The following is a 57,671-nucleotide window of genomic DNA, read 5'->3' as shown; positions in this document are numbered from 1 at the left end:
CTCTTCATTTTCATGGTGGTGTCGCTCTGCATCACCATGCAAGGCTTCCAGCAGCTTAAACAACAGCTTGCAGTCATCGGCACTAGCGGATTCATGCCTCAACCTCCCCAGCAATCCTTTGATTTGAGTAATTTTGATAGCCACCTCATGATGATAGGTGTGTAGCTCTTTCAACAAGACGTTCATATAAAATCCTCACCACTACACCAAACCATCACAGATTAAATATTATTAACCACCAACCTCCAAGGATAGCCACACACATCAAATTTCATAACTTCTAATACATCCACCCCAAAACACTAATCCGCGCGTATTTAACATTTTTATTATAGTCTGGCACAAAACTCTTGCCCCACTAAATTTGCCGCCTTTGGACGAATTTGAAATATCAAGTGAATGTTTATATACGCTATTTGATTTACTTAAGGCGACGCAAAAAAAAATAGCTAGCAGCCCCCTTGGCACACCGAGCACTGTCAACCAGCCACCCTATCCGTGTGCCTTGTTACGCGCCATGTAGAAGACCTTCTCCGAACTCAAATACACCGGCAAGAAAAAGCAGACTCACCAAGATCGCTTCCTGGCTGACATTGAACAGCTGGTGTCCTGAGCACAACTGGAGGGGCAAGCGGCACGGGATCATTGCTTTCGTTGCATGCCGGTGCCGATCGCGCTGTTTTGAATCGCCCCGGGTTTCGTAGGCACATGAGGCCCAGGTGCAACAGGTGGAGCGTCTGTGATTGCTTAGGCAAAGCCGACAGGTAGCTTTTGGCCCAAATTGTGTAAAAACGCAGGTCCAGTTTTGAAGTCTGCGTCGCTACGTAAAATCTGACAGTGGTGGCAGAGCCCATCGCGACCGGTTGAATCCACAACCCAAAGCAGCCGCTCAGACCGGCGTAAAACTGGCCGATTTCTGCCTGTCGCCACCCTCAGTTATGTAGCTTGGGGCTGGCGACCAGTTAAACATTGAGAGTTGGATGGAGTGGTGCTGTTAAATCCAGTCCGGGATACGACTACCGCCCCCTAGTATTTGAGGCTTCAATCGACACGAACCTGTTCGGTGACCCGCGGTAACTGAATGCGGTTTAATGCCAGATGGGCGAGCTAAGTGAGAGTACCCACTACATCGACTTGACCGAAACCACTTCCACAAACCTGAATTTTTTTCTAGCCGTCTTAGTAGCTTCTTGTTCTGCAACTAGGGAGCTCAGCGTATCGGCCTCATGTACCATCTCGTGCATCTCGCCTTCAAATTCATTTCCCACACGGAGCGTGACTCTCAACCTAGGTGTGAAGCCTTTTGAGACTATCTTTTTCTTCGCTGCCTTCACCGGTTGCACGATCACAACATCCGGGACTGTGTCCTGCACGTCTGAGTTAATTGCCGGCACAGAGGGCTCAGAATCACCGAATAGCGCCCGGCGCATCTCATCTTCCATCAATTCTGTATTCATACCATTTCTCAGAGGGGTGTTATCTATAGCCTGATCGATTCTATCAGGATGGCCGGACTCTGTTGTAAAGCGTCGCAGGGGTGAGACCTCAAGTGGTAAAGGGCCAGCAGATACCGGCGAGCGTCAGCGTCTGTCCATCTGCCGCCTATCATGGCGGGCAGCTATCGGCCGACGCTGTGTAAAAACGTTTTCGATCTTCGGAGGCAGACGAAAACAGCCAAAAAATCGCGTCCCTACGCAAACTTTTGGTCTACTTAACCAAACGGTCGGCGCCAGATTTTCACGTAGCAACGCTGACTTCAAAGTGACGAATGCGTTTTTACACGGCCTGGGCCAAAAGCGGGCACTCTCAAAAGTAAGAGTTTTCTTTTTTCGACTCTGTTGCAAAGCTCAATCTCTAAGCGTTAGGAACGAATCAATCCCTCTACTGCAATCTGGAGCTTCTGCCTGAGTAATGGGAGCTCCGATGCAGTCAGCGCACGCAGTCTTCCTGCCATTCCAAGAAACGCAGCTAAGTGAGGTTCCGATCACCAAGCCTTGCACCTTGCTTTGGAGCGATTTTCAGTCGGGCTTGAGGCGGTTTAGGCCAACAGACCATTCATCCCAGGTCGTCACAGTCTTAGCGAGCTCTATCATCTGCTCGACATCGATTCCCTTGTTGATGTATTCCGAAACCTGATGATTAAGCCACGCTTGCCCGGGAATTTTTCATGAGTCGGCACATCCCTGAACCAAATGACCTGCGGCGAACTGCGAGGTCCAACAATGTTCTCAGGCATGCGAGGGGGGGCGTCTGTAGGTGTTGGAATGGATGGGTCGTTATCTACAGGCTCGGCTCGATGGCGATCCGGATATTGCCACGCTGATTCTCTGCGGTTCGAGGTTCACCCCGACGGAGCAGAGCATTACCGCCCAAAGCAACGACGATACGCATAATGTGGTCCTTCTAGATAAGGGCGAGCAACACATCCCTTCTGGCTGAACCGTGCGAGTGTGAATGCGGGCTTGCTCGCGACAGCGGGGTGGTACCGAGCATCAATATCGAATGTTGAGCCGCCTTCGTGAGCAAGTTTGCTCCCACATTGATCGGGGATGAACGGCACACCGCCGACGCTATCGCTTAAGGCAGCGCATAGAGCTTGAACAGCTTCCTGGTTGTGTCGCTGACGCCTCCCAGGTGCCTGTCGTATGCCTGCTCGATCTCACCCGAACGGTACATTTCACTCAGCGCGGTATCCACCAACAAGCGGAAACGTTCATCGTCCCGTTCGACCATCATTGCGGTCGGTGAGTAGTCAAAGATGCGGTCCAGCAATACAAGATTCTTGTCAGGATATGTGTTGCCGAGGATGTGCGTCAGCACCATGCGCTCAGCGAAGAAAGCATCAGCTTTGCCATTGGCCACCAGTTTGAGCCCCGCATTCGCGCCTTCGACTGTGACCCGCGTCACCGTTACGCCCAGCGCGCGCAGTTGGTCGCGGACCCACTGGTCAATGACGCTGCCAGCGACTGTCGCATAAGTCATGTTGGCCAGACCGCGATTGACAGACGCGCGCCAGGCTGGGCCGGTCTTGTCCACCTGGCCATTAAGCACTTTGAGCAACCCAGCAGGCGCATTCTTGCGTACCACGACCGAAAGACCGGCGGTGTAGATGGGGATAGTGAAGTTGACTGTCTTGCGTCGCTCCAGTGTTGCCAATGTCGGTGTACAAACGATGTCAACTTTTCCGGTGCTGATGGCATCGACTTCTTCGTTAATCTTGAGAGGCTGATAGCGTACTTGCAAAGAGGGCAGGCCCAGCTCGTTCTTGACCTTTTCGACCACCTTCAGGCATAGGTCGATCCCATAGCCGCTGGCCTTGTCACCGTCCTGGGTGCTGAACGGAGCGAAGTCAGGCAAAAAGCCCAGGGTGATTGATTGCCCGGTCTGCACCCGCTCAAGGGTATTGGCATTTACAATTACCGATGCCAATGTGAGTACGCAGGCAAGCATTTGGTTGGCGGCGTTGGTCAGTGGTGCGTTCATACCCCGTTCTCCCTCTATCTGATTCGTGGGCTTCTTTCACTCAGTCAATTCTTCCGGTGAAACCACCCACACGCTGCACGGCATTTTGTACAGAAGATGTTCCACCGTACTGCCGACCAATCGGCCCATGCCACGATGGCCTACACGGCCCATGACGATTACGTCGATGTCATAGGCGTCAGCGTAACTGGAAAGAACCTTGGCCGGATTGCCCATGATCATGTGCTGGCGCTCAGGCGGGATCCCGTTGCGTTCGGCCAGTTCGCGGAAGGCTTCGCCCTGCGCATCGAACAGAGTCTTGGCGGTACCTGAGGAAAAGAATGCAGAGGCGTTGTCGAAGCCGAATTCGTCGCCGCTGATGGAGGACAGGTCATGGGCATAGATCACATCGAGCGTCGCATTACAGGTGCTCGCCAGTTTTGAGGCCTCGCGCAGAATCCGGTCGTTGAAACCTTCGTATTGGCCATCGCGATGGAAAGGATCAACTGCGGCGACAATCTTGCGTGGCAGGGCGTGCTCCACGTGACTGACAAAATGCAAAGGCACGGGGCATTCACGCAGTAAATGAATATCAAGGGGCGTGAACATCAGGCGTGACAGCAGCGATTCGTACTCAAGAGCCTTGATCAGTGCGGCCATCGGCTGTTCTTTGAGGTGAATGAGGATTTCCTGCAAGGGTCTTTCCACCCAGACCACTTCAGTGGTGACGTGCACTCCGATTTTGCGTAAGGGACGGGCCTGCTCTTCCAGCCATTGGCGATGACGCTCGACATACCCGAGTCGCATCTGCTCCAGCGCTTGTTCGTTGACCATCCCGGCCGTCGCCAGCCCTTCCAGGTAATCGAACGCCACAATATGCAATGCCGCACCCGAAGCCTTGGCCAACGCTGCGGCCCGGTCGAAAGCGGGGCTGTTTTCCATCAGGGGCGAGACGACCAGCATGAAACGTGATTGCTCAGACATGACAAATCTCCCGTAGGTAATCCAGAAACGCCTGTGCTCAATGGCAACGGTGCGTCTGGGCAGTGAAGCCTTAGGCTCATCCTGCCGCTTGCCGGGGAGGGGAGATTGATTTTTGTCAAACTGGCGAGGGACGAAAAATTCCGTCCGACGTGCGGTTAGTCGCACCGAGTCCATCATGAAATGGTTGACCATTATCAACCTCCCGTCCGTCATTGCGGCGCAGTCTTCAGGGCGTGCTGAACTCAAGCGCAAGAATGGGATTGGAGGGATCGCCATGGCGAGCATGAGAGCGGGGCATCCATGATCGAAACCTTGGGCTTGGCGGGAGTGGCCGCTGCGCTGGGGATCGGCATGCTCATCGGTCTTGAACGCGAACGGCACAAGGGGCGAGGGGACAGCCGTGCCTGTGCTGGCTTGCGTACGTTTGCGATTACCGCGTTGTTGGGTTACGGGGCAATGTTGGTTGGTGGTGGTCTGCTGGTGGGGATCATGGCTTTCGGACTGGCAATGCTGGTCTGCGTGGCGTATTGGCGAAGCTTGAGTAACGACCCGGGTGTGACCAGCGAAGTGGCGTTGCTCACGGTGTTGGTATTGGGTGCATTATGTAGCACCGCGCCTGAGCTGGCCATTGTCATTGGTGTGGTGATTGCCGGGCTGCTGATGTACCGGCAGAAGTTGCACCACTTTGCCCGCAGCCAACTGACCGAAGCGGAAATGCGCGACGGGTTGGTGTTACTGATTGCTGCACTGGTGGTGCTGCCATTGGCACCGGACCGTTTCATCGGCCCCTACGCCGCCATCAACCTGCGCACCATTTGCACCCTGACCGTATTGCTTATGGCGGTGGGTGCGATGGGGCATATCGCTGTGCGTACCTTGGGCAGCCGTTATGGCTATGCGATCAGCGCCATCGCTTCCGGGTTTGCTTCCAGTACCATGACCATCGCCGCCATGGGGCATCTCGTTACCAAAGAGCCAGAGCACATCAAAATTCTGAGCGCGGCAGCGATACTGTCCAATCTGGCTACCGTCACCCAGGTCGGCCTGATCCTGGGGGCGGTCGATACCGGCCTGTTGCGTCACATGTGGGGTCCGCTGTTATGCGGTGCTGCTGCCACGGCGTTGTATGGCCTGGGCTTGATGTTTCCCACGCCTACGACCGACGCCAACCAGCCGATCAAGGTGGGTGGTGCGTTCAATCTCAAGCTGGCCCTGGTCGTCACGTTGACCATGACCGGTATCACTTTTCTGTCGTCAGTGATGCTCAGCCACTTTGGCGAGGCAGGGGTGATGTTGACCGCGACCCTTACCGGTTTTGCCGATGCGCATTCCTCGACGGCGTCCATTGCCTCCCTGGCCAAGGCCGGGCTGTTGCCTTTCGATGCCATTGCCGACCCCGCGCTGATTGCTGTCAGCAGTAACTCGCTGAGCAAATGCCTGGTGGCCTGGGTCAGCGGCGGACGACGGTTCGCCGCTTATGTGATCCCCGGCCAGGTGTTGCTGACACTGGCGATGTGGGTGGGCACCTTGTTGCACTGAGGCCTGTGTATTGAGTTCTCAATCAGAGGGTGGCGTCAGGAGGCTGAACCGACAGGTATTGCCACCGGCCTTTTTTGCCTGGTACATCGCGCCGTCAGCTTGTCCGAGCAAGTCTTCGGCGATGACTCCATCCGCGGGAAACAGGCTGATACCGACGCTTATGCGCATTTCGATACTTTGTCCCTCGATCATGAAGGGCTGATTGATCGCGGCGATAAGCTTATTGGCCAAGGCCTCAAGCTGGTCGACTTGATCCATGCACGTGATCAGAATCGCGAACTCGTCCCCGCTTAAACGAGAGACAACGTCGGATCTGCGCACGGACTGGCCCAAGCGTTCGGCCACCGCTACCAGCAGCTTGTCCCCACAGGCGTGTCCTAACGTGTCGTTGACCGACTTGAAGCGATCCAGATCGATAAACATCAACGCCAACGACTGTTGATGTTTCGTGGCGTGGTCAATCGCCTGATCGAGCAGAGTCAGAAATAACCTGCGGTTAGGCAACCCGGTCAGGGTGTCGTGAAACGCCAACTGCTGCATGTTGGCGCGCTCGTCATCCATCAACTTGAAATTGTGCAAGATGGCGATGAAGTGCGTCACCACACCTTGATGATCGAGCACAGGGGTGATGACCTGATTGACGGTACAGCTAGCGCCATCCTTGCGTCGCTCGACCATTTCTCCCTGCCAGGTCAGGCCCGCCAGGAGCGTCAGCCATAGGTCCCGATAGAAGGTAGTACTTTGTCGTCCCGACGAGAGCAGATGCGGGGTTTTTCCCACCAGCTCCGGTTTGGAATAGCCACTCAAGAGGCAGAACGCTTTATTGATCCAGACGATGCACCCCGTCCGCTCTGTGATCAATACCGGATTTGTCGCAGCATCCAATGCTCTTACCAACAACTGCTGGTCATATTCGATCATTGCCCCTCCGACATTGCCATTGACACGTTAAGCCTTGATTCAGGCTAGGGCGATGGAGGAGGGAATCCGTTGATCAAGATCAACCTTATCTGCCGTAATCAACGTCATACAGGACGTCGTTTCTGATAAAGATCAAGTCGCCTCAGGCAGGAACGCTCAATCTGGATTTCTATTCGCTCCAGCCAGATGGCCGCGTGCCGAGGTGCCCCATGTCGCAGACACAGCGTTTACTGTTAATAGCCCCCCCAGCCATGACCCGCACACCGGCGTTCGATCGCGCCGCCGCGTTGGCGTTAGTCATGCAATTGCCGTTGCACATCGTGGCGTTCGATTATTTGCAGGCCCTGGCGGTAGCCGGCCTGTTCGCCCCTGAACAAATCAGCCTGGCCCGGGACGGGTATTTGCAAACCCATCGGCAGTGGCTCGCGGAGCAAGCCGGGTTGATGAGCAAACACGGGGTCGAGGTCACCAGCGAGGTGGTGTGGGTACAGCATCCTTATGAGGAGATTCTGCACTTCGTCAACGAAATGCCGCTGGCGCTGATCATCAAGGAAGCCCAAGAAGAATCGGCATTGAAACGGGTGTTTTTCACGCCGCTGGACTGGCAGTTGCTGCGCGATTGTCCGGTGCCGGTGCATCTGGTGACCAATGCCCTCAATCCACGACCCCGCAGCGTGCTGGCCATCGTCGATGTGATGCGCAGCGAAGAGCAGGACCATGTGTTCAACGACCAGATTATCGACGCTGCGACCAAGCTGGCTGAACAATGTGACGCCCGGCTTGAGCTGCTGCATGTCTTTGACTGGACGGCCGTGTATGCGCAGGACATGGGATTTGGTGCGCTGCCGCTGGCCGTCGGGATTTATGAAGCGTTGGGCGTGGCTCAGCACGAGGCATTTGCGGCCCTGGCAGAGCGTCACGGCGTGCCACCGGAATGTCGGCACTTCATCGAGGGCGCACCGGTATCTAGTATTTGTGAATTTGCCGCTGACCACCGCACCGATGTCATCGTAATGGGAACGGTGCAGCACAAGGGGTTGAACAAGCTACTGGGGACCACGGCCGAACAACTCTTGCACCGGGCGCCTTGCAGTGTACTTGCGATCAAACCGAGCGAGATGCTGCAATCCTGAGAACTTGGATAGCCCCGCGATGAACCGTTGGCCGGAACATCGCGGGGCGATTGTTTACAGGAAAAGACGATGGATGACCTGACGGCTGTCATCGGGATCATTGCGTGTCTCGAAACCTAGAGCCTTGGCCAGGTCACGCATCGGTGCATTACTGGAGGCATCCACCGAATACATCTGGCGAAAGTTGTTTTTGCGAGCGGTTTTGATCAAATGCTCCATCAGTAACGTACCCAGGCCCAGATGTGTCCATTCATCGGCGACTGTCACGGCGCATTCACATTCATGCTCGCCCGTGGCGGCGTAGCGGCTGACGCCGATCTCAATCAATTGGCCGTTTTCGTGGACCAGCGCGATGTAGGCTGTGCGCTGTTTGTTATCGGTGTCCATCAACTGGTTAAGCATGGCGGCGCCAGGTTCGTTGATCTGCGCAAGAAAACGCATGTGCCGGGACTCGGGAGACAGCCGTTTGATAAAGGCGTATTCACGCACGCGATCTTTTTCCGCCAGCGGCCGGATCAACACATGGCGACCGTCCTTGAGCGCTTCAATCCAGTATTGTCCGGTGACTGCGGCGTAGGCGGCCGCGGCCCGATCATTGTGGTCTTTGACAGTGAGCATGGGGTATTCCTCCATCCGGTTTGAAAGGTTGACGCACGGTGACGAACCGTACGATTCATTCCTTTCTACGCCGTTGCTGGTGCTTGAATCTGATCTGGATCAGAGACTCGTGACGAAGCGCATTCATTCGTACCTGGTTGATGTAAATCAACTTGGGGCAGGGGGCAACGGGTGCAGTCTGGGACACCTGCCGGCCCTTGCGAGCCGGTGTCGAACCGAGGTGTGTGATGGGCCAATATCAACGTTTGTTGCTGATCGCCGACCAAACCTTGCACCAATCCCCGGCGATGTTGCGTGCCGTCGCGCTGGCCAAGGCAAGTGGGACTGCGCTGGATGTGCGGGCCTTTGTCGAACCGGCACCGGTGGTGCATTTGTGGGACGAGAAAGTCGACGACGCGAGGTATCAGGGCTATTTGCGCCGCTGTCGTCGTTGGGCCGCCGACGAGATGGACCGGCTCAATGAAGTCGGGCTAGAGGTGACCGTCGAAGCGGTATTCACCAGCCATCCGCTGCTGGACATCCTGAAGACGGTCGAAGCGCTCAAGCCCGACCTGCTGATCAAGGACGTCACCTTTGAGCCACTGCTCAAGCGGGTGTTCACTACACCTCTCGATTGCCACTTGTTGCGCGAATGCCCGGTCCCCGTGCATTTGGTAAACCAAGTACGGTACAGCTTGCCGCACCGCATTGTGGCGGCGGTGGATCCGTTCGATCCATCAACCCAGATCAGCGGCCTCAACGACACTATCATCCAGACCGCGAACGCATTGGCCTTGCAGTGCGACGCGCCGCTGCACTTGCTGTATGCCTTTGATTTGTCGCCGGCCTTCAATGGTGACGCGCCGCTGACCGGCGGCGGCTGGGGCGTGGACTACATCGAGGAGCTGCGTGAGTCGTTGCACCTGGCTTTCGTCACCCTGGCAGATCGCTACGGTGTGCCGCCTGAACGTCGACATTTCGTCATGGGGCTGCCGGTGCCGGTGATCAGTGAGTTCGTCGAGCAATACTTGGCCGATGTGGTGGTGATGGGCACCGTGCACCGGGTGGGCATTGACCGGATAATCGGCAGCAACACCGAACGGGCCTTGTACTCGGTGCCGGGGAGTATTCTGGCGGTGGGACAGGGCGTCAGGGCGTGAGGACGATCGCGCCGTTGAACTGACCGGCCCGCACGCACGCCAGCGCCTGATTGGCATCGTCCAGGGCAAAACGGGTGACGTCGCAGTGCACGGGCGTGTGTTGCAGCTCCGCAAAGAACGCCGTGCCGTCTTCTCGGGTCAGGTTGGCCACCGAACGAACGCTGCGCTCGCCCCACAGCAGCCGATAAGGGAACGAAGGGATGTCGCTCATGTGAATGCCGGAGCACACCACGCAGCCGCCTTTGACCGTTACCGCCAGCGCCGCCGGTACTAGCGCACCGACGGGGGCGAAAATCAGACTGGCATCGAGCAAGTGTGGCGGAGGTTGATCCGAAGGGCCGGCCCATTCGGCCCCCAAGGATAGGGCATAGGCCTGGCCTTCGCTGTCATCCGGTCGGGTGAAGGCATACACCTTCTGCCCCCGCCCCCGCGCCACCTGAATCGCCAGATGCGCTGCTGCACCGAAACCATAGAGGCCCAGATGGCGTGCGTCTTTGGCCATTTGCAGCGCCCGAAAGCCGATCAGCCCGGCGCACAGCAGCGGTGCGGCCTCGATGTCCGAGAGCACCTCAGGAATAGGGAAACAGAAACGCCTGTCGGCTACGGTGTACTCGGCGTAACCACCGTCCAGATGACAACCGGTGAACTGCGCCTGATCACACAGATTCTCCCGGCCCGAGCGGCAGAACACGCAGTGACCGCAGGTCCAGCCAAGCCAGGGAACACCCACCCGCTGGCCTATCCAGCTGGGCGCAACGTCGGCACCTACCGCTGTGACTTCACCGACGATTTCATGTCCCGGTACCCGCGGCAATACCGCTTGTGGTAACTCACCGTCCACCAGATGCAGATCGGTGCGGCACACGCCGCATGCCAGGACTTTGATTAACAGTTGGTGTGGCCCGGGTGTCGGGATGGGGCGCTCTTCCCGTTGCAGCGGCTGGCCGGGAATATGAAGAACCATGGCACGCATGCCAATCCTCCAGACGTGCGGGTGTCAGCGTGGGGAGCGATGACAGCCCGCGACCAGCTGCTTGAGCCCTTCCATGTTCTGGATTTTGACGTCTCGGCCCGTTATTTCTACCAGTCCCTGATCCCGCAGGTGCGCAATGCCCCGGCAGATGGTTTCCAGCCGCAGCCCCAGGTAGGAGCCGATTTCTTCGCGACGCATTTTCAGCACGAAGTCCCTGGATGAATAGCCGCGGATACTAAAACGTTGCGACAGGTTCAGCAGAAAAGCCGCCAGTCGCTCATCCGAGTTCATATTGCCCATCAGCATCAGCATGCTGTGATCACGCACGATTTCACGGCTCAGGAGCCTGTTAAGGTTGTGCTGCAGCGACGGCAGGTTTTGGGCGAGTTTCTCCAGTTGCGCGAAGTGGATGGGACAGACTTCGCTGTCCTCGAGGGCAAACGCATTGCAGGCGTGCTCATCGGCGCTGATGGCGTCCAGACCGAGCATCTCGCCGGGTATGTGAAAACCCGTGACCTGTTCACGACCATCGACTGACAACACGCTGGTCTTGAATGAGCCGATACGGACCGCGTAAAGCGAACGCAACGGATCACCCGTGCGGTATAACGCGGCACCCTTTTTAACCTTGAAGCGTTGCACGATCAGCGTATCCAGTCGCTCGACTTCCGCGCCGCTCAGGCCAATTGGCAGGCACAACTCCAACACGCTGCAGTTGGAACACGCGGCCTTGAGGTAATGAACTTGAAGGGGACGAGTTTCAGGCATGGGAGGGACGCCATCTGGGGTTTTCTAAGCATAGATGGTGAGTCTTCGGGTGCGCAGCTCATTCGGGCGTTCGCCGGGGTAATCGACGAACGGGGAAAACCTGCGTCTTGCGGGCCGATGTTCAGAGCACTCCCACGCCATTCAACTTGATTGCCGGCGGTGAGACTTGATGTAAATCAAGTCCTGGGCGTTTCAGACTCCCAGAATCCACGAATGACTATCGGTAGGTCGAGCCGTTGGCGGAGAACTTCATGAGCGATTTTCTGAGTGATGAGCAACTGGAGGGGCTGGATGCCTATTGGCGGGCCTCCAATTATCTGGCTGTCGGGCAGATCTACCTCAAAGATAACCCTTTACTGAAGGTGCCCCTGACCCTGGCCCACCTCAAACCGCGGTTGCTGGGCCATTGGGGCACGACGCCAGGCCTTAACCTGATCTACACGCACCTCAATCAGCTGATCAACCAGTACGACTTGAACATGCTCTTCGTCGCCGGTCCCGGCCATGGCGGGCCAGCGGTTGTCGCGCAGACCTACCTGGAAGGCACCTATACCGAATTTTGTCCATCGGTGGAGCGCAATACCAACGGTCTGCTTCGCCTGTTTCGGCAGTTTTCCTGGCCGTACGGGATTTCCAGCCATGTGTCGGCGCAGATTCCGGGGTCGATCCATGAAGGCGGCGAACTGGGCTATTGCCTGGCCCATGCCTACGGTGCCGCCTTTGATAACCCAGACCTGATTGTCGCCTGCGTGATCGGTGACGGTGAGGCCGAAACTGGTACGCTGGCGGCGAGTTGGCACTCCAACAAGTTCCTCAACCCGGTGCGTGATGGGGCTGTGCTGCCGATCCTGCACCTCAATGGCTACAAAATCGCCAACCCCACGGTGCTGTCCAGAATCAGTGAGGATGAACTGTCAGCCCTGATGTATGGCTATGGCTACGATCCGTATTTCGTTGAAGGCGATGATCCGACGCAGGTGCATCAGGCCCTGGCCCGGACGCTGGATACGATGGTGCTGAAAATCCGCGAGATTCAGCGCGAAGCGCGCCAGCCTCGGCAGTCCGGAGCACCAGAACGGCCGCTTTGGCCCATGTTGGTGTTGCGCACACCCAAAGGCTGGACCGGCCCGAAATTCGTCGATGGCCATCGCGTCGAAGGCACCTGGCGCGCGCATCAGGTACCCCTGGCCGATTTCCAGCAGCCGATTCATCTGCGACAACTGGAGGAGTGGCTTAACAGTTACCGTCCCGGTGAACTGTTTGATGCCAATGGTACCTTGCTGCCCGAAATCGCTGCACTGGCACCGACCGGCCACCGGCGCATGAGTGCCAATCTCCACGCCAACGGTGGCTTGTTGTTGAGGGCTCTGGACCTGCCGCGGTTCACCGACTATGCGGTGAAGCTCGAGGTGCCTGGCAGCCTGCGCGCAGAGGCCACGCGGGTACTGGGCACTTTTTTACGCGATGTGATGAAAAACAATCTGCTATCGAAAAACTTTCGTCTGTTCGGCCCGGATGAAACTGCGTCGAATCGACTGGATGCGGTCTACGAGGTCAGCGCCAAAGCATGGATGGAGCCGCTGGAGCCGGACGATGTGAACCTGTCGGTCGATGGCCGGGTCATGGAGATCCTCAGCGAGCAGGTGTGCGAGGGTTGGCTCGAAGGCTATTTGCTGACGGGCCGCCATGGTTTGCTGTCCTGTTACGAGGCATTCATCCATATCGTCGATTCGATGGTCAATCAGCATGCCAAATGGCTGAAAACCGCCGCTGAGGTGCCATGGCGTAAACCCGTTGCTTCGCTCAATTATTTGCTGACGTCCCATGTTTGGCGCCAGGACCATAACGGTTTTTCCCACCAGGATCCGGGGTTCATCGATCTGGTGGCGAATAAAAAGTCGGACGTCGTGCGGATCTACCTGCCGCCCGATGCCAATTGCTTGTTGTCGGTGTCTGACCACTGCCTGAGAAGCCGCGATTACATCAACGTCATCGTCGCCGGCAAACAACCGGAGTGGCAGTGGCTGGATATGGATGCCGCCATCCGACATTGCCAGACAGGAATCGGCCGTTGGGACTGGGCATGCCGGGATGATCAGGACCCGGACGTGGTGATGGCCTGCGCCGGTGACGTGCCGACCCTGGAAACCCTGGCTGCCGTGACCTTGTTGCGCGAGTACGTTCCTGATTTGTGTGTCAGGGTTATCAATGTAGTCGACCTGATGGTGCTGCAGCCATCCTTCCAGCATCCCCATGGTTTGCCGGACACAGCGTTTGATGAACTGTTCACGGTCGATAAACCGGTGATTTTCGCCTTCCACGGGTACCCCGCGCTGATCCACCGCCTGTTGTACAAACGCACCAATCATGACAATTTCCACGTCCGTGGCTTCAAGGAGGAGGGCGCGACCACGACGCCGTTCGATATGGCCGTGATCAATAACCTGGACCGTTATCAACTGGCACTGGACGTCATCGAGCGGGTGCCCCGCCTGCATGATCAACTGCAAAACGCGCGGTCGCGATACTGGTCGACGATGGAAAAACACAAGCTCTACCTCATCGAGCACGGGCAAGACATGCCCGAGGTGCTGAACTGGCAGTGGACGCCTGTGGCCGATGGCTGAGGTCCTGTGTGTGCGGGGGATCTGATTTAAATCAAGGGCACGCAGGCGCCGGAGGAGGACTCTGGAGCCATGCTGGTGCTTGATCCAGCGAGGGCGCCACCGCTGGCCTCGGCAACAGGCAGCAACCGGCGTCGAATACCCACCTGACTGGAGGCAGATCATGAGCCAGTATCAACGGTTGTTAGTGATCATCAACCCGGCCCTGCGCTATTCCCAGGCAATCAATCATGCTGCAGCGCTGGCCAAGGCCAGCAGCGCGAGTTTGCATATTGCCGCCTTGATTCCTTCGTTGAAAATGTTGTCGCTGCTCGAAGAAGGCGACCGGGAAAAGGCTCGGGAGCGTTACCTGCAAGACCATCATGACTGGCTAAAGAACCAGGCAAAAAATCTGCGGGGCAGGGGGATCGATGTGACCACCGAGGTGGCCTGGGCCGATGACATGAAGCAAGACATCCTGGATCACGTCTCGGAAATGCAGCCCGACCTGTTGATCAAGGAAGTTCAGCATGAATCAGCGCTCAAGCGTGCCTTTTTCACGCCTCTGGATTGGCATTTGCTGCGTCACTGTTCGATACCGGTTTACCTGGTGGGCGGGAGCGGCTTCGTCTTGCCACGCAAGGTTGTGGCGGCGGTCGAGGTGTCGGATGCCGAGTCTCCCGACGACGAACTCAATGACCGGATCATCCAGCAAGCAAGAGGCCTCGCCATGCAGTGTGATGCCGAGTTGCATTTGCTGTACGCCTGCAATATTTCCGCCGCCTTTCTGGCGGACATGGGCGGTCTGACGCTGGCTGACCTCACCAAAGCGCTGCGCAGAGACCTGGAAAAATCTTTCCTCAAGTTGGCCGGTCGGTATGGTGTGCCCTCTGATCGTCGACACTTCATTCTAGGACACCCCGTCACGGCGCTGAGCGAGTTCGCTAACGAGCATCAAGTGGATGTGATCGTGATGGGTAGAGTCCAATCCCATGGGGTGGACAAGCTGTTGGGCAGTACGACCGAGCATATTTTGTATCAAGTGCCTTGCAGCGTCCTGGCGGTCTGAGCCTGAAGAGACACAGGCCGTTTATGCCAGACCGACAGACGGGTCTGGCAGAGCGTATGCCTGCGCTTGTTATTTGCTCTTCCAGTATTTCTGCATTTCGAGAAATAGAAACGAGGCCGTCCAGGAAATGAGTACCAGACCGGTCAACGCCTGCAGGCCGGTCAGGTACTTGAGATTGCCGACGGGTGAAATATCGCCGAAACCGATCGTCGTATAGGTAGTGAAGGAAAAATAGACACAGTCCAGCAGCGAACCATCGAAGTTGCCCGTCAGGCCGCCCCATTCGCCGGAACGCACCATTAGGTAATAGACCAGCGCGAAGCACCAGACTTCTGACGCGTGGGCCAGCAGGGCGCCGAACACCCCGACGACAATTCTGAAACGGCTCCAAAGCTTGAGCCGGGGCAGCCAATCGTTCAGACGTAACAGGCACTCGTAGTGGATCACCACGACGATGATGACCACCAGAGTATTGATCAACGTGACTGCCAGCATGGCGAACCTCCAACGGTAGCGGATGCGTAGCGGTCCGCACTAAGGGGTATCATCAAGACACGTTCCTCAGGGTGGCGTCACGGTCCGCTGGGTGGATGGCGGGGCGGGTTTGATCGGCATGAGCGGTGGAAACTCTTCGGGTGTCAGGGTTTCTTTTTCCAGCAACAAGTGTGCACCGGCGTCCAGATCACCCCGACGACTGTCAAGCAGGGCTTTTGCCCGCCCATAGGCTTCATCGAGCAGGGCACGAATACCCAGGTCAACTTCCCTGGCCGTTTGTTCCGAATAGTCTTTCTCACCAACACCCTGCATACGTTCGCCCAGATAGGTCGCGCTTTGCCGCTCCAGCACCGACTGTCCGAGTTCGGTGCTCATGCCAAACCGGGTGATCAATTGTCGGGCGATATCAGTGGCGCGAGCCAAATCATCGGCAGCCCCGGTAGAAATCTGGCCATAAGCAAGGTATTCGGCGGCGCGTCCGGCCATCAGAACAACAATCCGGTCCTTGAGCATTTGGCAACTGATGAGGAAGTGATCCTCGGTCGGTCGCTGCAGCGTATAGCCCAGCGAGCCGATGGCGCGGGGCACAATGGAGACTTTGTGAACGGGGTCCATGGCCGGCAGGCTACTGGCAGCCAGGGCATGCCCCATTTCGTGATACGCCACCACCTGGCGCTCGTCGGGGTGTAGCACGCTGCTCTTGCGTTCAACCCCCGCGACGATACGTTCCACTGCCGCCGTGAAGTCATCCAGGCTGACTGCTTCGGCGCCACGACGAGTGGCCACGATCGCCGCTTCGTTGACCAGATTGGCCAGATCAGCGCCCGTGAAGCCCGTGGTGATGTCGGCAATACGCTCGCCATCCAGGCCCGGCTCCACAGTGATTTTTTGCAGATGGACCTTGAGAATCGCTTGCCGGCCTTTACGGTCCGGGCGATCAATCAGTACCTGGCGGTCGATCCGGCCGGCTCGCAGCAGCGCCGGGTCCAGGATCTCTGGCCGATTGGTCGCAGCCAGTAATACAACGCCCTCACGAGGATCGAATCCGTCCAGTTCTGCCAGTAGCTGGTTGAGGGTTTGCTCCTTTTCGTCATTGCCGCCAAATGCGCCAACGCCTCGCATTTTGCCCAGCGCATCCAGTTCGTCGATGAAGATGATGCAGGGCGCCGCCTGCCGCGCTTGCTCGAATAAGTCGTGCACACGGGCGGCACCCACTCCAACGAACATTTCGACAAATTCCGACCCCGAGATCGAGAAAAACGGCACACCGGCTTCACCCGCAATGGCTTTGGCCACCAGGGTTTTGCCGGTTCCCGGCGGACCGACCAACAACGTGCCCTTGGGAATGTGCGCCCCCAAGCGTGCGTATTTGGCCTTGTCCTTGAGAAAAGAGACGATTTCTACCAATTCGGCCTTGGCTTCATCGATACCCGCGACATCGGCGAAGGTCACCCCGGTATCGCGCTGGACGAACACCTTGGCCCGGGACTTGCCGATGTTCATCAACCCGCCCATGCCTTGTTTTTCCGCCATGGCGCGAAACAGAAAATGCCAGATCACCATGATCAGGAAAAACGGCAGCAGCCAGCCCAGCAGTCCATTCAAAAAGGTGTTTTCGTTGACCCCGGTAAAGCCGACACCCGATTGCGCGAGTTCCGTCGCCAGCGCCGGATCGACCCGCACGGTGGAGAACAGGTTGTGCCCGTCAATGGGGTCCTGCAGTTTGCCGCTGATCTGATCCTTCTCGACCCGTAAATCGCTGACCTTTTGCTCGTTCAGCAGTTGCAAAAACTGACTGTAGGGAATGCTCTGCACGACACGACGATCAATAAACAGAAATTGAACGAGGGTGAGCACGACAAACGCGATCGCGAAGTAGGACAGGTTCCATTGGTGGTTCTTTTTCATGGCGATGACTCGACAAAAAACACGGGCCGGGCAGCCCGTAATCCGCCTGGAAAACCACCGGCTCCCCAGGGGTATTAGCTCACGCAAGCAGTAAATGGTCTTCCACTTTGCTTACGCCCGGCACCGACCATGCAGCCCGTTCCGCGATCTGGCGTTCGCGCCACAAGTGAACCCGGCCTTCGAGTCTCACCACATCACCCTCGACAGTGACGTGAATCTCCTGGGCATCCACTTCGGCGCTACGCTTTAGCGCTGCCTCGATACGTTGCTGGATATCGAAGACATCCAGCCGAGGGCGCAAGGTGAGGCGATTACTCACGCCAACCACGCCGGATAACTTGCGCACCGACCGCTCCACGGTTTCTTTCTGGTATTGCCAGTCCACTTGGCCTTCCAGGGTGATCCGTCCGCTCTGCACGATGACTTTGACGTCGCCTTCGGGAACGTCAGAACTCCAATTGATGATTTTCAAGGCGCGGGTGGCGATCGAGTCGTCCGAAGTACCAGTGTTTTTGGCCAGCCTGACTTGAATTTCATCGGCTAGCGCACGAACGCCTTTGATGCCTTTCACCGCGCGTTCCGCACTGATTTTCTGGGTGTAGCTGCTGACGTGACCGGAGAGCGTGACGACGCCATTGTCCACCGCAACGCCGATGTTGGCAGCATCGATTTCCGGCACGAATTCCAGCTCTTCCAAAATAGTTTTACGCAGGCTCAAGTCGCTCATGACGGTGTCCTCTTTTTGATGCGCTATTGACGGGACGCAGCGCCCGGTTCTTTTTTTTTACGCCTGAGCAGCGCAAAGACATTGAGTTAAATCAACAAGGCTTCAGTGAGTTCCTCACTAATCGCCAGCGGGCCATTAGTTGACAAAAATCAGAGTGTGCAGGCGATAACGTCAGATACTTGGGTCAACTATCTATAGCTTTTCCAGTTGCTTTAAACCGAGGGGAAAAAGTCATGAATAAGCGCTTGTCCTTTGTATTGCTGAGCGTCTTGTTGGCATCGACTGCCGGTTGCAGTCATAAGCACGCTCAGGAATTCGACGCCCGATTGGAGGCCGCCGAAAATAATGCCGCAACGGCGAGACTCAGGGCCGATGAGGCCTACATCAAGGCGGAACAGGCGCAGGCAACGGCCAGTCAGGCGCTACGCACTGCTGATGAGGAGAAGGTACGCGCCAGTCGGATGACCAATAAAGCGTCTGGCAAGTAATGAGCGATTGCACGAGTCCCTGACAGGAAGTCGGGTTTGCAGTCAGGCAGGTAACGCGTTCCAAGGACGAGGTCTATGATGCTGAAACTTAAACGTATCCTATTGATTGCCCCCAGCGAAATGACCCGCACCCCGGCGTTTGACCGGGCGCATGCACTGGCCTGTGCCACCGGAGCCTTGTTGCACATCGTCGCATTCGACTATGTGCAAGCGCTGGCGGTGGCCGGGCTGTTTGATCACGATGCGATGGCCCAGGCACGGGAGGGCTACTTGCAGGTGCATCGACACTGGCTGGAGCAGCAAGCCCGGTTTCAGCGATGCATCGGGTTGCAGGTAACCACCGAGGTGGTCTGGGCCAAATCCACCCCGGCGCATATGCTTGAGTACGTCAATGACTTCCATGCGGATCTGGTGATCAAGGACACCCAGCATGTACCGGCACTCGATCGCGCGTTCCATCGGCCCCTGGACTGGCTGTTGCTGCGCAACTGTCCGGCCCCCTTGCATCTGGTTACTGAAGCTAAGAATCCCAAACCGTTGAAAATTCTAGCGACCATCGATCTGTCCCATCTGGAGGAGCTGACCCAAGGGCTCAATGACCGGATTCTCGACCTGGCCTCAACGTTGGCGGCCTCCTGTGGCGCCGCCTTGCACGTGTTGAATGTCAATAACTGGTCGGTGATGGGCGACGCTACGAGGAGTGTGCCGACACTGAGTCTGGATGACAATTTGAGAGACGCAGTCAACGATGCCCAGGAGGAGGCCTTTGAGGTACTTGTCGAACGCTATGGCATCGAAAAAAAATGCCAACATCTACTGACCGGCATTCCCCACAAGGTGATCGGACTTTTCGCCCAACAGAATGCATTCGACATGGTGGTGCTGGGCACGGTCTATCACCACGGGATCGACAGGTTAATCGGCAGTACCGCCGAGAGCGTACTGAACAGGGCCCCGTGCAGCTTGACGATCGTCAAGTCATTGCCTTGGTTTGACTGAAACGACGACCCGGTCGCACCTGCTGTTGATAAAAATCAACGGCTCTTGCGCCAAAAGGAGCGATCAATAGCGCTCCCATGAATGTTCAAGGAGACGGTCATGCGAATGACATTTCTCGGTGCAGCAGGCACGGTCACCGGCAGCAAATACCTGCTGGAACATCGCGACCAACACGTACTGATCGATTGCGGCCTGTTCCAGGGCTATAAACAACTGCGGTTGCATAACTGGGACCCGTTCCAGCTCCCGGTTGGCAACCTCGGCGCCATCGTCCTTACCCATGCCCACTTGGATCACAGCGGCTACCTGCCCGTATTGGTGCGTAGCGGTTATCGCGGTGCGGTTTATGCCACACCCGCCACCTGTGAGCTGGTAAGGATCCTTCTATTGGACAGCGGCCGCTTACAGGAAGAGGCCGCCGAGTTCGCCAATCGGCATGGTTTCTCCCGGCACAAACCGGCGTTGCCACTTTATACCGAGCAAGATGCCGAGCGGGCGCTGAAACTGTTACGACCAGTGGAGTTGCATCACAGGGTCGAAATTGTCCCGGGCATGACCATCCAGCTTCGTTGCGCGGGGCATATATTGGGCGCGGCTACGGTGGAGGTGATCGCCGATGGCATCACGCTTGTCTGTTCAGGGGATCTGGGGCGGCCAGATGATCCATTGATGTTCGCTCCAGAAACCGTCGAGCAGGCTGATTACCTGCTGGTGGAATCGACCTATGGTGATCGCAAACATCCGGTCGAGTCGCCTGAGGCGCAATTGGCCGAAGTCATCACCCGCACCACGCTGCGTCATGGCATCACCTTGGTTCCGTCGTTCGCAGTAGGGCGCGCCCAACTGTTGATGTACCACCTATATCGGCTGAAACAACGACACGCGATTCCCGATGTGCCGATCTATCTCAACAGCCCGATGGCCTCCGACGTCACGAGTTTGTACCAGCGTTTTCGCAGCGAGCACCGGTTGTCCCCCGAAGAATGCGAAGGCATGTGTCACGTCGCACAGTTCGTGCGCACCACCGCGGATTCGATCAAACTGGATCAGCAGCGCACCCCGGCGGTGATTATCGCTGCCAGCGGCATGGCCACGGGGGGGCGTGTGATCCACCACCTCAAGGCGCTGGCCCCCAACCCAATCAATACGTTACTCGTACCTGGTTTCCAGGCCGGCGGTACCCGTGGCGCGCAAATTATTGCGGGCGCTCCTTCGGTGCGCATTCACGGCAAGGATGTACCGATAAGGGCTGAGGTGGTGCCGATGGAAACCCTGTCCGCGCACGCCGACGCCGATGAAATCATGCAATGGCTGCGCGGATTCAAGCGGCCGCCGAAACACACCTACGTGGTGCACGGCGAGCCCAATGCTTCGGATGTACTGCGTCGACGTATCAGCCTGGAATTGGGGTGGTCGGTTTCGGTGCCGGAGTATCGCGACAGCGTCGAACTAATCCAAATTGATCAGCCTTGAAGTTCATTACGCTGACGAGAGTACCGCTCATCAGCGGGTGCCCTTCAGTACCCACAAGCAATGTCAACGGAAGCGGATACCTTCCTCGGTTGTACTGATTTGAGTGCCTGCTGCGCCGTTGACGATGTCTTCAATGTCGGCCAGTGACCCGATGGCTGCCACTTTGCCGGTGTTGCGAGCGAACTGGCAGGCTGCCTGCACCTTTGGCCCCATGGAGCCGGCCGCGAAGGCAAGTTTTTCCAGTTCATCAGGATGAGCATGGGCGATAGTTTTCTGGGTGGGTTTGCCGAAGTCGATGAAGGCGGCGTTGACGTCGGTGGCGATCACCAACAGATCACTGTTCAGCTGTTCGGCCAGCAGCGCCGAGCACAGGTCCTTGTCGATCACCGCTTCCACACCCTGGAGTTTGCCATCGGCGCCGTACACCGTCGGAATGCCGCCACCGCCGGCACAAATCACGATGCTGCCTTTTTCCAGCAACCATTTGATCGGGCGGATTTCGAAGATACGTTTCGGTCTTGGACTGGCGACCACACGGCGGTATTTGTCGCCGTCCGGGGCAATGGCCCAGCCTTTTTCCGCGGCGAGTTTTTCCGCTTCGGCCTTGGTGTAGACCGGGCCGATGGGTTTGCTTGGGTGCTGGAACGCCGGGTCGTTGGCGTCGACTTCGACCTGAGTCAGCAGCGTGGCAAACGGCACTTCGAAGTCCAGCAGGTTGCCCAGTTCCTGCTCGATGATGTAGCCGATCATGCCGTCGGTTTCGGCGCCAAGCACGTCCAACGGGTAAGGGGACACCGAGGTGTAGGCCGCCGCTTGCAACGACAGCAGGCCGACTTGTGGACCATTGCCGTGGGCGATTATCAGTTGGTTGCCAGGGTGGATCTTTGCGATCTGCTCAGCGGCGATCCGGATGTTGGCGCGCTGGTTGTCCGCGGTCATGGGTTCACCCCGGCGGAGCAGGGCGTTACCGCCCAAAGCAACGACGATACGCATAATGCATTCCTTTTAGTAATATCGCTCCGCGCGATACGTGGAGACGATCGATACGGTTAGATATCTGCCAACGCCGACACCAGAATCGCCTTGATGGTGTGCATGCGGTTTTCCGCTTGCTCAAAGGCGATGTTGGCCGGCGATTCGAAGACCTCTTCAGTCACCTCAATACCGTTGGCCAGGTACGGATAGCGCGCGGCGATGTCTTTGCCGACCTTAGTTTCGCTGTTGTGGAACGCCGGCAGGCAGTGCATGAATTTCACGCGCGGATTGCCGGAGGCTTTCATCATGGCGGCGTTCACCTGATACGGCAGCAGTTGCTCGATGCGCTCGTCCCACGCTTCCACGGGCTCACCCATCGACACCCAGATGTCGGTGTGGATGAAGTCCACGCCTTTGACCGCTTCTTTCGGGTCTTCGGTGATGGTGATGCGTGCGCCACTGTCTTCGGCGAAGGCTTTGCATTGAGCAATGAAATCAGCCTGCGGCCACAAGGCTTTCGGTGCGGCGATGCGCACGTCCATGCCCAGTTTGGCGCCGATCATCAGCAGTGAATTACCCATGTTGTAGCGGGCGTCGCCGAGGTAGGCGTAGCTGATGTCGTGCAGCGGCTTGTCGCTGTGTTCACGCATGGTCAGGGTGTCGGCGATCATTTGCGTCGGATGGAATTCAGCGGTCAGACCGTTGAACACCGGCACGCCGGCGAACTTGGCCAGCTCTTCGACGATTTCCTGTTCGAAGCCGCGGTACTCAATGGCGTCGAACATCCGCCCCAGCACGCGGGCGGTGTCCTTCATGCTTTCCTTGTGGCCGATCTGCGACGACACCGGGTCGATGTAGGTGACGTGAGCGCCTTGGTCGTGGGCCGCGACTTCGAAGGCGCAACGGGTGCGGGTCGAGGTTTTTTCGAAGATCAGTGCGATGTTTTTGCCTTGCAGGTGCGCACGCTCGGTACCGGTGTACTTGGCGCGTTTGAGGTCACGGGACAAGTCCAGCAGGTAGTGCAGCTCGCGAGTCGTGTGGTGCATCAGCGAGAGCAGGCTGCGGTTGCGCATGTTGAAAGCCATGATGGGATCTCCTTGAGTTTGGGTTATCCACCTGCCTCCCGCTTTATGAGCGCGAAGCAGGGCACAGGAATTAATAGTCGATAGGATCGCGGATGATCGGGCAGGTCATGCAATGGCCACCACCACGCCCGCGACCGAGTTCGCCGGCGCTGATGGTGATGACTTCAATACCGGCCTTGCGCAGCAGGGTGTTGGTGTAGGTGTTGCGGTCGTAGCCGATCACCACGCCCGGTTCCACGGCCACCACGTTGTTGCCGTCGTCCCACTGCTCGCGCTCGGCGGCGAAGCTGTTGCCGCCGGTTTCCACCACGCGCAACGTTTTCAGGTTGAGAGCCTTGGCCACGGTGTCGAGGAAGTTGGTTTCTTCGCGACGAATGTCGATACCGCCCGGTTTGCTGTCGTCAGGGCGCAGGGTGAAGGCGACGATCTGGCTGACCACTTCCGGAAAAATCGTCACCAGGTCGCGGTCGCAGAAGCTGAACACGGTGTCCAGGTGCATCGCTGCGCGGGATTTCGGCAGGCCTGCGACAATCACGCGCTCTACGACGTTGTGCTTGAACAGGTTCACCGCCAGTTGGCCGATGGCCTGGCGCGACGACCGTTCGCCCATGCCGATCAAGACCACGCCGTTGCCGATTGGCATCACGTCGCCGCCTTCGAGTGTGGCGTTGCCGTGTTCCTGATCCGGATCGCCATACCAGATCTGGAAGTCAGCGTTGGTGAACTCCGGGTGGAATTTGTAGATGGCACTGGCCAGCAACGTTTCCTGACGGCGCGCCGGCCAGTGCATCGGATTCAGAGTCACGCCACCGAAAATCCAGCAGGTGGTGTCGCGGGTGAACTGGGTGTTGGGCAACGGCGGCAGAATGAAGCTCGAGTGGCCGAGGAAATCGCGGAACATCTGAATGGTCTTGCCGCCGAAGCTGTCCGGCAGATCATCCGCCGACACGCCGCCAATCAGGAACTCGGCAATCTTGCGCGACTCCAGGCTGCGCAGCCACGAGCTGACTTCGTTGACCAGGCCCAAGCCCACTGAATTGGCGGTGATCTTGCGCTCCAGGATCCAGTTCAGGGCTTCAGGGATGGCGACGATGTCGGTCAGCAGGTTGTGCATTTCCAGTACGTCGACATTGCGCTCGCGCATTTTGGTGACGAAGTCGAAATGGTCGCGCTTGGCTTGGGCGACCCACAGCACATCATCGAAAAGAAGCTCGTCGCAGTTGTTCGGGGTCAGCCGCTGATGGGCCAGGCCTGGAGAGCAAACCATGACTTTGCGCAGTTTGCCGGCTTCGGAATGTACGCCGTACTTAACTTTTTCCGTGGTCATTGCAGTGATCCTCCAGATGACAACTCATTCCCTCTACACAACGAGGGGCTTAAAGGGTCAGGAAACTTAAACGGCATACGCGCGGCGGGTTGTGCGGATATCCTTAGCCAAACCATGGCCGCCTTGAACAGCAACATGGCTTGCGCTTATTAACCCGCCCCCCCGTAGTTTCTCGCCAACGGAAGTAGGGGGTCGCCTGCTTCGGACCCAGGTTCGAGAAAATCAAAGATGAGCTGGCGGAACTGAGCGAATCTCGACTTGGCCTCGACGCTGGCGGCTTCCTGTGGTGCTGCTTTGCACATACGTCACTGGTCGGTGGTGGGCGACGCCACGATGAGTGTGCCGACCCCGACCCTGTATGGTCGGTTGCGAGACGCCCTCAATTCTGTCCCGCCAGTTTCCTGGCAGGGGCAGGACAGCCTGAGAATCAGTCGCCTTTGATTGGCACGACCTTGTCAGCTTTCATGGCTTCGGGCTTTTTCGGAAGCGAGATGCTCAGCACGCCCTTGCTGAAACTCGCGTCGATCTTCTCGGCATCGACTCCTTTGGGCAGGTTGAACACCCGTTCGAAGGAACCGTAGTGACGCTCGCTGAGGTGATAGCCCTTCCTTTTTTCTTCCTTGTCCTCTTTCTTTTCGCCTTTGATGATCAGGCTGCCGTTGGACAGTTTGATCTCAATGTTTTTCTGATCCATGCCGGGCAGTTCGGCAGTGATTTCGAAGCTTTTGTCTTTCTCGGTGATGTCCACGGCAGGCAGGCTGTGACCAATCAGCTCCCGACGCCAGAGCGGCTCGACATCGAACAGCCCGCGACCGAATGGCGACAGCCCAGAGCCGCGATTGAAGTCTTCGAACAAGTGATCAACCTGCTGGCGGAGTTTTTCCAGGGGGCGCCAGAGGTCTGTTGCCACCGGATGCTGACTGGCTTTGTTGTCGCTATGAACCGGCACTTTTTTTTCGCTGTTGCTCATTTTGATTTCTCCTCTTGGGTGATAGAGATGGATCGCAAACACCCCGTTTGCCGGTCCACCACGACAGAACAAACACATGACACTGCCCCTACAACGCCAGTGTTCCGGACCACAGCATCCAGCCGGCGAAGGCTGCCGCCGTCCAGATAATGATCAACAGTCCCGTCTCGGGGCCGCTGAGCGGTTGCCCCTGACGAGCCTTCATGGTGGCCAGGTAAATCAACGAACCGGGGGCGTAGAGCAAAGCGCTGAGCAACATGTATTTAGGCCCGGCGGCATACAGCAGCCACAGGCAATACAGTGTGGCGATCGAGGCGATGGCCATGTCGCGTAGTTGCAGGGCGCGGTGGCCGGCATAGGTCTGGCCCTGCCAGGTCAGTTTCAGCGCATACAGCCCGCTGAACAGGTACGGCAGCAGAATCATCGAGGTGGCCAGGGAAATCAGCGCGAGGTAACTGGCGCTCGAGTACAGCGTCAGTAGCAGGAACAGTTGAATGCAGCTGTTGGTGATCCACAGCGCATTGGCCGGCACACCCTGGGTGTTTTCCACGGCCAGCGCGCCCGGCATGACCTTTTCCTTGGCCGGTGTGAACACCGATTCCGCCGCCAGCAGCGTCCAGGCGAGTAGGGCGCCCCCCACCGAAATGATCAAGCCAATGCTGATCAACACCGCGCCCCATGGCCCGGCTGCGGCCTGAAGCACGCCGGCCATCGAAGGATTTTTCAGTGCGGCCAGTTCAGGTTGTCTGAGAATGCCCAGCGAGAGTAACGACACTGCAATCAACAGCAACAGGGTGATGACAAAGCCGATGACCGTGGCGCGGCCGACATTGGCCCGCTCCGCTGCGCGGGCAGAGAACACATTGGCGCCCTCGATCCCGATGAACACCCAGACAGTCACCAACATGGTGCTTTTGACTTGATCGAGGGTGCTGCCCAGCGCGGGCGCCCCCCAGAAGTCGACACTGAAGGTTTCACGCTGGAAAGCCGCTATCACCACACCAATAAACAGCAGCAACGGCACGATCTTGGCCACCGTCGTCAACGCGTTGGCGCGCGCTGCCGTGTGCATGCCCCTGAGAATCATCCAGTGCAACGACCACAGCACCACGGACGCCCCGGCAATCGCAGCTTTGTTATTGCCTTCACCGAACAGGGGGAAGAAATAACTCAGCGCAGCGAACAAAATCACCAGGTAGCTGACGTTGCCGATCCAGGCGCTGATCCAGTAGCCCCAGGCTGAGTTGAAGCTGAGGTATTCGCCACCCAAGGCGCGGGCGTAGGCGAACACGCCGTTGTCCAGCGCCGGTTGGCGGTTGGACAAGATCTGATAGACCAGCGCCAGCGACAGCATGCCGACGCCGGTGATCAGCCAACCAATCAGGATCGCCCCGGCACCCGCACTGACTGCCATGTTTTGCGGCAGGCTGAAAATGCCGCTGCCGATCATCGAACCGACCACCAGGGCAATCAGCAGGCTCAAGGACAGGCGCTTGGGTTCCACCTTTCGCAAACTGCCTGCAAGTGGGTGGGCAGTCGGCGGGACGACCGGTTGGGTGCCTTGCAGGTGCGTAGCCATGGGAGCCTCCACGAAACGAGAGTTTCTGCATCCATTGAATGTGATGGTACGACTGCTGACTCTAATTTCTACGTGAACGTCCAAGGCCTGGTTGATTTAGATCAGAAAGAGGGCAAACACCTGGTTTGTCCGGGCACAGCCATGACCTCCGTTGTGTCCAACGCTTCAATTGTGGCGCCTCGCCGGACACGAAAGACATTCGAGTCCTAAGCTCTACCTCGATGAGCGACAGATGTTTTTACAGCGAGGCATGCAAATCGCTTTTGAGGAACTCACTTCGATGCTCAGCAAATGGCTGGACCCCGTTCTATTGCTGCTCACCGCTCTGGCGCTGCTGGCCGGCGGCGTTGCGTATGTTGCGCAAGAACCTGATTGGGCATCGATGTGCTGGGCCGCAGGCAGTCTGGTGATGTCCGCGGTCCTGCTCATTGAGATCGTCAGGCGCCTGGCCCGGCGCGAGGCCGGTGTCGACCTGATCGCGCTGCTGTCGATCACTGCCGCCCTGGTCTTTGAGCAGACACTCGTGGCGGCGGTGATTGCCTTGATGCTGGCGACCGGCCGGACCCTGGAGTTTTTCACCAAGCAACGCGCCGACCGCGAGCTTCGTGCGCTCATCGACCGGGCGCCACGTTTTGCCTGGTTGCAGGAGGAGGGTGGCTTGCGCCAGATCCCCGTTGAGCAGGTCCAACTGCATCAGACATTGTTGGTGCGGCTGGGGGAGGTGATACCGGTCGACGGTCGCCTGCTGAGTCATGCGGCCATTCTCGACGAATCGGCGCTCAGTGGTGAGTCGTTGCCCGTAACCCGTCGAGAGGGCGAGCAACTGCCCAGTGGCGTATCCAATGTCGGTGCGCCCATCCTGCTATTCGCCACGCGAACGGCTGCGCAGAGTAATTCGCCACGCGAACGGCTGCGCAGAGTACCTATGCCGGCATAGTGCGGCTGGCTGAGGAAGCACGTCGTTCGCGCGCACCTTTCGTGCGCCTGGCCGACCGCTATGCATTGTTCTTCATCCCACTGACGTTGCTGATTGCCGGATTGGCCTGGCATTTGAGTGGTGATCCTTTGCGAGCGCTGGCGGTTCTGGTGGTGGCCACACCTTGCCCTTTGATTCTGGCTGTACCGATTGCCATCATGTCGGGGATTTCCAGGGCAGCGCGGCGCGGGATCCTGATCAAGGACGGCGTGACCCTGGAAGCGTTGGCCGGAATCAAGCAGGTGTTCCTCGACAAGACCGGCACGCTGACCAGCGGCCATGCCCGTCTGCAGTCGATAGAGGTCAACGGACTGGCCGATCCGCAGCGCCTGCTTGGCCTGGCCGCTTCACTGGCGCAGGCCTCGACGCATCCTATCTCCCAGGCAATTGTTGAAGCGGCGCATCAGCGTCAATTGCCTCTCAGCGTCCCGCAGGAAGTAGAAGAAAGCCCAGGCTCTGGACTTTGTGGGCATGTCGATGGCGTGCAGGTGCGTTTCGGCACGTTGTCTTTTGCTCACAAAGACGCCCCTGGAACTGACTGGGTCGCCGCCATGCTACGGCGCATGGATTACCTGGCGTGCAGTGGAAGCTTCATCGACGTGGATGGGAAACTCGCGGGCCTGCTGATTTTCTCGGACAACGTTCGGCGCGAAACTCCGCAGACTCTGCGTCGACTGCGCAATAGAGGTATCGAAAAGATCGTCATGCTAACCGGGGACCGCCTGGAAACCGCCGAGATGATTGCGCTGTCTGCCGGGATTGACGAGCTGCATGCCGGGTTGACCCCTGAGGATAAAGTGCGTGCGGTACAGCAAGGTTGCCTGCGCACTAGCACATTGATGGTTGGCGATGGCATCAACGACGCCCCCGCGCTGGCAGCGGCGAATGTCGGCGTGGCCATGGGGGCCAGCGGTGCCACTGCTTCTGCACAAGCCGCTGGTGTTGTGCTGCTGGTGGATCGTCTGGATCGTCTGGTCGAGGCGCTGGACATTGCCCGACGCACCCGCTACATCGCCCGCCAGGGTGTGCTGGTCGGCATGGGGATGTCGTTGCTGGCCATGGCGGTGGCGGCCCTCGGTTACCTGCCGCCGCTGATTGGCGCCGTGGTGCAGGAGGGCATCGACGTGGTGATCATCCTTAACGCCTTGCGGGCACTGGGGTCATCGTGGGAGCTGAGGAAACGAAAGCTTGCCGCAGAGCATATCGATCGCCTGCAAGATGAGCACCAGCAACTCTCCACCGTACTGAGCGAGCTGCACCAACTGGCCAATGACTTTGCCCAGCGCCCACTTGCGCAAGCACAGACCGACTTGGTGCAACTGGTCAACAAGCTGCAAACATCACTGGCGCAGCATGAGCGGGAAGATGAAAACACACTGTACCCGCTGCTGACGCGAAGCATGCCGGGCGAGGACCCGATGTCGGCTATGAGCCACTCTCACCGGGAGATTTTTCGCCTTATCCATTTACTGACGCGCATGAGTAGCGACTTCAGTTCCGACCCCGCAACGGCACCTGCTGATGAGATTCAGCATCAGCTGATTCGTCTGGATACCCTCGTGCGACTGCACTTTGATCAGGAGGAGGAGCTGTTTCGTTATCTGGATTGGCGCTAGAAAATTAAGTCCGGCAAAAGGGGATGAAATGAGTAAGACCGATGAGCGTGGCAAGCGTTGTATCGCTTCTCCATACCTCGAAGACATAGAAACGATCGTCCGTGAGCTGGATTCTGACTCCCGCGCAGGCTTGTCCAGTGCACAGGCGAAAATGCATCTGAGCCATGACGGGGCCAATGAGTTGCGCACTCAACCTGTCAAACCGGCCTGGCATTACTTGCTGGCGCAATTTAGAGATCCGCTGGTTTATCTGTTGCTTGTCGCAGTGGCCATTACCTTGGGAAGCTGGTTCCTTGTAGAGGGTCGAGAATGGCCCGTTGATGCCGTGGTCATCATGCTGATTGTACTGGCTAATGCGCTTTTGGGGTTTTTCCAGGAAACCCGATCGCAACGAGCGGTTGCGGCATTGGCCAAACTGACTCAATCCACCTCCACAATCATCCGCGACGGAGTGTTGTCGCGCATCCCCAGTCACCACCTGGTGATCGGTGATCTGCTGGTGTTATCCGAGGGCGATTCTGTGGGCGCCGATGCTCGACTCATTCAGGCCAATGCCTTACGGGTACTGGAAGCATCGCTGACTGGAGAGAGTGAACCGGTCTCGAAAAATGCAGCGCGTTTGCGCACCGAAGTGCCTTTGGCAGAGCGCTCCAATATGGTGTTCAAAGGCACCGCCATCGCCCAGGGTTCGGGGGTCGGCGTTGTCACGGCAGTCGGTATGGCGACTGAAGTAGGGGCGATAGCTCATCTGCTGGATGTCACGTCCGAAGAGGTGACGCCTCTGCAAAAGGAAGTGCGCGCAATAGGGCGGATGCTCGGTATTGCTGTTCTGGTGATCGCTACGGTTGTCGTTGTGGCAGTACTGATGCTCTCTGAAATTCACACTGTCGACGATGTGCTGCGGGTTCTCCTGCTAGGTGTGTCCCTGGCGGTGGCTGCGGTGCCAGAGGGACTACCTGCCGTTCTATCACTGGTGCTCGCATTCGGCATGCTGCGGATGGCCCGCAGCAAAGCCATCATCAAACGACTGTCTTCAGTGGAGACTCTGGGGTCTGCATCAGTCATCTGCACCGACAAGACTGGTACGCTGACTCGATCCGAAATGACCATCCAGCAAACCATGACGGCATCCGGCAAAGCCGTGGTCAGCGGTGTCGGTTACGCCCCGCAGGGCCAGATTCATCACCAGGATCAGCCCATGGCCGGCGGCCCGGCGCACAGCGAAAATGTCCTGTTGTTGCGTGGCGGAAGCCTGGCCGGTAATGCCGCGCTTGCGCAGCAGGAAGATGGCATCTGGGTGATTCGGGGAGATCCGACCGAGGGTGCCTTTCTGGTGGCAGAGCGCAAACTTGATGCACCTGCACGCAACATCGAACGCTTCGAACGCGTGGCGGAAATACCGTTTACCTCCGATCGAAAAATGATGTCGGCACTGGTCATCGATCACGAGCACAGCGATGAGCGACTCCTGATCAGCAAGGGTGCGCCGGATGTACTCCTTCAACATTGCACACAGGTTCAGGTCGGCATGGATGTCATGCCACTGACCGACGACCTTCGTGCAAAAGCCGTGGCCGATGTGAATGAGTTGTCGGGTGCCGCGTTGCGCACACTTTCCGTGGCGTACCGTCCTTTGGCGGTCGGTGAAGATGTTGCGGCCGGTGAAGCCCTTGAGGCAGGGCTTATTTTTATCGGTACGGTCGGCATCATCGACCCACCGCGCAAAGAAGTCGCACCGGCCATTGCCGAGGCCCATCGAGCAGGCATCCGCATCATTATGATCACGGGCGACCATCCGCGAACGGCGGCCCGCATCGCCGAGGACCTGGGCATCATCCAGGCTGGTGGCGGGACATTGACCGGTGCCGATCTGGATAAGCTGGACGACGCGGGTTTGGCCGAGGCCGTCAAATCGACCTCTGTTTATGCACGTGTGGCACCCTCGCATAAGCTGAGGATTGTCGATGCGCTTCAGGTGCAGGGACATGTGGTGGCGATGACCGGGGATGGTGTAAATGACGCACCCGCACTTAAGTCAGCCGATATCGGCATTGCCATGGGCATCACCGGAACGGAGGTGACCAAGCAGGCGGGTAAAATGATTCTGGCTGACGATAACTTCGCGACCATTGTGTTGGCCGTTCGCGAAGGGCGCGGGATTCTGGACAATATTCGCAAGTTCCTTCGTTACTTGCTGTCTTCCAACATGGGTGAAGTACTGATGGTCTTCCTTGCCGTCGTCGGGGCCGGCGTCGTCGGCCTGGTGGATGAGGAGGGCGGGATCATCCTGCCGCTGCTGGCCACCCAGATTCTATGGATTAACCTGATCACGGATGCCGCACCTGCCATCGCCATGGGCATTGACCCACACAGCGAGGATGTGATGACACGCAGCCCGCGCAAGCCATCGGATCGAATCATCGATTCAAGCATGTGGGTCGGCGTACTCCAGATCGGTTTAGTTATGGCATTGGTGAGTTTATTGACGGTCGACTGGATGCTGCCGGGAGGGTTGATAGCGGGTAATGAGTCGTTGGTTCAGGCACGCACTGCCGGTTTTACGGTCCTTGTATTGGCGCAACTATTCAATGCGCTGAGTGCCCGCTCGGAGTTGGCCAGTGCGTTCATCGGGTTGTTCGCTAACCGATGGCTGTGGGGCGCAATCGCGCTGGCATTGGTCTTGCAGATTGCAGTGGTGCACTGGCCACCACTCAACAAGGCTTTCGACACAAGTGCATTGACGCTGGGCCAGTGGGGACTGTGTTTGGCAATGGCTAGCGCAGTCTTCTGGTTTAGCGAGTTGCGCAAGCTGGGTATGCGTTTGCATCAGGGAAAAGCCGTCCTGCACCAGAAGCGGAGGATCTTCTAACGGCCAGTGTTAAAAGCGGCTTTTGATACAGCAAAAGCGGATTACTGACTATCCGGAGGCAGTTTCATTTTTGAACTCGACCTCGGCTCTTCACGTCAGCGTCGTGCTATAGGGAGGCCCAAAACAGGTGGAGTTAGGAGACACAAACGACATATTCGCTCAAGCCAACGCACAATCAATTCGTCCATGCCCACTACTCCTAAGGTGCAGACGCACTAGGCAATGGGCTGCTCAGTGAGTAAGGCTACGATCTCGCTGACTGTGCTGCGTGCTGTGCGTGTTACGCCGATCAAGGTGGCAGAAGCTGAACCTGTCCACTCGCCATAGCCGACCAGCCATAGCCTTGGTTCTTGAGTCGAGTGGGTACCTTCGACCTCAACGCGGCCTTCGGTGTTGATCACCCCTAGCGTATCCAGATGCTGTAGGGCTGGTCTGAATCCGGTGCACCAAATCACCACGTCCACTGCAGATTCTGAGCCATTGACCCACATCACGCCGTTGCGAGTGAAACGTTCAAAAGGGCGTACAGACTTGAGAACATTGCGCGCACGGGCTTCGACAACTGGCGGCACCATGACTATGTCACCCAAGCCACCAACAGGCTGCTCAATGACACGCCCGCTCTGTTGGGCTTTCCAGCGCTCGGTTGCGCGCTCGAACAGTACTCGCCCATCCACATCGTCCGGTAAGAACAACGGTTCGACGGGGGTCACCCAGATAGTCTTGGCGACCTTGGATACCTCGGCCAAAATCTGTGCTCCTGAATTACCGCCACCTACCACTAATACTTTCTTGCCCTCGAACGGTTGGGCTTCGGCATAGTGCGCGGAGTGCAACTGCCGACCGACGAATAACTCAGCATCCGGGTAGCGAGGGATGTAGGGGTTGCTCCAGGTGCCTGTAGCGCTGACAACAACCTTGGCATCCCAATGCTTGTCGCCGGAACGTACTCGTAAGCTTGATTCCGTACGCTCCACAGAAGTGACCCGCACCGGGCGTTCAACTGGAAACTGGTAGCGCTGTTCATACTGGTTGAGGTAGTCAATCACATGATTTCGTGTGGGGTAGCCTTCTCCCATAGTCGGCATCATCCAGCCGGGGATCGAACTCCAGGTAGTCGGGGAGAATAGACGCAGTGAATTCCAGCCGTGGCGCCAAGCGCCACCTGGTTCTTCCTCGGCGTCTAGGATAACGAATGTAAGTTGAGTGCGGCGCAGGAAGTACGCTACCGACAAGGCTGATTGGCCCCCACCGATAATGACGACGTCTAACGGGCTGGCAAGCGAATGAGTCATGGGAAAACCCTGGATCAATGTTGGACGGGAGTCCTCGGTTTTTAAACAATCTGATCTGGCTCATATAAACGGTATGCTGCTATCCGCGCAGCGCTTGACGTTTGGATGCGTTAGATCATAAGCATGAAGTTCGATGCGCTGTTCCCGACCACTCACTAGGCACTGAGAGGGTGAACATTATTGGACCAGCGCCGCTCTACCTAAAAGACTACGTTCATGGCGATCTCCCTATCAATGGCTGCGCCGGGTCTCCAGCGCAGTGAACAACAACATGCCAGCCAGCATGGCTAACATGAATACGAAGGCTTGCCAGTGTCCAGTTAACAGGATGGCCACTGCGGGACCAGGACAGATGCCTGCTATTCCCCAGCCAATGCCAAATAACAGACTGCCGCCAATCAGGCGCGGGTCCAACTCACGTTTGATCGGTATCTGCATGGGTTTTCCGAGTAGCGAGCTCGATTGCTGGCGTGCCCAGGTGAGCGGGCCGATGGCTACGCCAATTGCCCCAACCATGACCAACGCCAGGGAAGGGTCCCAGGCACCGGCTAAATCCAGGAAAGCCAGTACTTTTCCCGGGTTGGCCATGCCCGCCAGAAGTAGACCCAAGCCGAACAGCAGGCCGGCAATGAATGCACTCAGTTTGATCATGTTCAACCTCCCAGCAAATGACGCAAGACAAACGCCGTAGCGAAACCACTGAACATGAAACACACCGTGGCGACCATAGAGCGCCGCGAAAGGCGTGATAGGCCGCATACCCCATGTCCACTCGTGCAGCCCGAGCCGTAGCGGGTGCCGATGCCCACCAATACGCCGGCGACGGTAAGTCCGAGCCAGCCGCTCTGGAACTCAATGTGGGGCAGGGTGGCAAACAGTCCCCATAAAAGCGGAGCGATGAGCAGGCCCAGGAGGAACAGCGCTTTCTCAATTGCCCCCTCGCTCCGATGCTGTAAAAGACTGCCGATCAGACCGCTGATGCCTGCGATACGCCCGTTGGCGACGACGAAGAGACTGGCAGCCAGACCAATCAATGCGCCACCGGCCAGGGATGACCAGGGAGTGAAGTTAAGCCAATCGACATTCATGAGCCTTCTCCAGCGAAAATTGTAGTTACAGGGTGCGGATTACCGCCAATGCTCCGATGGAAAACGCAATGGCGACTGTCCACCGCAAGCGCCCGGCTGCCGAGTTTGCAGCAACGCCGGAAATGGAAACCAGTGCTATAACGGCCACCGAACTTGCAAGGACGGACTGTGCTGTCAGATTGGTGTATTGCTGCCGCGATAATGTTCGTCTGCAGGCTCTATCCCCTTGATGGCAACCCCGACGATAAAACCGACCTTGCTCTGGCCATGGCATTGTTTGCGGCCATGAGCGTGGCCTTTGTAAGAGGGGCGTGGGATTTGTCCCGCGGATGTTCGTCTGGCGTTGGTTGTTTTCAGGCTGGACCTGTTTTGCTGCACTTGCAATTGCGGGTTGGATCAAGTTCCTGCATTGAGTACCGACAACATGAATGAACGCTTGAACGTCCACCAGAAAAACTTCGCCAGTATTAAACCACCGCTCCGAACAGCGATCCCACCAGCTCCGTGATACCCATGGCAGTGCGCCCAAAAGTGTCACGCGCCAGGCGCCGATCATGAATATGGCACCACCGGCCGTGGCTGCAATAGCCCCCCAGGCCGCCGAGAAATACCAGCGACATACCGCAAATCCATGGCACAGCGCTCTGCGCTGGCGCGATGAAAACCACCGCCAAAGGCAACGCAGCACCCCACGAAACTGGCGCCCGCCACCAGCCCGGCCATTCCGGTGACCAACAACGTGGCGTGGCTGGCATTGGCAGCCGCGACGCCGATCAGCAGACTGGCGGTTGAGACAATCATTTCATTGTTTAACGGGACTCACTGTCTTTAGGCGGTTCAAATCGGACGCGCTCCGAGCGGTCCGGCAAACGGCGTCAGCGGGTTTCAATCTGCGCCTGCAACTGACCGCCGACAATGGATATTTCTTTGAACTGTTCACCCTCGCGCAGCACGAACAACGCGTCCATTCCGCGCTCCTGAGCCAGACGTGGGCCCTCGGTTTCGCCCAGGACCATCAGCGCCGTGGCCCAGGCATCGGCGAGCATGCACGAGGCCACCACCACGGTAACGGCGGCGAGCGGGCTGCACAGCGGTGCGCCGGTGGCCGGGTTCATGGTATGAGCATAGGATCGACCGGCCACGTCGACCCAATGTCGATAGTCCCCGGAGGTCGCAATGGCGGCATCGCTAAGTTCCATCACGCCCATGACTTCACGCACGCCCCGGTTGGGCTTTTCCAGGGCCACGGCCCAGCACTGGCCGTCAGGTTTGACGCCCCGGGCGCGCATCTCCCCATCGATGCCAACCAGGTAGCGGGTGATGCCCAAACCCTCCAGGCAACGCGCCAGTTCATCCACACCAAAACCTTTGGCGATGCCACTCAAGTCAAGGTTCAACGGCACGCGCTTGCGCACCTGATTGCGTTGCGGGTCAACCACCAACGCGGCGCTGGCTGACAGTCGGGGGCGCGGCGCAATCGTGCCGATCGCCTGCTCTGTGACCGTCTGCTCCCCGGGGCCGAACCCCCAGGCGTTAACCAGATCACCGACCGCGATGTCGAAGGCGCCGCCGGATTGCTGACTGACACGCAGTGCCGCAGACAGCACCGTCGCCAGTTCCTTGGGCACAGACACCCATTCCTGCTCGGTGGCGGCGTTGAGGCGGTTGAGGTCCGAGTCGGGTTTCCAGGTGGACATTTGCTGGTCCACCCGGGCCACGACGCGCGCCAGGCGCTGGCCAACGTCGTCGGTATCGATCCCGGCCCCGGCATAGAACAGGGCGGTGTAGCGGGTGCCCATGGTGTCGCCGTTCAGGCTATAGCGCTGCAACTCAGTAAACGTCTTCACGGTAGCGTCCTTGTGCCTTGAGGGTCAGCACACTCAAGTTGAGAGGCGCCAACACTTCATCGAGGGCCTGCATCACGCCTTTGGCCATTTCGCGACTGCCACACACCAGCACCTGGGCACCTTTTTCAATCAGTCGGCGCAAGGCCAGGGCATCGCCGATCAGCCGGTCTTGCACGTAGCTGCGGTCCTGAACCTGAGAGAAGGCGGCGCGCAATGCCGTGAGGCGTCGGTCCGACAAGTATTGGTTGAGCTCCGGTTCATAGAGAAAATCCGAGGCCGGGTTACGCCCGCCCCAATACAAGTGCATCGGGTGTCGGGCCTTGTTGTTGCGGATAAAACCGGCCAGAGGACCGATGCCGGTACCGGCGCCGATCAGGATCACCGGGTGCGTGCCCGATGCCGGACGAAATTGCGGATTGGGTTGGATAAAAGCGTCGATCTGCGCGCCGATGTTCAGGCCATGAAGGAATTCCGAGCACATGCCGCCGTTGTGTTTACGCACACAGATCTCCAGCACGCCGTCCTGCGAACCGCTGGCCAGCGAGTAGAAACGCGGGATCGGGCTGCCCGGGGGCAGAATCCCGATCAGGTCACCGGCCAGAAAGCCCGGCAGCTCGCCGGGTGCCTTGAAGCGCAGTACGTGGGTCGGCGCATTCACCTGTTCGCCATAGGCAATGCGCTCTGTCAGCAACAATTGATGCGTACGCGGCTGCTGCGGGGTGTGAACCAGCACCAGATCCTGCCCCAATACTTCGCCCAACGCGTGGCCCCAGCGCGCAAATTCCTGAGAGGACTGGCGGTTGACGGTTTCCAGCCCCAGTAACGGCGAGCCACCGGCCTGCAACATCGCATCCTGCACCTGATGGGCGTACTGACAGAACTGCGCAAACTGGCGGTCCCCCAGGCCCAGCACCGCAAAGGGCAGGCCGGGCTTGAGGCCGGTTTTGGCCAGCCGCGCCAGGAACTGCGAAGCCGACGCCGGCGCATCGCCGTCACCATGGGTCGCGGTGAGGATGAACACCCGTTGGACATTGTGGTAATCGCCCACCCATTCATTCATCGCCGCGCTGTGCACCTGATGGCCACTCTGGTGCAAGGCGTCGTGCAAGGTTTTGGCAAAACCCCAGGTGCTGTTGTTTTCACTGCCCACCAGAATCACGCTGTCGGCGGAGTGGGCAGGGCTGTTGTGGCGGATGTTCGGGCCCGCCTTGCGGCGGCGCCACCACAACAGGATGCCGGTCACGCTCATCAACGGCACGCAAAGGGCGCAGAGCCCAAGCGGCAGGCCCAGCCACCAGAGGCCTTCGCCGGTGTGCAGCTGATAGATCCATTCGTAGAGGGTGTGCATCGAGTCGTGGGCTTGATAGGACAACAAGGCGCCGCTGGCCTGATCCACGTAGCCGTCGCCTTGGACCGTGCGCAGGGAAAACACGTCCTTCGGGTTACCGGGACTGGGGTAGACCAGCTCGCGCAGGTCATTCAGGTCGGTGGCCTGCAAGGCTTGCAGGTTCGCCACCGGCAAGGCCGGGCCGGCGCTGACGTGGGCGGGGAGGGCGGGCTCACTCTCACTGCCGTCGGCGATAAAACCAAAGGTGGTGGCGGACATGTAGAGCCCGCTAAATGCCGACAGCAGCAGCCCGAGCAAGGCCAGTCGCCCGACTTCAGCATGCCAGCGCTGGCTGAAGGTGCCCCTCAGTGGCCGCAGCAGGTTGCGCCAGCCACCCAGGCGCCGTGCCAGCAATAGCGCACCGGACACCGACAGCATCAGCATGAACAGCGCGCCGACCCCCGACACCCCATGGCCCGGCGTGCCAAGGAACAGCGAGCGGTGCAGGTCTTTCACCCAACGTGAGAACGCGGATGGCTCGTACGGTGCGAGGCCTTGGCCGGTCAGTGGGTCGACCTTTTCCACCCCGGCCTGACCGTTCTGGTTGTAGTAGACGATCACCGTGCCGGACGCTGTGCGCTGGATCTGCTCCACGCCCGGGAAGTGGCTGGCAACGCGCCCGGCCAGTTGGCCGACGTTGAGTTGTCCGGCAGGAGTGGACGTGCTGTGCAGGCGTTCCAGGGCCGGGTCGACAGACAGCACCGCGCCGCTGATGGCCAACAGCATGACCAACAGGGCGGCGATCAGGCCAGGTAGGGAATGGAACTGGCGAAGCATGGTCAGCCTCCAGAAAGGGCACGTGCTACAGATCGTAAGTAAAGGACTCGACGTAGGTACTGCCGGTCACCGGCTGGCCTGCACCCTTGGACGTCAGGGGCACGCTGACATCGGCGCGGGCGTCACGTTTGTCCTCGACGGAGCTGTCGATACGGATCTGATACCCGGCATCAATCAGGGTGTCTGCCAGTTCGACGCTGACTTTGAGTGTGCGCCCGCTGCCGACACTGGCGCCGCTAACCCCGTCAAACTCGCTCGGGTTCATCCCGCTGCCACGGGCCCAGTCGCCCAGATGCTTGTAGTATTTGGCCTTCTTGCCCGCCACCCAGAGGGTTTTCTGGTATTGGCCATTGGCGTCGGTGACGTAGATCGCCAGGTAGGCATCATTGCCGCTGTAGTCTTTGAGCTGGGTGGTCAAGGTCACTTCGCGGGCCTGGGCCAGCCCCGACAGAGCAATGGCGGCGGCGAGGCACGTTGCTGCAATGATTTTTTTCATGGTGGGTGTCCTTTTGATCGTTAGGTCGAGAGCCTGGACCTGCTGGCTGACAGCAACCTGAAGTGCAGGAAAAACTCATCGACAGGTGAGGCGTCATTCGGTGAGCGGGCTGCCGAGGTAATCCCTGGCATCGCCGTCGTCGCGGAAATGGATCTCGAGTGTGTGCAGGCGCAGCGATGCCGGTGAATAGCTGGCTTCGATGGCATTGCCTTTGCGGTCCAACCCCTTGAGCTCGTAACAACCGTCGTCGACCTTGATGCGCTGCACGCTCCAGCCGTATTGCCGCTCTACCTGCTGACGCAAGGTTTCACGCGGCTGCCAGTCGCTCACCGGGTCGCTGCAGTCGTCATCGGCCAGGGCGTAACCGCTAAGCAGCAAGCTCAACAGCGCGGCATTGGCAATAAAGCCTGATTTCATGATCTGTCTCCTGCCGAGGTCGGCGTCTGTGGCATACCCTAAGGTGCATTCCTGACAACCAGCTGAATCTTCAGATTCACGTCAGGTAAGGCGATTAAGGTGCTGCACGACAACCATCACGGGAGATGCCAGATGCGGGTTTTATTGGTCGAGGACGCACCAGGCTTGGGGGAGGCGGTGCGCGAACAGATCGCCGATGACGGCCATGCAGTCGATTGGGTGCAGCGCCTGGACCATGCGCGCAACAGCGTGCGCACCACGCCTTACGACCTGATCCTGCTGGACCTGATGCTCCCGGACGGTCGCGGGCTGGATTTTTTGCGTCAGCAACGCTCGGCAGGGGACGTGACCCCGGTGATTATCCTGACTGCCCAGGATCAGATTTCCGAACGCATCGCTGGCCTCAACGCGGGCGCCGACGACTACCTGGTCAAACCGTTCGACCTGTTTGAGCTCTCGGCCCGTGTGGCGGCGGTGGCTCGGCGCTATAGCGGCAACCCCAATCCGCAGATCAGGCTCGGTGATTTGCAGGTCGACATGAGTGCCCGCACGGTGCAGCGAGCCGGTGCGACGGTGGACCTCACGGCGCGGGAGTGGGCGCTGTTCGAGGCGTTTATGCAGCGCCCCAGCGCGCTGCTGTCCAAGTCGCAGCTTGAAGAACGGCTGTATGCCTTCGGCGCCGAAATCGAGAGCAATACCATCGAGGTCTATATCAGCCGTCTGCGTAAAAAACTCGGGCGCGACCTGATTGAAACCGTGCGCGGCATGGGCTACCGGTTGATGTCCGCATGAAGCCGTCATCAAGCCTGCAAAAACGTCTCGGCCTGGGATTGACGTTGGGCACGACCTTACTGTGGCTGGCGGCGACCGTCGGCGCCTGGCTGGTGGTGCAACATGAATTGAACGAGGCGTTCGACAGCGCGCTGGAAGAGACCGCGCAGCGCATCCTGCCCCTGGCCGTGCTGGAAATCAGCAACCGGGAAAACCCTCGTGAGGCACAACATGTCGCCACCCTGAAAATGCACAAGGAATACCTGACGTATCTGGTGCGCGATGCCAAGGGCGAGATCCTGATGCAGTCCCACGACGCCAACCCGAAGATCTTCAACCAACAACCGGCCGAAGGTTTTTCAACCACTAAAAAATACCGTCTCTACGCCGCCAGTGCGCTGCGTGAAACAGTGTATATCGAAATCGCCGAACCTCTGGAACATCGCCGTGAAGCCGCCCGCGAAGCGTTGCTTGCCTTGTTGTTGCCGTTATTGGCGCTGATTCCCATCAGCCTGTTTGGCACCTGGATGTTTGTGCGCATCAGCCTGCGCAGTGTATTGGCCTATCGTCGTGCCGTGGAGGTTCGCGGCGTGGGTGATCTGTCGCCGATCAACGTGGCGCGATTGCCGGCGGAAATCGCCCCGCTGGCCGAGGCGGTCAATCATCTGCTGGAACGCTTGCGCAAGGCCTTGGAAGCCGAGCGCAGCTTTACGGCCAACAGCGCCCATGAATTACGCACGCCACTGGCCGCGACCCTGGCGCAGATCCAGCGTTTGCGTCACGAAGCCCCTGAAGGCCCGTTGCGGTTGCGCGCGGCTAAAATCGAAACCTCATTGCGCGAACTGGCGCGGCTCTCGGAAAAACTCGTGCAACTGGCCAAGGCCGAGGGAGGAGGGCTGTTGTCCGAAACGCCCCAGGACCTCATTCCGTTGCTGGCCCATGTGGTCGATGAGTGGAACCACAGCAGTGGGCACCGGATCGTGTTGCACCTGCCAACCCAGACGAGTGTGTACTCGACGATTGATCCGGACGCCTTCGCCATCCTGTTGCGCAACCTGATCGAGAATGCGCTCAAGTATGGCGCCGCGGATCAACCGGTCGAAGTCAGCCTCACCGACCAAGCGCTGCTACGGGTGGTCAATGGTGGTCCGGCAGTGCCCGAGCCGGTGCTGCAGCGCCTCACCGAGCGTTTTGTGCGGGGTAACAGTGAAACCAGCGGTTCAGGGTTGGGGTTGGCAATTGCCAAAACTATTGTGCAGGGAGTCAACGCGAAAATACGGCTGGTGTCGCCGGCGACAGGTCGAACGGAAGGATTCGAAGTCTGCGTCTGGTTTCCGCTCGCGTCGACTGTCGAAGGCTGAGGGCATGCTTCGCATACGTACACTTCAAGCGCCACAACCTGCGATTTTCTTCTCGCTCTGGGCGCCTTCCGTAGTCTGTGCTGGATAGCCGGCTTCTTGCAGGGCTGCAAGCAATGCATTGCTGTCCGGATTACCGTTGACCCTCACTCGTCCGGATTGCAAGTCGACAGTCACTTCGCTGACTCCGTTGAGCGCGCGCAACGCTTGGGTTACCTGTTTGACGCAGGAGCCACAGCTCATGCCCTGGACTTGCAGTTCAACGCTGTTCATCAATGACTCCTCATAAGGAATTGATCGTGAAACGGCCAATGTATGCGGCTTTTTCGCGACCCTGGTTTTATTCTCGACCTTGCCACGACGGTAAGGTCAAGCAGCCTTTATCGCTCATTAAATTAAAACCTGGCGCAGGCGCAACGCGTTAAATACCACCGACGCCGAACTCACGCTCATAGCCAGTGCGGCAATCAGTGGCGACAGCAGGTGGCCGGTAAGCGGGTAGAGCAAACCGGCGGCCAACGGGATACCCATGGCGTTGTAAAGGAAGGCGAAGGCAAGGTTCTGGTGCATGTTTCTCACCGTTGCTACTGATAGGCTGCGAGCACGCAGGATGCCGAGCAGATCGCCCTTGACCAAGGTGACCTGAGCGCTGTTCATCGCCACGTCAGTGCCAGTGCCCATGGCGAGACCCACATCGGCGCGCGCCAGTGCAGGGGCGTCATTGATGCCGTCGCCAGCCATCGCTACACGGTGCCCGGTCTGTTGCAGAGCAGCGACCAGGCGCTCTTTGTCTTGCGGTTTAACCTCTCCATGCACTTCCTCGATACCCAATTGACGAGCCACCGAACGGGCCGTCGTAAGGCCGTCGCCAGTGGCCATGATGACCTTGACTCCGTCTGCCTGTAGACGCTCGACTGCCAGCTTCGAGGTAGGTTTGATGGGATCGGCTACAGCCAGTAATCCCGCCAGGACGCCATTGACCGCCAGGAACATGATGCTCGTGCCGTCACTGCGTAGCGTCTCGGCCTGTACTTGCAGGCTCTCGGTGGAGACGCCAGCCTCATGCATCAGCACGGTATTGCCCAACGTCAGGCGGCGCCCCTCGACCTGACCGCTTACGCCAATACCAGAGGCGGACTCGAAGGTTTCAGGTGTGCTCAGCGTCAGGCCCGCGGCGCGGGCTTGCTCGACGATGGCCTGAGCCAACGGGTGCTCGCTGCCCTGATCGAGGCACGCCGCCAGGCGCAGCACTTCATCCTGAGTAAATCCCGGTGCAGCCTCGACGCTATGGAACGCTGGCCGACCTTCAGTGAGTGTGCCGGTCTTATCGACAATCAAGGTGTCTATCTTGCGCAGGTTCTCGATGGCGGCGGCATCGCGAAACAAGACGCCACCGCCGGCAGCTTTGCCGGTGGCGACCATTACCGACATTGGGGTCGCCAATCCGAGGGCACAGGGACAGGCGATGATCATTACCGCTACGGCGTTGATCAGGCCAAATACCCAGCTTGGTTCGGGCCCCCACAGCCCCCAGGCGACCAGCGTCAGCGCGGCGATGGTGATCACCACGATCACGAAGTAGCCGGCAATCACGTCGGCCAGACGTTGCATCGGCGCTTTTGAGCGCTGTGCCTGCACCACCATCTGGACGATCTGCGCGAGCAGGGTGGCCGATCCGACTTTCTGTGCCTGCATCACCAGGCTACCGTGAAGGTTGAGGGTGGCGCCGATCAGTGCGTCACCGGCACTCTTCATGATCGGTATGGGTTCTCCGGTGAGCATCGACTCGTCCACAGCGCTTTCGCCTTGCAGCACTTGACCGTCGACGGGCACTTTTTCGCCTGGTCGCACGCGCAAGGTGTCGCCGCTGTGTACGTGGGTCAACGGGATGTCTTCTTCGGTGCCGTCTGCATTGATCCGTCGGGCGGTTTTGGGTGCCAGTCCGAGCAGCGACTTGATGGCGGCCGAGGTTTGCGAGTGAGCCTTGAGCTCGAGTATCTGGCCGAGCAGGGTCAGTGAGATGATCACCGCCGCCGCCTCGAAGTACACACCGATGCGACCGTCCATCATGAACGTGCTGGGGAAGACGTCGGGGGCCAGGGTGGCGACGACGCTGTAAAGGAAGGCCGCGGCCGTGCCAAGACCTATCAGTGTCCACATGTTCGGACTGCGTTGAATCACTGAATACACGCCGCGCACATAAAATGGCCAGCCGGCCCAAAGCACCACAGGTGTTGCCAGTCCCAGCTCGATCCAGTTTTGTGTGGGGCCGTGGAACAGCACCAGGGTATGGCCGCCCATGGCCAGCACGGTGACGATCACTGTCAGTGGCAATGTCCACCAGAAGCGCTGGGTGAAGTTTTTGAGTTCGGGGTTCTCTTCTTCCTCCAGTTCGGGGATCACCGGCTCCAGGGTCATGCCACACTTGGGGCAGGTGCCGGGGCCGATCTGGCGGATTTCCGGATGCATGGGGCAGGTGTATTCAGCGGTAGCCGCTGACGATTGTGCAGGTGTTTGATGGACATGAAGCTCAGTGCCGTGCATGAGTCAACTCCTGTTCTCGTCCTTGACTGAGCTTGCAGTTTCACCGTGATGGCGGTGACCACCGTGGTGGTGTCCGAACAGATGCATTAGCGGGCACAACAGTAAAATCATGTAAGGCAGCAGGCCCAGGATATGGCCGTAGTGCTCCCTGGCCAGGTAGAACAGTGCGATGACCAGCAGCATGCCCAGCGCTATGCCGGTTTTGCTTTTCCAGAATGTTGGAGAACCGTTGGTCGAGTGCTGTGAACTCATCATGGTTTGGTACTCCCGAGGAGTGATCTCTAGTAGGGGGCCGGGCAGGATCAACGCTCGGCGGTTTTACCCCGGCCATGCTGGCTGAGGTGAAACCGCCGTGGCATTCGCTACAGGCTTGCCTGCATCACTTGCTCACGGGCATCTTCATCATGCTCGACTGCTGATCCATCATTTTCATCATCATGTTCATCATCCCCATCTCCATACCGTCTTTACCGCCGGACATGCCCATGCCATGACAGTTTTTATGCATCATGGCCATGCTGTCCTTCATCGTCTTCATGCTCTCCTGCATTGCGGCCTGTCGTTCGGCAGGGGTCTTGGCGGCGGCTGCTTTGTCATGTGCAGCCTGCATTTTTTGCATTTGCTCGGTCATAGCTTTGTTTTGCATCGGTGTGGCCGCTTCGCTCGTTTGAGTTGGCGTGGTCGGTGTCTGTTCAGGGTGGTGCTCATCAGCGGCCGAGGCCATGAGCGGGCTGCTTACAAGCAGGGTGGCGAGGATCAATTTCAATGAGGCATGCATGGCAATCTCCAAAAGGTCAGGACAACACAGGTAATACCCAGCCGCGCCAGATTGGCGCAGCCAGGCAGTGCGGCCGGAGCTCGGCGCGCTGAGGGTCGGTTTAATCGTTGAAACGGACGAAAGTCAGGCGTGCAGGCGGCCTGGCGGGAGCCGGGCGCTGTAATGCAAGAAAGGCGAAAGCAGAGGGTTTGGTCGGATACAACAGCAATGCGGGGACCAGCAATAGAAACGCCCAGCTGGCGAAATCAAGCACTGGAAGATGCAGCGATGGACTAATGGCAATTGCCGTATCGGCACAGTATTGAAGACAGCCGATGGCATGGGCGTCGTGACCATCGTCGTGTTGTGAGGTGCTGAGTGACACGTGGGGTGTGGCTGGATTATGGCTGGGTTGCGCCAGGCATCCTTGGCTCGCCGCCATGCCGAACGCTAGCACCCACAGCACGATGGCGAGGCGCATGAACGCAGCTTGATGATGGCGAAACCAGAGCATGGAGCGTCCCCCGGCAACTCATTACGGGATTTGGTTTTTTCAACCTATAGCACATCAAGGTGCCACGATTGATCCATGTCAAGTTAAGCGTAGTCAGTTGTCAGGTCGGGTGCTGCCATTCCCCTGAACTGCTCATCAGCCCACTTTCAAAGGGCCTGAGTCAGATCCTTTGAAACGCGTGCTTTAACCGTCCGACACTCAAAGCTGGAGGCGGTAAATAACCTGGGTTGCATTGTCGAGATCGCGATGACATTCAAAACCGAGAAAGCGCGCCTGAGCGTCCATCAGTAAAGATGTTATTTGATTTTCCAGTACTTCTGCATTTCGACAAATAGAAATGACGCGGTCCAGGAGATCAGCACCAGACCTGTCAGCGCTTGCAGTCGTCCGGTCAGGTACTTGAGATCGCCAAGAGGTGAGATATCGCCGAAACCGATGGTCGTATAGGTGATAAAGAAAAAGTACACGCAGTCCATGAGCGAGCCATCGAGGATGCCCTGCAAACTGCCCCACTGGCCAGTAGGCCCGCGCGAAACACCAGACTTCGACTGCATGGGTCATCAGTGCCCCGAATACCCCCACAACCATTCTGAATCAGCTCTAAGCTTTCAGCCTTGGGTAGCCATTCATTCAAGCGCATTAAACATTCGTAATGAATGATCACCGCAATTACCACCACCACCAGCGTATTGATTAACGTAATCGAAAGCATAGGGCGCCTCGAACGTCCAGGAGCTATTGCGGCGGGGCCGGCGCGCGCTGCCAGCATGAGACGTGCAGCCAGGCTGCCTAAACAATAGACGTTATGGCGCCAGTAATGAGCCCGACAGTACGTTGCGTGTACTGGTCTTTATGATCTACATAAATGACAAGGTAATGGGATAGGCCATGCGTTTTTATGACTTCCACTGAGTCGTGATTGCGCCATGAAGTTCACTGCTACACCGCTCCAGGATCCGCTACCAATCTTGCCGTCTTTATCTGCCAACTACGCCATCCCAGAAATCGGAAAGCTTCAGCTGCCGTGCGGCGTCAGGGAGCGTCGGATCCAGCACCCAGCGAATGGCAAACAGCAGGTTGCTCTCGCCTACGCGATTCTCGCCCAGCAACACGACATTGCCTGCTAGCGGGATATCAATGGTCGTGAAATTGCGGACATTACGAATGCTCAGCGTGGATAGGCGCACGTGATTTCCTCTCTCATGCGAATTGGCCGCCCGCTTTGCGGGGCTCGGCCTCATGGCGAGATGCCATGGCCGGAAATCTTAGTAGATGGCGCACAACCCCGCGAACCGAGTCCAACCGTTCCATCAACGGTGAAACAAATTTACTCGCGGCACCTCACCCGGTCCTTAGAGATTTTCAGCCACTGTCAACGCTTGCGCTTGGGGAATAGCTGAGGAAGTGAGCGGCCGACCTGTCGCCAACTCCCCAAAGGAATCTGTCGCGTCGATGTAGCGCATGGCGGACTTCATATCCTTCCAGCCAACGTATGTCATCAGCGCTTTGATATCCCAGCCATTGGCCGCGGCCCAAGTGGCGAAGCCACGACGCAGTGAGTGGCTGGTGTACGGATCGCCAGACACCCCCGCGCGATTAAAAATTCGCCGCAGCAGTGGAATCAGGCTGTTGGCATTCAAGCCGTCGTCCGCCAAATGCCCCCAGCGATCGAGCTTTCTGAAGACCGGACCCTGCGCAATGCCGGCGACGGTGATCCAGTTCACATAGGCTTGCACCGGACAAAGCTTCTTCAAGGCGGGGGTACGGAACGTCGTGCCGCGGTGCTGGCGATCGCCCTTGCTGTGCGGTAGGTAGAAGGTGATGCCCACTTCGGCTTGCGCCTGGGTGTGTTCAACCTGCAAGCGCGACAACTCATCCCCGCGGAAACCGCGCCAGAACCCGATCAGCAGCAAGGCCAAGTCTCGCCGGCTGCGCAGCAGGGCGGCCAGATCCTGGCGGACGGCGGCTTGCTCCGCGTCTTGCTCCAACCACTGAACAGCTCGTTCCAGGTGCAGCAGGAGCAGGGGAGTCGCTTGTTTCTCCTGGGCGGGATGCAGCGCACGGATGCCCTTGATCATCTGCCGAACCGCCGGGGTCTTGGTCGGATCGGGGAAGCCTTGGGTGATATGCCATTGGGCGAGGGCGGCCAGGCGCTGCTTGAGGGTGCTAATAGCGTGCTGATCGGCGTACTCGGCGAGGTAGCGCACGATGCCCTCGCCGGTCGTGGGGAGAAAGCCACCCCAGGTCACTTCGAAGTGTTCCACCGCCGCACGGTAACTGCGCCGGGTGTTGTCCCGGGTGCCGGCCTGCAGGTAACGATCCGCCTTGTTCATCTCAACCCTTCTACACCAAACGTACCTTTTCCGGCGCTGGAAAAAGCGAAAAACGGCTCTATGATGCGATAACGCTCGATTATTTTATCAAAGAAAGTTGCGTAAATTATTCTTTTTTGATCACATAAATGCTATGTATATACGTAGTATGTAAAACAGTACGAAATCGTAGGAGAAGAAAATGGCGCGCGGTGGAATAAACAAGGCGATTGTCCAAAAGGCGCGGGAAGCGCTGCTGGCTCGGGGTGAGAATCCGAGTATCGACGCCGTTCGCATCGAACTTGGAAATACCGGTTCGAAGACGACTATTCACCGCTATTTGAAGGAAATCGAAGATTTTGACCCGCGGCCGCGCGCCTCCAGGGAGCGCTTGAGTGACGAACTCACCGAGCTTGTGGCGGGCTTGTTAGAGCGAATGACGGAGGAGGGAGGTCAGGCTATAGAGCACGCCCAAGGCGTTTTTGACGCGCAGCGCCTCGCATTGGAGAAAAAGTACGACGCTCTGGATGCACAGTTCACCTTTTTGCAGCGTCAGTTTGATAGTCAGAAGGCGGCATTGGAGGCTCAAACAGAAGAGCTGCTGATCTGCCAGGCCGGCCTGCAAACTGAAATCACCCGCAATGCGCGCCTTAGCCAAAATTGCAGTGATCTCGAACTGCGCGTGCAGGAGAAGGACGAGCAGATTCGCTCTCTGGAAGAAAAGCATCTGCATTCACGCGATGCGCTGGAGCATTACCGCAACGCCGTCAAGGAACAGCGGGATCAGGAACAACAGCGACACGAAGGGCAAGTGCAGCAAGTTCAGGTTGAGCTTCGCCAACTTCAGCAAACCCTGATCCTCAAGCAGGACGAGCTCACTCGGTTGAACAGGGATAACGAGCGCCTCCTTAGCGAGGCCCGGCAGCAGACCAAGGCTATGGCCACGCAGGCGGACTCAATGCAGCGGCTGACGGGCGAAATTGCTGAAATGAAAACGGCTGTCGCCAAGGCAGAAGGTGCCAAGGAAATGCTGCAAGAGCAGTTTGATTTATCTCGTGATGAAATTAAAAGGCTCGAAGAAGCGACTGCGCAGGCCAACTACCAAGTGTTCGAGACCAGGCGACAACTCGACCAATCATCCGCGGAGGTCACACAGCTGCGACTGAACACGAGCCAATCAGGCGCTTCGTGATCTGCTAAAGATTTGAGATGTCGCGCCAATCATTCCGCAAGCGGCGAGGCGGCCCCGTCAGGTTGCCCGCACCCACAGGTGAGATTTATGACCAATACAGAAGCGGCTAATGTCGCCATTTCGGAGGGGCGATTTGGCTTGAAGTATGCTCATGAGCGCCTCTTCGAAATGTTTTTAACGGATGTTATTTCAGGCCCACTGAAGCGCCCTGTGCAGTTGGCCGGCCGAGAAGGAGGTGTCGGTAAGCAAAGGGCGAATGTGAACAACGGTGTCGTATCGAGCATATAGAAGCAAATACCAGAGATTCAACGCTATCCGGTTACGTTGCGTCAGCTGGATGCTTGGGTAGGTGATGATTTTCGGCTTTTCTTTTTAGTAGGGCCCAGCCCCCAGCATGACCTGGTTATTTTAGGTCTCACCTTGTCAGCCAGACCCAAGAGTTTTCTACGGTCGTGATATGGGCGCAGGAAAATTATGTTTGGGGCATAAACTCGCTAATTTCGATACAGATGCCGATGGGGGAGGCGTATTGCTCCGTCGCCAGAATAGCCTCGGAACAACTGGTTTACTTGGCTGCCTAGCCCAATGGTCATTGCGCCGGCTACCCCCTGCATTTCTACTTATGCGTCCCCAGACTGGTTGGCGCTGAGAGTTGCATTTGGAGACTGCGTCGACTATCTCACTGCCGCTACGAAACTGTAGCGTGACGGCAGCTAGATACGCGAAGCCCAGTAGAGAAAGTGCTGCGTGAATGCAAGATGCACCCCGATGCGCGACCGATAGGCGTCGGCGCAGTTGCTAGAAGCTCTATGCCCTGATGCTTCGTCAAGTCCGCGATGCCAACCCGCGCGTTGCCAGCGGAATTGACTGCGCAATAGCCCGCTCAATGAACGTCGATGATCGAAAGCGATGAGGTTATAAGTGTTTTTACGCACTCTGGGCCGATTGCGGCTTGGCGCGAAGGCAGCAATCGACTCTGAGCGGGCACTCGCAAACGCTAGCTTAGCGGGCTTTCAAGGCCCGCACTGAATGCTGTGTGCAGTAAAGAACGGGTTGTGTGCCTTCGCCACACCAGTTGAGCAGAATGTGAGAAAGCCACGCTTACGAGAGCGTTGCACTGTAGTGTTTTATACTGTTTTTTGCTGAGCAATGACCGCTTCCGCGACCTGTATGGAAGCGCTCGCTTCTTTGAGCGGAACTTCACCTACTGAGAGGGAGCGCTCGATCAATAACTCGCTGCCCCTGTCTTTTAACAGCGCTTGTAACCGCTGAAACTCGCTACACCAAATAGTTTCAATATCTCGATCCCGGGTTTTGTCACGGTCACCGCTGAGAGCTACTGCACGAACCTGCAGACGACCATTGTCGGCCTTGCCGCCGACTTCTACGCCATAGCCGGGAGTGGCTACTTTACGCAGCACGACCTTACCAGTTTCCGCCCAAGCGGTCGCCATGCCTTCGCGTACTTCGTAGCCGAGGCTGGCCAATCCACTTAGCACGGCTTCGCGGCGGGCCGGGGCCGCCTCGGCCTGCAAATGGGTTGCGATAAAGGCTTCACACTGCTCGGTCAGTCCCGCAATCGTCTCTAGGTTGGTGACAGTAGTACAGGTGCTGATTTGACTTAACAGCGCGGTATAGTCAGTACCTGCCTGTGTTTCCATTTCGCTGGCCAAGTCCTGTAGCCGTTCGAGGCTCTCTCGCTTGTTTTTGAAAGTACGAGTGGATGAGACCAAGTCGAGGACGAGACTGTCGAGTAGCAGATTACGCCGTTGCGATTCGGGTTCCGCCTCGGCTCTTTCCTGCGCCTGAAGGAATGACGCGGCGCTGTCGGTACCCTGCAGCAGCTGCAGTTCAGCGATGTGTCGGTTTATGCGTTGCAGGCGTATATCGGGCAAGGTTTCAGGGTGTCGGGCAGCCATCCATTCGCTCAAGGAGTTCGGAGTGTCATCGACCTTGAGTTGCTGTGCCAAGGCTCGCTGGGTTTCGCTGAGCGTCTCTTTCTGATCGGCCTTGGCCAATTGGGCGAAACCCGCAGCCAGCAGACGCTCGCCATCTTCCTTGATGATGCCGTTGGCCAATTGCGTGAGAGAACGCAACAGGTCTTGATCGGCGCCTTCGGAGCGCGCTTGCAATGCCTCGAGCAATGTTGCGGCGTTCTCCTTAAGGCGTCGTTCGCGTTGGCGTCGCTGAGCGGCACGAATAATCGCGCGTTCTTCGCGATCCTCCAGGTCTCGGCGTAGGTGCTCGATCTCGGCCGGTACGGCCTTCTGCAGCTCAGCAAAGCGCTCTTGCGCCAACAGGGCGCGCAGGCGATCGCGTCGGGCGAAGGTGGCGACGCGCTCCTGTTCGTTCAGCTCTCCGACCTTACTGGCTTGCGCCTGCCAACGTGCCAAGACCAGCTCCAGGCGTTGTAGGTGGCCTTCGCAGATGGCGATGATTTCTTCCCGGGTGACAATGCGAACGACCTTCGGACCACTCATAGGCAGGTTTCCGTATCGGCTGTAGTGGGCGTCAGTTGTGACGGGGGCGCGGCCTGCATGGCCTGTTCAATGGCTTCACGCAGGCGTGCACGCTCGCTTTCACCATTGTGATACCAAGCCTGTGACGAGACTCGGTGAATATGAGGGATGGCACGGTGCAGTACGGTCGGACGCCAGATTTCCCGGGCGCGGGCGCGCTCTAGCAGTGCGTGGCACGGGGCATCGCATTCGATGCCGATGCCGTATAGGCCCGTGCTTGCGTTCTCGATGGCGAAGTCGAGACCGAAGGCGTCGCCCTCGCTGGCAGGGGCGGCCAGCCAGCCCAGGGAGTGAATAAACTCGCCGACCAGTCTGACGAAACCATCACGGCGTTGGCCTTGTTCTCGTTGCTGGCCGTTTCGGTCTGTCTGCAGGCGCTCAAGCAGTTTACCGCTACTACCGAACTCACCCGCGGAGAGCGCGCGCGCGTACTCCAGATAGCCTTGCAAATAGTCACGCGGGCTGATCGGCGCGCGGTGTGTGTTGAGCATGTCGGAGATATCGGCGATCGGCATCGAGGTGATCATCACCACCTTGCGTCGTGCACGGGTCACCGCCACATTGAGGCGACGCTCGCCGCCGGTCTGTCCGAGTACACCAAAGCTGCGACGGAAGGTGCCTTGACTGTTGCGACCGAAAGTCGAAGAGAAGACGATGACGTCGCGCTCATCGCCCTGTACGTTTTCCACGTTTTTGACGAACACCGACATATCCTCGCCGTCCTCACTGCGTTCGCGCTCTTCGGTGTAGGCAGCACGGAAAAGTTCGTCCTGTTCCGCACGCTGCTCCAAGTGCTCCTCGATTAACTCTGCCTGCTTTCGGTTGAACGTGACCACGCCGACCGAGGGGCGCAGATCGTAGGGTTGCTGCCAGAGTTCATTGAGATACTCGACGACACGTTCGGCTTCCTCGGCGTTACTCTGGTTCTGGTATAGCCCCCCGACCTCGATCAGCTCCAGAGGCTTGATACGCAGGATGTTCGCTTGCGGATGACGGACCGGGACGTTAAGACGGTTGCCGTAGAATGATGCATTGGAGAAGCCGATCAACTCGCGGTAGGCCGAACGGTAGTGGATCTGCAATGTGGTGTTGGGCAGGGCGGTGCGCGCTAATTGCAGCAAGTCAGGGCAGTCCTTGATCTCGCGACGGTTCCAGGTGTCTTCGAAGGCTTCGCGTTGTTCCTCGTCAGCGTCAGCGTCAGGCTCGTCGCCATCGAATGTTTCGGCTTCGTCGCTTTCGATGCGGCTGGAGAAAAAAGCAGTCGGCGGCATCTGTTTCTCATCGCCGCTGACCACGGTGATCTGACCTCTAAACAGGGTCGGCAAGGCGAATTCCACAGGCATCTGCGAAGCTTCGTCGTAGATTACGGTATCGAACAGGCCGGCCTTAAGCGGCAGCACACGGCTGGCCACGTCCGGGTTCATCAACCATACCGGACGTAAGCTCATTAGGCCGAGGTGGCTGCCCAGTTCGATGAATTCGCGCAGGCGCCGCGAGCGCTTGCCCGTTAGTCGGGTGACGTCCTCCCACTGTTTGTGATTGCCCAGGCGAGTAAGGTCGATGCCGTTGGCGAGTAACTCTCGGTTGAGCACACGCATCTGCGCGTCGGCTTGAGCGAGGCTGGCCACCTTTGTCCGAGCCTCATCCTGACTGAACAGCAGTTCGGGGTGGGCCTGCTCAAGTCGATGTTTCCAACCTAGTCGCGCTTCGCGATTAAGCAACCGTCTTACGGCGGCCTCCAGTTGCTCGGGTGCGATGCCGTCCAATTGCTCCTGGCGCTGTCTCAGCAGTGCGAGTAGCTCCAGATCCGGCTCGGCCAGCTGACTAGCGCGGCCACGGAATGACTGATAGGCGGCGAGAAACGGCTGCGCCTCATGCAGGCGATCAAGCGTCAATTGATTGTTCAGGTTGTGCGTGATGGCGTGTTGCAGTTGTTGCACCAGCTCATCGCCCAGCCAATCACCGAGCACTTTGAGCTGGTCAAGGCTGGACTGGCGGACCCCGTGGCGCATCAACGAGGCGTCGAGATTGTTGAGAAGCGCCTCGAGGTGCTGCTTGTCTCCAGCCAGGACGGCCTCGTCGGCTTCCTCAGGGCGCGGCGATTGCGCTATGGCGTGGGCCAGCACCTGGATCTCTAGTAGGTGGCGGATGTCGCTCTTCACTGTGCTGACCAACTCCAGGCAGGCTTGCTGGCTCACGGTCTCCAGCTCTAGTACCTGATGCAGTGTCGCCAACTCGGCGCGCAGAGGACGCCACAGAATTTCCAGGTGGATCGCGGCATGCAGAGTCGGGAGGACATCAACAGCGAGACTTTGCCCTTGCTCTTGAAGAAAGTTGCGCAAGCGCTTGCGCCGCAGCAGATGCAACGGGTTGATGTTCGCCAGCCAGGTTCGGGCAGCCATGACTTTGGCGCAGTCGTGCTCCAAATGCCTGAGTGTCTTGCTCTCAACCAGACTCAGTGCTGGCGATAGCGTGGCTGCGAAGTGGCCCTGGTCCAGCTGACCGAGCTGCTGATCGAGCTGGCGTAATTCGCCGAGAATCGACTCACCTCTCGGCGCCTGGCCGACTTCGCGGCTGCGGAACAATGGCAGCCAGCGCGCCAAGCGTAGGCGTTGCTCTTCTTTCAAATCGAGCAGAGTAGCGACATGGGACGCTATCCAACTACGGTACGGCGTCGGATCGTCAATTTCGAAGCTGGCCGAATGCGTCTGCAGCGTGGCCTGACGGTTAATTTCGGCCTGGGTGAAACTGTTCAGGTTGTCAGTGAAGGCCTGCAAGGTCGCACGGTCGGCGGCGAATGGCTTCAACTGCTTCAACAGGCTGCCTTCAAAGCGAGAGGGTAGCCACAGACGTATCAGAGGGGCGCAGTTTTCCTCTAAACGCGTCAGGCTGGCGAGGTCCAGTGTTACCAAGCGTTGACGTAAGGCCGGGAACTCGATTGGCTCAGGACCTGCCTCCAATTCAATCAGCTCACCGAGCAGTTGGCGATAACTAAGACCGGTGCTTTCATCGAGACGGTGCAAGCTCTGGTGGAAGCGGTCGAGTTCACCCTCCAGGGCTTCGATACGGGCAGCGATCTGCTCGCGTTGTCTCTGCCAGCTTGGCGGCCGAGTGCCGTCGGCGAACAAACGCTCCAGCTGTTCGCGGATGCTACGGATAACCGGCTCGCGGTCGCGGTTGACGTCATTGAGCATAACGATGCGTTGGCCCAGACCTTCAGCCACCAGACGTTTGTACACCACTTCTAGCGCGGCATGCTTCTGGCAAACAACAAGCAGGCTGCGCTGATGGCCGATGGCGTCGGCGACCATATTGACGATGGTCTGGCTCTTACCTGTACCTGGCGGCCCCTCAACAAGTAGCCCTGGACTATGTCGTGCCTGGATCACCGCCGCTTCCTGGGACGGGTCGCTTGCAACAGTGAAGAACCGCTGCAACTCGTTTGGTGGTGTCTCAGGCACAGCTGCATCGGCTGCTTTGAGGCGCAATGCAGTTTCCAGGCCGGTGCCGACAGGCGACAGATTCTTCAGCTGGCGCAAGTCTTCGCCGATCGCCTGCCCCATGAAAGTCACATGAAAAAGTACCGCAGCGCAGCTCAGTTCATCTTGGTAAGGAGCAATTTCCACGATACTGGGCGGTAAGCTGCCGAGCGCCCGCGAGCGGATGGTAGCGAGCATACCGAAGGCATCCATCACATCCGCCGCGCGGATCGACGAGCGACCAAGTAGTTCATCGGCGGTCTTACGCCAGCGCTTGAAGGTTTCAGCACCGAGCACGCTTTCCAAGGCAGGGTTGAGCCGAATTTCTTCACGCTCGCTGTCAAACGCTAGGGCGGCGTGCCCACGGCTGCCCAGTTCAAGCTGCAGCTTAACCGGCCACAGCAACAACGGGATAATCCGCGTACGCGTGGTACCGCGTGCATCGCGGTTGAGCAGAAATGGGAAACCCAAATAAAGGCCATCGATACCGGTGTCGCGTTTGTACAGCGCGCTCTGCCGGTACAGGGCATGCAGGCGTGATTCCAGTTGGCTGTTGAGCTGGAAGCTTTCCGGGTCCAGGTTCACCGCATTGGCATTGCGTTGCAACAGATGGTCGAGCAAGGCCGCAGCCGGACTGCGTTCACTGTTCAGTTCGTTGACGTCAACGCGGGCGGTGGTCTTACCAATGCTCATGCGCACCAACGGACCGCGCATCACGGCGGTCACTACCTTCTTCTCGAAGAACTCGAGGATCTGCGACACATACTGCTGTTTCTGTGGCTCCAGCCACTGGTTGGACGGAATGGCCAGCAGCACCAACATCTGAGCCAATGGCATGCGCCGCTCCAGACGGAAGTGCTCGGCCCATTGGTCCACTGTCGCCACGCCGGAGCGGGCGAAGCCGCGAATGCGCTCATCGACACTACGGTACAACTCCAGACGTGAATGCAGCAGCAGTTCACCCGCAGTCTCAGTATCGAACCAGCTGACGTCGGCGGTCTTGGCCAGCTGGGCGGCCTCTTCGATGATCGAGCTGGCCGAACGAAATTGGCTAATCGCGGCACTGAGCAGCACAATTAGATCCTCTTCCGCGATTACCCGGCGCTCTGAAAGTGACAGCAGCCCCGGGTGATCGGTGTCGGGAAGTAGTCGTTGGCGCTCCAGCCACTGCGTCGCCAACTTGGCACGCGAGGTCGATAGCAAGTAAATCCGCAACGGCTCCTCGACCAGCTCGATATGTTGATGCAAGGCACGCTGACGGACGTTTTCCGCGCGGGTCTTCAGGCGCGACAGCCAATGGTCAGTCTGTAGCTGCTCGAGCAGGTCTGGAACCGAACCGCTGATCAGGCGATAGCCTTCCAGGGGGTGTTCCAGCAACCATCCCGGGGTCACGATCTCGCCGCGATGGATTAAGGGGATTTCTGGATTGAGAGCCTTCAGTGCCAGCATCAGGCGGAAGTCGTCCTCGATGCCTTCGTGTTGAACGATCTGACGCAAACCTGCGACCAGGGAAGGCGTCAAGCTGACCTGCTCGGCCCAGGTCACTATTACCCCACGAAGCAGGTGGTCGAGGGCCTGTTGCCAGTTGTCCGTCTGTGCTGCTGCAAGGGCGAATACGCCGGGCAAGTGATAGCGGCGCTGTCCTAACTGCAGCGTAGCGCCTTCGCCCTCATCATTCTGTTGAACGGAGGAGGGCGGTGCCTCTACCGCAATACCGTTAAGCCAGGCCTCGACCTGCGGCCATTGCCAGCGCTGGTGGCGGTCGCGCGCCAACAGCCCACGCAGCAGCAAATGGAGTTGCGGGTCGAGGTCGTCGGGGATCGGCACGCCGTTTGCCAGTACGTGGATCAGGAAGGTATTGGCATTGATGCCACTGAAGCAGGCACCCTGCGTCAGTTGCTCGAGCAGAATCATGCCCATGCTCCACCAGTCTGAGGCCGCTGCAACGCCACCTGCAATGGCCTCTGGCGCCATGTAACGACTGGTTTCTAGGGGCGAGACGATATCCAGGTCGAACTCCGACAGGCGTGCCGAGCCGAAGCCGCTGATCACCAGGTCCAGCGGTTCGCGGGAGCGAACGAGAAGGCTGGCGGGGCGCAGGTCGCGATGGCGCAGGCCGGCCTCATTGAACACATGCAGCGCCTGGCCCAATTCGCTGACTACGTGACGTACGCTGGCGTTATCGCGAATGACGCTGCCAAGGTCAGCCAGGGTCCCACCGC

47 protein-coding genes and 4 pseudogenes (2 of these 51 only partly in view) are annotated in these 57,671 nt (G+C 58.3%); 16 read left to right on the top strand and 35 right to left on the bottom strand.

Annotated elements, in window-relative coordinates; genetic code table 11:
- The 5 genes and pseudogenes from CKW16_RS11045 to CKW16_RS11025 all read right to left on the bottom strand — a co-directional run.
- Positions 1-186, bottom strand: the 5' portion of a protein-coding gene (locus CKW16_RS11045; protein WP_095128443.1) for a hemerythrin domain-containing protein. Its footprint begins 273 nt before the window's first position; only the first 186 of its 459 coding nucleotides appear in the window; its start codon is at positions 184-186; its stop codon lies beyond the left edge, outside the window.
- 938 nt (positions 187-1,124) lie between these two features.
- Positions 1,125-1,457 carry a hypothetical protein gene (locus CKW16_RS11040; RefSeq protein ID WP_095128442.1) on the bottom strand — a complete coding sequence of 111 codons (333 nt, stop codon included), beginning with the start codon at positions 1,455-1,457 and terminating at the stop codon, positions 1,125-1,127.
- Positions 1,458-2,292: 835 nt separating this feature from the next.
- A pseudogene (locus tag CKW16_RS11035) lies at positions 2,293-2,391 on the bottom strand (carbamate kinase); the annotation flags it as partial.
- A 186-nt stretch (positions 2,392-2,577) separates the two neighbouring features.
- Positions 2,578-3,483 carry an amino acid ABC transporter substrate-binding protein gene (locus CKW16_RS11030; RefSeq protein WP_095128441.1) on the bottom strand — a complete coding sequence of 302 codons (906 nt, stop codon included), beginning with the start codon at positions 3,481-3,483 and terminating at the stop codon, positions 2,578-2,580.
- A gap of 36 nt (positions 3,484-3,519) precedes the next feature.
- Positions 3,520-4,446, bottom strand: a complete 927-nt coding sequence (locus CKW16_RS11025) for a universal stress protein (RefSeq protein ID WP_095128440.1) — start codon at positions 4,444-4,446, stop codon at positions 3,520-3,522.
- A 175-nt stretch (positions 4,447-4,621) separates the two neighbouring features.
- Between CKW16_RS11025 and CKW16_RS32520 the strand changes: the two genes are divergently transcribed.
- Together CKW16_RS32520 and CKW16_RS11020 are read left to right on the top strand one after the other, a co-directional pair.
- Positions 4,622-4,750 carry a hypothetical protein gene (locus CKW16_RS32520; RefSeq protein WP_256580471.1) on the top strand — a complete coding sequence of 43 codons (129 nt, stop codon included), beginning with the start codon at positions 4,622-4,624 and terminating at the stop codon, positions 4,748-4,750.
- Positions 4,747-5,985, top strand: coding sequence for a DUF4010 domain-containing protein (locus CKW16_RS11020; RefSeq protein WP_095128439.1), 1,239 nt, complete (start codon positions 4,747-4,749; stop codon positions 5,983-5,985). The genes CKW16_RS32520 and CKW16_RS11020 overlap by 4 nt, the downstream gene beginning before the upstream one ends.
- A gap of 18 nt (positions 5,986-6,003) precedes the next feature.
- On the opposite strand, the gene CKW16_RS11015 is transcribed toward CKW16_RS11020, so the two are convergent.
- Positions 6,004-6,906, bottom strand: coding sequence for a GGDEF domain-containing protein (locus tag CKW16_RS11015; RefSeq protein ID WP_095128438.1), 903 nt, complete (start codon positions 6,904-6,906; stop codon positions 6,004-6,006).
- Between the two features lie 209 nt (positions 6,907-7,115).
- Here CKW16_RS11015 and CKW16_RS11010 point away from each other — a divergent pair, with 209 nt between their 5' ends.
- Complete coding sequence (locus tag CKW16_RS11010) at positions 7,116-8,039, top strand: universal stress protein (RefSeq protein WP_095128437.1); 924 nt, start codon at positions 7,116-7,118, stop codon at positions 8,037-8,039.
- 54 nt (positions 8,040-8,093) lie between these two features.
- On the opposite strand, the gene CKW16_RS11005 is transcribed toward CKW16_RS11010, so the two are convergent.
- Entirely contained in the window at positions 8,094-8,657 is a 564-nt protein-coding gene (locus CKW16_RS11005; protein WP_095128436.1) for a GNAT family N-acetyltransferase, read from the bottom strand.
- Positions 8,658-8,884: 227 nt separating this feature from the next.
- Between CKW16_RS11005 and CKW16_RS11000 the strand changes: the two genes are divergently transcribed.
- Positions 8,885-9,796 carry a universal stress protein gene (locus tag CKW16_RS11000; protein WP_095128435.1) on the top strand — a complete coding sequence of 304 codons (912 nt, stop codon included), beginning with the start codon at positions 8,885-8,887 and terminating at the stop codon, positions 9,794-9,796.
- On the opposite strand, the gene CKW16_RS10995 is transcribed toward CKW16_RS11000, so the two are convergent.
- Entirely contained in the window at positions 9,786-10,769 is a 984-nt protein-coding gene (locus tag CKW16_RS10995) for a zinc-dependent alcohol dehydrogenase family protein (RefSeq protein WP_095128434.1), read from the bottom strand. The two genes, CKW16_RS11000 and CKW16_RS10995, sit on opposite strands and share 11 nt — an antisense overlap.
- 24 nt (positions 10,770-10,793) lie before the next feature.
- Positions 10,794-11,537: a fumarate/nitrate reduction transcriptional regulator Fnr gene (fnr, locus tag CKW16_RS10990; RefSeq protein WP_095128433.1), complete on the bottom strand. Its 744-nt coding sequence runs from the start codon at positions 11,535-11,537 to the stop codon at positions 10,794-10,796.
- A 251-nt stretch (positions 11,538-11,788) separates the two neighbouring features.
- Between fnr and CKW16_RS10985 the strand changes: the two genes are divergently transcribed.
- Entirely contained in the window at positions 11,789-14,164 is a 2,376-nt protein-coding gene (locus CKW16_RS10985; RefSeq protein ID WP_095128432.1) for a phosphoketolase, read from the top strand.
- Between the two features lie 160 nt (positions 14,165-14,324).
- Positions 14,325-15,209, top strand: coding sequence for a universal stress protein (locus CKW16_RS10980; protein ID WP_095128431.1), 885 nt, complete (start codon positions 14,325-14,327; stop codon positions 15,207-15,209).
- Positions 15,210-15,278: 69 nt separating this feature from the next.
- On the opposite strand, the gene CKW16_RS10975 is transcribed toward CKW16_RS10980, so the two are convergent.
- From CKW16_RS10975 to CKW16_RS10965, 3 genes are all read right to left on the bottom strand, one after another.
- Positions 15,279-15,704: a potassium channel family protein gene (locus tag CKW16_RS10975; RefSeq protein WP_095128430.1), complete on the bottom strand. Its 426-nt coding sequence runs from the start codon at positions 15,702-15,704 to the stop codon at positions 15,279-15,281.
- A 66-nt stretch (positions 15,705-15,770) separates the two neighbouring features.
- Positions 15,771-17,612, bottom strand: coding sequence for an ATP-dependent zinc metalloprotease FtsH (gene ftsH, locus CKW16_RS10970; RefSeq protein ID WP_095128429.1), 1,842 nt, complete (start codon positions 17,610-17,612; stop codon positions 15,771-15,773).
- 79 nt (positions 17,613-17,691) lie between these two features.
- Complete coding sequence (locus CKW16_RS10965; RefSeq protein WP_095128428.1) at positions 17,692-18,339, bottom strand: BON domain-containing protein; 648 nt, start codon at positions 18,337-18,339, stop codon at positions 17,692-17,694.
- A 233-nt stretch (positions 18,340-18,572) separates the two neighbouring features.
- On the opposite strand from CKW16_RS10965, the gene CKW16_RS10960 reads away from it, so the two are divergent.
- The 3 genes from CKW16_RS10960 to CKW16_RS10950 all read left to right on the top strand — a co-directional run bounded on the left by CKW16_RS10960 (position 18,573) and on the right by CKW16_RS10950 (position 21,299).
- Entirely contained in the window at positions 18,573-18,827 is a 255-nt protein-coding gene (locus CKW16_RS10960) for an Lpp/OprI family alanine-zipper lipoprotein (protein WP_095128427.1), read from the top strand.
- Between the two features lie 78 nt (positions 18,828-18,905).
- Positions 18,906-19,826 carry a universal stress protein gene (locus CKW16_RS10955; protein ID WP_095128510.1) on the top strand — a complete coding sequence of 307 codons (921 nt, stop codon included), beginning with the start codon at positions 18,906-18,908 and terminating at the stop codon, positions 19,824-19,826.
- A 99-nt stretch (positions 19,827-19,925) separates the two neighbouring features.
- The gene (locus tag CKW16_RS10950; protein ID WP_256580470.1) at positions 19,926-21,299 is read left to right on the top strand and encodes an MBL fold metallo-hydrolase RNA specificity domain-containing protein; all 1,374 of its coding nucleotides are present in this window, start codon (positions 19,926-19,928) and stop codon (positions 21,297-21,299) included.
- A gap of 63 nt (positions 21,300-21,362) precedes the next feature.
- On the opposite strand, the gene arcC is transcribed toward CKW16_RS10950, so the two are convergent.
- The 5 genes from arcC to CKW16_RS10920 all read right to left on the bottom strand — a co-directional run bounded on the left by arcC (position 21,363) and on the right by CKW16_RS10920 (position 27,235).
- Complete coding sequence (arcC, locus tag CKW16_RS10945; RefSeq protein ID WP_095128425.1) at positions 21,363-22,292, bottom strand: carbamate kinase; 930 nt, start codon at positions 22,290-22,292, stop codon at positions 21,363-21,365.
- Positions 22,293-22,348: 56 nt separating this feature from the next.
- On the bottom strand, positions 22,349-23,359 hold the full coding sequence (locus tag CKW16_RS10940) for an ornithine carbamoyltransferase (protein ID WP_095128424.1): 1,011 nt from the start codon (positions 23,357-23,359) through the stop codon (positions 22,349-22,351).
- A 70-nt stretch (positions 23,360-23,429) separates the two neighbouring features.
- The gene (arcA, locus tag CKW16_RS10935) at positions 23,430-24,686 is read right to left on the bottom strand and encodes an arginine deiminase (protein ID WP_095128423.1); all 1,257 of its coding nucleotides are present in this window, start codon (positions 24,684-24,686) and stop codon (positions 23,430-23,432) included.
- A gap of 427 nt (positions 24,687-25,113) precedes the next feature.
- Positions 25,114-25,656: an Hsp20/alpha crystallin family protein gene (locus CKW16_RS10925; protein ID WP_095128422.1), complete on the bottom strand. Its 543-nt coding sequence runs from the start codon at positions 25,654-25,656 to the stop codon at positions 25,114-25,116.
- Between the two features lie 88 nt (positions 25,657-25,744).
- Positions 25,745-27,235, bottom strand: coding sequence for a basic amino acid/polyamine antiporter (locus tag CKW16_RS10920; protein WP_095128421.1), 1,491 nt, complete (start codon positions 27,233-27,235; stop codon positions 25,745-25,747).
- Between the two features lie 280 nt (positions 27,236-27,515).
- Here CKW16_RS10920 and CKW16_RS10915 point away from each other — a divergent pair.
- Positions 27,516-29,827 (top strand): annotated as a pseudogene (locus CKW16_RS10915) (heavy metal translocating P-type ATPase).
- Between the two features lie 28 nt (positions 29,828-29,855).
- Entirely contained in the window at positions 29,856-32,696 is a 2,841-nt protein-coding gene (locus CKW16_RS10910; protein ID WP_095128420.1) for a cation-translocating P-type ATPase, read from the top strand.
- A gap of 215 nt (positions 32,697-32,911) precedes the next feature.
- On the opposite strand, the gene CKW16_RS10905 is transcribed toward CKW16_RS10910, so the two are convergent.
- From CKW16_RS10905 to CKW16_RS10895, 3 genes are all read right to left on the bottom strand, one after another.
- Complete coding sequence (locus CKW16_RS10905) at positions 32,912-33,991, bottom strand: ArsO family NAD(P)H-dependent flavin-containing monooxygenase (RefSeq protein WP_095128419.1); 1,080 nt, start codon at positions 33,989-33,991, stop codon at positions 32,912-32,914.
- A gap of 231 nt (positions 33,992-34,222) precedes the next feature.
- Positions 34,223-34,642: a DUF6691 family protein gene (locus CKW16_RS10900; RefSeq protein ID WP_095128418.1), complete on the bottom strand. Its 420-nt coding sequence runs from the start codon at positions 34,640-34,642 to the stop codon at positions 34,223-34,225.
- Between the two features lie 2 nt (positions 34,643-34,644).
- A complete protein-coding gene (locus tag CKW16_RS10895) occupies positions 34,645-35,079 on the bottom strand; it encodes a YeeE/YedE family protein (RefSeq protein ID WP_095128417.1) in 435 nt (144 codons plus the stop codon).
- Positions 35,080-35,408: 329 nt separating this feature from the next.
- On the opposite strand from CKW16_RS10895, the gene CKW16_RS32830 reads away from it, so the two are divergent.
- Complete coding sequence (locus CKW16_RS32830; RefSeq protein ID WP_371918017.1) at positions 35,409-35,492, top strand: hypothetical protein; 84 nt, start codon at positions 35,409-35,411, stop codon at positions 35,490-35,492.
- Between the two features lie 54 nt (positions 35,493-35,546).
- On the opposite strand, the pseudogene CKW16_RS10880 reads toward CKW16_RS32830, so the two are convergent.
- The 5 genes and pseudogenes from CKW16_RS10880 to CKW16_RS10860 all read right to left on the bottom strand — a co-directional run.
- Positions 35,547-35,886, bottom strand: a pseudogene (locus CKW16_RS10880) (VIT1/CCC1 transporter family protein); the annotation flags it as partial.
- Positions 35,887-35,954: 68 nt separating this feature from the next.
- Positions 35,955-36,926 (bottom strand): FAD:protein FMN transferase, encoded by a 972-nt coding sequence (locus tag CKW16_RS10875; protein ID WP_256580468.1) that lies wholly within the window; start codon positions 36,924-36,926, stop codon positions 35,955-35,957.
- Positions 36,910-39,090: a PepSY domain-containing protein gene (locus CKW16_RS10870; RefSeq protein ID WP_095128416.1), complete on the bottom strand. Its 2,181-nt coding sequence runs from the start codon at positions 39,088-39,090 to the stop codon at positions 36,910-36,912. The genes CKW16_RS10875 and CKW16_RS10870 overlap by 17 nt, the downstream gene beginning before the upstream one ends.
- Before the next feature lie 25 nt (positions 39,091-39,115).
- Positions 39,116-39,586, bottom strand: coding sequence for a DUF2271 domain-containing protein (locus CKW16_RS10865; RefSeq protein WP_095128415.1), 471 nt, complete (start codon positions 39,584-39,586; stop codon positions 39,116-39,118).
- Between the two features lie 93 nt (positions 39,587-39,679).
- Complete coding sequence (locus CKW16_RS10860) at positions 39,680-40,003, bottom strand: PepSY domain-containing protein (RefSeq protein WP_033060166.1); 324 nt, start codon at positions 40,001-40,003, stop codon at positions 39,680-39,682.
- Between the two features lie 132 nt (positions 40,004-40,135).
- Between CKW16_RS10860 and CKW16_RS10855 the strand changes: the two genes are divergently transcribed.
- The gene (locus tag CKW16_RS10855) at positions 40,136-40,795 is read left to right on the top strand and encodes a response regulator transcription factor (protein WP_095128414.1); all 660 of its coding nucleotides are present in this window, start codon (positions 40,136-40,138) and stop codon (positions 40,793-40,795) included.
- Positions 40,792-42,135 (top strand): sensor histidine kinase KdpD, encoded by a 1,344-nt coding sequence (locus CKW16_RS10850; RefSeq protein ID WP_095128413.1) that lies wholly within the window; start codon positions 40,792-40,794, stop codon positions 42,133-42,135. Before CKW16_RS10855 ends, CKW16_RS10850 begins: the two co-directional genes overlap by 4 nt.
- Positions 42,136-42,159: 24 nt before the next feature.
- Here CKW16_RS10850 and CKW16_RS10845 read toward each other — a convergent pair whose 3' ends face one another.
- The 8 genes and pseudogenes from CKW16_RS10845 to CKW16_RS10810 form a co-directional block, all read right to left on the bottom strand.
- Positions 42,160-42,405: a heavy-metal-associated domain-containing protein gene (locus CKW16_RS10845; RefSeq protein ID WP_095128412.1), complete on the bottom strand. Its 246-nt coding sequence runs from the start codon at positions 42,403-42,405 to the stop codon at positions 42,160-42,162.
- 117 nt (positions 42,406-42,522) lie between these two features.
- Positions 42,523-44,601, bottom strand: coding sequence for a copper-translocating P-type ATPase (locus CKW16_RS10840; protein ID WP_176471539.1), 2,079 nt, complete (start codon positions 44,599-44,601; stop codon positions 42,523-42,525).
- A gap of 78 nt (positions 44,602-44,679) precedes the next feature.
- Positions 44,680-44,928 (bottom strand): DUF2933 domain-containing protein, encoded by a 249-nt coding sequence (locus CKW16_RS10835; protein ID WP_371918016.1) that lies wholly within the window; start codon positions 44,926-44,928, stop codon positions 44,680-44,682.
- A 127-nt stretch (positions 44,929-45,055) separates the two neighbouring features.
- Complete coding sequence (locus CKW16_RS10830; protein ID WP_095128410.1) at positions 45,056-45,454, bottom strand: hypothetical protein; 399 nt, start codon at positions 45,452-45,454, stop codon at positions 45,056-45,058.
- 100 nt (positions 45,455-45,554) lie between these two features.
- Positions 45,555-45,947, bottom strand: coding sequence for a hypothetical protein (locus CKW16_RS10825; protein ID WP_095128409.1), 393 nt, complete (start codon positions 45,945-45,947; stop codon positions 45,555-45,557).
- Between the two features lie 296 nt (positions 45,948-46,243).
- Positions 46,244-46,659: pseudogene (locus tag CKW16_RS10820) on the bottom strand (potassium channel family protein).
- Positions 46,660-46,924: 265 nt separating this feature from the next.
- Positions 46,925-47,134, bottom strand: coding sequence for a DUF2813 domain-containing protein (locus CKW16_RS10815; protein ID WP_218244058.1), 210 nt, complete (start codon positions 47,132-47,134; stop codon positions 46,925-46,927).
- Positions 47,135-47,299: 165 nt separating this feature from the next.
- Positions 47,300-48,280, bottom strand: a complete 981-nt coding sequence (locus CKW16_RS10810; protein ID WP_095128408.1) for a site-specific integrase — start codon at positions 48,278-48,280, stop codon at positions 47,300-47,302.
- 181 nt (positions 48,281-48,461) lie between these two features.
- On the opposite strand from CKW16_RS10810, the gene CKW16_RS10805 reads away from it, so the two are divergent.
- Both CKW16_RS10805 and CKW16_RS10800 read left to right on the top strand, forming a co-directional pair.
- Entirely contained in the window at positions 48,462-49,451 is a 990-nt protein-coding gene (locus tag CKW16_RS10805; RefSeq protein ID WP_095128407.1) for a DNA-binding protein, read from the top strand.
- A gap of 87 nt (positions 49,452-49,538) precedes the next feature.
- The gene (locus tag CKW16_RS10800; protein ID WP_095128406.1) at positions 49,539-49,739 is read left to right on the top strand and encodes a hypothetical protein; all 201 of its coding nucleotides are present in this window, start codon (positions 49,539-49,541) and stop codon (positions 49,737-49,739) included.
- A gap of 839 nt (positions 49,740-50,578) precedes the next feature.
- On the opposite strand, the gene CKW16_RS10795 is transcribed toward CKW16_RS10800, so the two are convergent.
- Together CKW16_RS10795 and CKW16_RS10790 are read right to left on the bottom strand one after the other, a co-directional pair.
- Entirely contained in the window at positions 50,579-51,931 is a 1,353-nt protein-coding gene (locus CKW16_RS10795; RefSeq protein WP_095128405.1) for a hypothetical protein, read from the bottom strand.
- Positions 51,928-57,671: the 3' portion of an AAA domain-containing protein gene (locus CKW16_RS10790; RefSeq protein ID WP_095128404.1), read on the bottom strand. It continues 565 nt past the right edge of the window; only the last 5,744 of its 6,309 coding nucleotides appear in the window; the start codon falls outside the window, past its right edge — the gene reads right to left on this strand; the stop codon is at positions 51,928-51,930. The genes CKW16_RS10795 and CKW16_RS10790 overlap by 4 nt, the downstream gene beginning before the upstream one ends.

Source organism: Pseudomonas sp. Irchel s3h14 (genome assembly GCF_900187425.1).
Classification (GTDB): Bacteria; Pseudomonadota; Gammaproteobacteria; order Pseudomonadales; family Pseudomonadaceae; genus Aquipseudomonas.
This window is presented reverse-complemented; position numbering and strand designations above follow the sequence as displayed.

Excerpts from the sequence above, each read along its gene's own strand:
- CKW16_RS11040 (WP_095128442.1), bottom strand. The coding sequence starts at position 1,457 with ATGAATACAGAATTGATGGAAGATGAGATGCGCCGGGCGCTATTCGGT.
- CKW16_RS11030 (WP_095128441.1), bottom strand. The coding sequence starts at position 3,483 with ATGAACGCACCACTGACCAACGCCGCCAACCAAATGCTTGCCTGCGTA.
- CKW16_RS11025 (WP_095128440.1), bottom strand. The coding sequence starts at position 4,446 with ATGTCTGAGCAATCACGTTTCATGCTGGTCGTCTCGCCCCTGATGGAA.
- CKW16_RS32520 (WP_256580471.1), top strand. The coding sequence starts at position 4,622 with ATGAAATGGTTGACCATTATCAACCTCCCGTCCGTCATTGCGGCGCAG.
- CKW16_RS11020 (WP_095128439.1), top strand. The coding sequence starts at position 4,747 with ATGATCGAAACCTTGGGCTTGGCGGGAGTGGCCGCTGCGCTGGGGATC.
- CKW16_RS11015 (WP_095128438.1), bottom strand. The coding sequence starts at position 6,906 with ATGATCGAATATGACCAGCAGTTGTTGGTAAGAGCATTGGATGCTGCG.
- CKW16_RS11010 (WP_095128437.1), top strand. The coding sequence starts at position 7,116 with ATGTCGCAGACACAGCGTTTACTGTTAATAGCCCCCCCAGCCATGACC.
- CKW16_RS11005 (WP_095128436.1), bottom strand. The coding sequence starts at position 8,657 with ATGCTCACTGTCAAAGACCACAATGATCGGGCCGCGGCCGCCTACGCC.
- CKW16_RS11000 (WP_095128435.1), top strand. The coding sequence starts at position 8,885 with ATGGGCCAATATCAACGTTTGTTGCTGATCGCCGACCAAACCTTGCAC.
- CKW16_RS10995 (WP_095128434.1), bottom strand. The coding sequence starts at position 10,769 with ATGCGTGCCATGGTTCTTCATATTCCCGGCCAGCCGCTGCAACGGGAA.
- fnr (WP_095128433.1), bottom strand. The coding sequence starts at position 11,537 with ATGCCTGAAACTCGTCCCCTTCAAGTTCATTACCTCAAGGCCGCGTGT.
- CKW16_RS10985 (WP_095128432.1), top strand. The coding sequence starts at position 11,789 with ATGAGCGATTTTCTGAGTGATGAGCAACTGGAGGGGCTGGATGCCTAT.
- CKW16_RS10980 (WP_095128431.1), top strand. The coding sequence starts at position 14,325 with ATGAGCCAGTATCAACGGTTGTTAGTGATCATCAACCCGGCCCTGCGC.
- CKW16_RS10975 (WP_095128430.1), bottom strand. The coding sequence starts at position 15,704 with ATGCTGGCAGTCACGTTGATCAATACTCTGGTGGTCATCATCGTCGTG.
- ftsH (WP_095128429.1), bottom strand. The coding sequence starts at position 17,612 with ATGAAAAAGAACCACCAATGGAACCTGTCCTACTTCGCGATCGCGTTT.
- CKW16_RS10965 (WP_095128428.1), bottom strand. The coding sequence starts at position 18,339 with ATGAGCGACTTGAGCCTGCGTAAAACTATTTTGGAAGAGCTGGAATTC.
- CKW16_RS10960 (WP_095128427.1), top strand. The coding sequence starts at position 18,573 with ATGAATAAGCGCTTGTCCTTTGTATTGCTGAGCGTCTTGTTGGCATCG.
- CKW16_RS10955 (WP_095128510.1), top strand. The coding sequence starts at position 18,906 with ATGCTGAAACTTAAACGTATCCTATTGATTGCCCCCAGCGAAATGACC.
- CKW16_RS10950 (WP_256580470.1), top strand. The coding sequence starts at position 19,926 with ATGCGAATGACATTTCTCGGTGCAGCAGGCACGGTCACCGGCAGCAAA.
- arcC (WP_095128425.1), bottom strand. The coding sequence starts at position 22,292 with ATGCGTATCGTCGTTGCTTTGGGCGGTAACGCCCTGCTCCGCCGGGGT.
- CKW16_RS10940 (WP_095128424.1), bottom strand. The coding sequence starts at position 23,359 with ATGGCTTTCAACATGCGCAACCGCAGCCTGCTCTCGCTGATGCACCAC.
- arcA (WP_095128423.1), bottom strand. The coding sequence starts at position 24,686 with ATGACCACGGAAAAAGTTAAGTACGGCGTACATTCCGAAGCCGGCAAA.
- CKW16_RS10925 (WP_095128422.1), bottom strand. The coding sequence starts at position 25,656 with ATGAGCAACAGCGAAAAAAAAGTGCCGGTTCATAGCGACAACAAAGCC.
- CKW16_RS10920 (WP_095128421.1), bottom strand. The coding sequence starts at position 27,235 with ATGGCTACGCACCTGCAAGGCACCCAACCGGTCGTCCCGCCGACTGCC.
- CKW16_RS10910 (WP_095128420.1), top strand. The coding sequence starts at position 29,856 with ATGAGTAAGACCGATGAGCGTGGCAAGCGTTGTATCGCTTCTCCATAC.
- CKW16_RS10905 (WP_095128419.1), bottom strand. The coding sequence starts at position 33,991 with ATGACTCATTCGCTTGCCAGCCCGTTAGACGTCGTCATTATCGGTGGG.
- CKW16_RS10900 (WP_095128418.1), bottom strand. The coding sequence starts at position 34,642 with ATGATCAAACTGAGTGCATTCATTGCCGGCCTGCTGTTCGGCTTGGGT.
- CKW16_RS10895 (WP_095128417.1), bottom strand. The coding sequence starts at position 35,079 with ATGAATGTCGATTGGCTTAACTTCACTCCCTGGTCATCCCTGGCCGGT.
- CKW16_RS32830 (WP_371918017.1), top strand. The coding sequence starts at position 35,409 with ATGTTCGTCTGGCGTTGGTTGTTTTCAGGCTGGACCTGTTTTGCTGCA.
- CKW16_RS10870 (WP_095128416.1), bottom strand. The coding sequence starts at position 39,090 with ATGCTTCGCCAGTTCCATTCCCTACCTGGCCTGATCGCCGCCCTGTTG.
- CKW16_RS10865 (WP_095128415.1), bottom strand. The coding sequence starts at position 39,586 with ATGAAAAAAATCATTGCAGCAACGTGCCTCGCCGCCGCCATTGCTCTG.
- CKW16_RS10860 (WP_033060166.1), bottom strand. The coding sequence starts at position 40,003 with ATGAAATCAGGCTTTATTGCCAATGCCGCGCTGTTGAGCTTGCTGCTT.
- CKW16_RS10855 (WP_095128414.1), top strand. The coding sequence starts at position 40,136 with ATGCGGGTTTTATTGGTCGAGGACGCACCAGGCTTGGGGGAGGCGGTG.
- CKW16_RS10850 (WP_095128413.1), top strand. The coding sequence starts at position 40,792 with ATGAAGCCGTCATCAAGCCTGCAAAAACGTCTCGGCCTGGGATTGACG.
- CKW16_RS10845 (WP_095128412.1), bottom strand. The coding sequence starts at position 42,405 with ATGAACAGCGTTGAACTGCAAGTCCAGGGCATGAGCTGTGGCTCCTGC.
- CKW16_RS10840 (WP_176471539.1), bottom strand. The coding sequence starts at position 44,601 with ATGCATCCGGAAATCCGCCAGATCGGCCCCGGCACCTGCCCCAAGTGT.
- CKW16_RS10835 (WP_371918016.1), bottom strand. The coding sequence starts at position 44,928 with ATGAGTTCACAGCACTCGACCAACGGTTCTCCAACATTCTGGAAAAGC.
- CKW16_RS10830 (WP_095128410.1), bottom strand. The coding sequence starts at position 45,454 with ATGCATGCCTCATTGAAATTGATCCTCGCCACCCTGCTTGTAAGCAGC.
- CKW16_RS10825 (WP_095128409.1), bottom strand. The coding sequence starts at position 45,947 with ATGCTCTGGTTTCGCCATCATCAAGCTGCGTTCATGCGCCTCGCCATC.
- CKW16_RS10810 (WP_095128408.1), bottom strand. The coding sequence starts at position 48,280 with ATGAACAAGGCGGATCGTTACCTGCAGGCCGGCACCCGGGACAACACC.
- CKW16_RS10805 (WP_095128407.1), top strand. The coding sequence starts at position 48,462 with ATGGCGCGCGGTGGAATAAACAAGGCGATTGTCCAAAAGGCGCGGGAA.
- CKW16_RS10800 (WP_095128406.1), top strand. The coding sequence starts at position 49,539 with ATGACCAATACAGAAGCGGCTAATGTCGCCATTTCGGAGGGGCGATTT.
- CKW16_RS10795 (WP_095128405.1), bottom strand. The coding sequence starts at position 51,931 with ATGAGTGGTCCGAAGGTCGTTCGCATTGTCACCCGGGAAGAAATCATC.